Here is a 40992-nt window from a genome sequence, read left to right on the forward strand (position 1 = left end):
AATATCGCTGACCTTGGTGGTCTAAATGTCGCGTTGCGAGGTTATTTGAATTCACTTGAGGGTCGTCCGGCTGAAGTAATCGATGGTTATTCGGCTGAACAACGCTTTTTTATCGGTTGGGGACAAATTTGGCGGATTAAATTCCGCGATGAAGCATTGCGACGCCAAGTCGTCGTAGGGCCTCATTCACCCGGTAAGTATCGCGTTCTCGGACCTTTATCGAATATGCCAGAGTTTTATCAAGCGTTTGATGTTGAACCGGGTGATCCTATGTATCGCGATGAATCAATTCGGGTTAAGATTTGGTAATTCAAATCGTTTAAACGATTTACGATAGTCTGGGCAACCTTTGCAGGTTGCCCAATTTGTATTCTAGCCTTGCAGTTTTTGTATACGACGAGAAGATTGGAGAAGTGTATGAGACTTGATCTCCGCAGTGACACAGTGACGCAGCCGACACCAGCGATGCGTGAATCCATGGCGCTGGCTGCGACTGGCGATGATGTTTATGGTGAAGATCCGTCGGTGAATGCGCTCGAAGAGCGTGTAGCTGCGTTGTTGAATAAAGACGCAGCAATATTGTGTACAAGTGGCACGCAAAGTAATTTGCTGGCGCTGTTAAGCCAGTGTCAACGTGGCGAAGAATACCTTGTCGGCGAAGAATACCACACCTACCGTTATGAGGCGGGTGGAGCCGCTGTGCTCGGTGGCATTGTACCGCAAACGGTGTCAGTTCAAACCGATGGTACGCTCGATCTCGAGCAATTGGCCAGCAAAGTTAAACCTGCCGACCCACATTTTCCGATCACGCGTTTACTCTCCCTGGAAAACACTCACACGGGTAAAGTGATGCCGCCAGCGTTTATTGCGGCGGCCAGTGCGTTCGTCAATCAGCATAATTTGCGGTTGCATCTTGATGGTGCGCGCTTGTTCAATGCGCATGTTCAGTCCGGCCAATCATTAACTGCGATGACAGCACCTTTTCACTCCGTGTCGGTGTGTTTCTCGAAAGGTCTTGGTGCACCCATTGGCTCGATGTTAGTGGCTGATTCAGAGACAATTAATAAAGCGCGACGTTGGCGAAAAATGCTCGGCGGTGGTATGCGACAGGCAGGGATTGTTGCTGCTGCATTAGACTATGCACTCGATCATCATGTCCAGCGATTAGCTGATGATCATCAGTGCGCGCAGCATTTGGCGAGCGCGCTGCAAGCGGCTATTGAGAAACAACAAATTCAAGGCGTAACCGTTGAGCCAGCAGTAACGAATATGGTCTATGTCCAGTTTGCACAACCGGTCTTAGCGACGCGCGTTTCTGAGTATTGCCGCCAGCAAGGTATACTCGTTCCGAATAGCCCACGAATGCGCTTAGTTACTCATTTAGATGTAACATCTGCTTACATTGATTTTATTGTTGAGCACTTTATTCATGCGATAATCGCGGAACCGTAAAGTTGTCGAGATACATCACGTTTTTAATCAAGGAAGAGCAAGGCTGAGATAGTGAAACACTATTTGTGGTTCAGTCGTCGGGAAAGAGTATGGGTAATCGCATAATCAAAAGGTTTTATCTCAAACTATATCCGCTAGGTATGGTTTTTGTGTTGTTTTGTGCGCTTTATCTAAAGGCGTTGAGTCCTGCTCTAGCAGAGCAAATAAAGGAATTGAGCCTTGCTGACTATGCCCGCCACGCTCAATTTATCGACATAAAGATCTCACCGCAAGGTACCTATCTTGCAGCGACTAGTCGTAATCCGGACGGCTCCGTTCGGTTAACCGCATTAGATGTCACAACGCGTGAAGTGTTGTCCGTTACGCAATTGCGTGGAAATGAGTCGGTCGAGGATTTTTACTGGGTCAGTAACGACCGATTGTTAATTACTACAGCGCGCGAAATTGGTTCGCTTGAACAACCGATATTGACTGGTGAGTTGTCGGCCATGAATGTCGATGGTAGCCGTCGAGTAATTCTTACCGGGCCGCGCTCACGCGATGGCGAATTTGTATTTGCTGAATTGATTGATGTTTTGCCTATGAGCGATGGTGAGGTTCTCATTTCCCAATTCAGTATGCGTGAAAGTGAACCTTTCATTGACCTTTACCGCATGCGCGTGGACAGCGGCAGAAAGCGCAGTGCCGGCCGCATTCCGATTCGTTCATTTTATGGCAGCCAAGTACAGATTGTTGCTGATAGCCGCGGTGTTGCCCGAGTCGCTCGCGGCGTATCGCCAGATAACCCCGGGCAGGTCGTGGTCATGTATCGACAAAATGCGCGTTCACCTTGGCAGCGACTTGGCGATTTTGATGAATTCGAAGGCGGGTTTATACCATTGACCTTGGCGTCCGATGAGCAAACAGTCATTGGTTTGTCGACAACTCAAACCGATACACAAGCCATTTCCTACCTGAACGTCAATGACAAATCGGAAACGATAGTGGCGTACCATCCTGACGTTGATCTTTATCCTATATTTTCTTATCGCTACGACCGACCGCATTCAGTGATTGGCGCGAGTTTCGAGAATAATGGTTTAGAAACGGTGTTTTTTGCTGACGAGGATGACGATTATGCGCGTGTGTTACAGCAACTAACGGCAACCTTTCCAAACGCAAGTATTCAGATTCGTTCGTCTACCGTCGACCATCAAAAAATGGTGCTGGCGATTCAGTCTGCGAATCAGCCTCGCCAGTTTTATTTATTTGACCAACGCGAAAATGTCATTGTTGCTCTCGTCGATAGTCGTCCTTGGCTATCGGGACATGAATTACCAACAACACAGGCAGTCACAACGATAAACCGCGAGGGGACAATGATTCGGGGTATGCTCACCTTGCCCTCCGTATATGACGCTCAAAAGTTACCGCCGTTGGTTGTGCTTCCCCACAGTGGCCCCTATGGTGTGCGCGACTCATTAGCCTACTTTGATCTTGAAGCTAAGTTACTTGCAGAACAAGGTTATGCGGTTTGGCAGCCTAATTTTCGTGGCTCGGCTGGTTTTGGTCTAGCTTTCGAACGTGCAGGTTTTCAGAATTGGGGAACGGGCATTGTCGATGATATTACTGACAGCGTCATGGCGCTGATCGAACAAGGTAAAGTCGACGGTGAGCGGGTTTGTATTTATGGCGCATCGTTCGGCGGCTATGCGGCGATGATGTCGGCTATTCGCGAACCTGAACTCTATCGTTGTGCTATCGGATTTGCCGGATTCTACGATTTAAATCTGATGTTTCAAATCGGTGATTTACCCCGTAGTAACTTCGGTCGAACCTTCTTGGAGCGAGCGTTGGGAACAGATAGTGAGGAGCGCAAGCAGCAATCGCCAGTGGCCCGTGTGAACGAACTACAATTACCTGTTTTAGTGATTCATGGAGAACAAGACATGCGCGCGCCGATTGACCATGCGGAAGCATTTCGATCTGCATTAATTGAACATCAACGGGACTTTGAATGGCTGGTCAAAGCAAACGAGGGCCACGGATTCTATAAACCGGAAAACAACGTAGAACGCTGGCAAGTCATGTTGGATTTTTTAGATAAGCATTTGCGCGATGCAGGGAATAGCGAGGAAAATTAATTGGTCGGCGTGACTGGATTTGAACCAGCGACCCCTGACACCCCATGACAGTGCGCTACCAAGCTGCGCCACACGCCGACCGTGCGACGTATCTTACTGCTTTCATTGCAAATGGCAAGCTCCACGGACGAATTTCGCGCATAACTGCGGGAATTTTAAGCAGTTCGCTAGTTAAATAAACAGACTCTATTGTTCAGCAAATCGCTGGAGCTCACGCAAACTCTGAATGAACACGGGTGTCGGTGGCACTGCACCGGGAACTAGGTCACCTTGTGCATTGAATAGCAGCATATCTCCGCCACTATCAATCACAGTTGTTTGCTGTGCTTCAAAGATAAACAGATTAGGCCGCACAGTGTAAACACGAGGGAATGTGCGTCCCGGTTGATTCAGCGCAAGGCCATTGGTGAAATTGCGGAAACCCTCGGCACAGGACATGTAGGGCTGTAATGCGGTCGGCATGATATCCTCGATTGTCGTTAACCGACGCGGATAATCATGCGTTCCTAATGTATACAGCGGCACATTAATTTGCTCGGGGCGCAAGCTGTTGCCTGTGAACTCAGCTGGAACTAATCCAGTGATAATGACTTGATTAGATAACCCGTGGTACTGTTCGATATAGGTCACCACATCGTCTAAATCAGTCGGTGTCACGAAGATGACCTGTAAACCACTTGTTGCAGTTCGAGATTGTTGCCACTCACCCAAGGAAGCTTGCATACGTTCGGGTAACTCAAGCTCGGGAAATTCGCCAGCGCGATGAAAACGCACAGGGGTGCCGTAGTCATTCATAATCTGCACATACGCCGGCAATGCGTTCTGTTCTTTCAGGCTTGCACTGTATAGGTCTGGTGTACCGTACAATAAGGTCATGACCGCCATTTCAAGTTGAACATGACCTAAGTGCAGTCCTTGATGTTGAGTTAAGCCCGGCACTCTCGATTGCAGCGCCGCTTGCATGGCGACGTCAATTTGCGAAAAGGCGAATATGACAGTGCCACCTTGAACAAAGTCTTTACTACAGAGCATGGGTCCGACCGGATATCGAGCCGTTAATTGCTGAGCCTGCGTCAGTTGATCTTGGCGATTCTGGAACTGCTCAATGCTGATCCAACCATGGCGAGCCATGAGCGACTTTGCGGTCGTCGGATAGGAGAGCGGGAACAAGTCATCATGCTGAGTAATCGGTGCGTATAAGTTGGCATCGGCCCAAATATGGGTGCTGTGACTGATAAAAAAGCTGGCGATAAAAATGCCCGTAAATGCTTTCGCGAAAGGTTTTCCCTGTAAACTTGGTAGTCGCTTCCAGGTTAGGTTGGCTAAGGTCAATTGCAAAGCAAAAATGATTAAAAAGGCGAGAATGATGATGGACAATAAAACAAAACTACCGCCGGCAAACCAATCTTCGGCATCCAGTGAAAGTTGGTTGAGCGAATAGGTGTTCAGATGAAAGCCATACTGGCGAAAGAAGATAGCATCAAAGAGCAAGGTAAACAGCCCAACCGTCGCCAATAAAGCCGCATAGCCGCGTAGTATCTTGGAATAGGGAATAATTAAGCAGAAGGGGAACAGTGCGATAATAAAAATTACAAATGGCAAAAAGGCAAAATGGCCAAGCCAGCTGATCAAAAGATAACCATTGCCTAAGCTCGAGCCGGTTGGAAGCGCATTTTCGACGTACAGCAGACTAATGAGCAAACATAGAAAAATATTACCAAAGGTGAACCAATGGCCCCAGCTAATGAGACGTGCTATCCGGTCGCGCTGTTGATATTTGCCCATTTTTCGTCCGCGTTATAATTGTAATAAGACGTGTGTTTCTATTTTTCGCTACTATTCGCTACCGATTGTAGCAGAATTTGTCCAAACTGCTTGGCAATTGCCGCACGCTTATCCGCCGCAACATGATGGTGAATAATGTGGGTCGTTACGTTGCCTAACGTCATCAATGCAAGGTCGCTGGGCGACTCGTCTGCTGAGAAAATATCTAAGATTCCACTGATTAATTTTTCCTGACGTGCTTCATCGTATTTTGACAGTATCGGCATGGGGCTCTCTTCTTCACCGTGATAGAATAGGGCAAGTTTATCATAAATCAATATGTTGCATAGCGAGAGAGACATGAATCTGACGGTTACGGCCAGTATTGTGCACGAAATTTATCAGGATCCTGATGGAAATTACGGCGTTCGATTTTCCCCTGCGACGCTCCAAAATGACCCGGAAGTGGTCACATTACTTGCTGAATTGTCGCAAGTTTATAATGCAAAACCAACCAAGGGTTATGCAAGCTTTGTCACCATAGACGATCCTATTTATGCGGAAGCCCGGGAGCGCGGCGAGTCGATACCTGAGCCAGAGTTCCCTAAGTTACTGACTGGCTGGTTACAGGACACGACACCTTTTGTCGAACTTTCCCAACAAGTAGCGCGACTGTTGCAACAGCAGTTGACGCAATATGCAGTAGCGGAAGCAGGCTTTTTATTACTTGCTGATTATGAAGAAAATGGTGATCGCTTTTTACTCGTCGGTTTTTTACCTGTGCGTGATGGTGTCATGGTGCAACCTGATTTAAGTGTGCATAAAGCGGCGCAGTTAGACGTCGCGAAAGTACAATTAGCGGCACGAATTAATTTAACCGAGTTTCAGGCCAAGGCTGACGATCTGTATTACATTTCATTTTTAAAGGGACGGACGGGCCGCAAAGCCGGCGAGTTCTTTTTGGATTTTCTCGGCTGTGCCGAACGAGTGAATGCGAAAGCAAGTACGCAGCAACTGGTTAATACCGTACAAGCTATGGTGACCACGTCTGATGTTGGTGCGGATCAAGCACAACAGATTCGTCAAGAAGTGTATGACTATTGCGGCGAACAATGGCAGCAAGGCGGTCAGGTCGACTTGAGTTCATTGGATCAACGGCTCGCCGAACAAGGTTCACCCTCGATCAAGGGTTTCGCCAATGAGCGTGGTGTTGAGTTACCTGACTCTTTTCCGGCTGATAAGTCGAGTCTGCGGCAACTGATGAAGTTTCAGGGGCAGGGAGGCGGTGTCAGTATCGCTTTTGAGCAGAAACTCATTGGCAGTCGTGTGCAGTATGATCCGGCAACTGATACGATTACGATTGTTGGAACACCGCCTAACTTGCGGGATCAACTGCGCCGTTTTTATGGTCTTAATGATTGATTCAGTCAAAGAAAATGCCAGCGCTCTGTAAATCAGAGTGCTGGCATTGTCTGTGAAGCGCGAGGTTGCTATTCGGAATTGGGTTCAGCGGAATGAGGAACAATATTCATTGCATGTAAACCTTTTGGTCCTTCTTCCAGCTCAAAGTTGACTTCTTGTCCAGCTTTTAGCGTACGGTATCCTTCCATTTGAATGGTGGAGTAGTGGGCAAAAATATCGCCACTACGTTCCTCTGATTCAATAAATCCGAACCCTTTCGTGTTATTGAACCATTTGACTTTACCGGTAGCCATACTTCTACTTCCTTCTTGCATTTGTTGTTTTGTTATAATGATTATGGGTCACACCTGTTATTGTTATTGGGGTGCGAAGACTGTCATGAAGCACTTGTGTATCATGCACTTGAAATCTGCAACAAACAGTACCATCTGTTAATGTAGATAAGACCAAAAAATAGTCAAGGTTTTTACGGGAAATTTATTACAAATTTTTAACGAATAAATCTGGAAAAAACTTACCGGCTAGAAAAATTCTAGCTATAGTTATGAAGAGCACTGGGATTACTTTGAAGCAATGACTTGGTTTAGCGACTCCATACCTGAGCATCATTTAGACGAGGCGACTGATACTGTTTTACAGCCGCCACGTATGTATCAGGTGATGTTGAATAATGACGATTTTACGCCGATGGACTTTGTCATCGAAGTATTGGTCCGTTTCTTCCGACTCGATCAAGAATCGGCAACCGAAGTGATGTTAAAAGTGCACCATCACGGTAAAGCAGTGTGTGGTGTGTACTCTGCAGAAATTGCAGAAACGAAAGTGGTGCAGGTGAATCAGTACGCACGCGATAACCAGCATCCGTTGCTCTGTACCATGGAGCAAGTTTGATTTGTGAAGTAAGGAGAGCAGTATGCTAAACAAAGCGCTCGAGATTTCGCTAAATGATGCATTTCGTTTAGCACGTGAACGCCAACACGAGTTAATGACCGTTGAACACTTGCTCGTCGCATTACTGGATAACCCAGAAGCTTCGGAGGCTTTACGTGCCTGCGGCGTTGATTTTTCTGGATTAAAAAGTGACCTATTAACTTACATCGATCGCTCTACCCCTCGCTTTCCTGAAAATGATCTCGGTGAAACACAGCCAACGCTTGGCTTTCAGCGCGTTTTGCAACGTGCCGTCTTTCATGTCCAGTCTTCAGGCAATTCGGAAGTTACCGGCGCAAATGTGTTGGTGGCAATTTTCAGTGAACAAGAATCTCAGGCCGTCTATTTGCTCAACAAGCACGAGGTGACCCGCCTTGATGTTGTCAATTTCATATCGCACGGTATTTCTCGTGTTGAAGAAGAAAAAGGTGCACCGATAGATTCGACAGAAGCGACTGGCGAATCGGAAGAGCAAAGTTTTCTTGCACGTTTTTGTGTAAATCTTAATCAACGGGCGAAAGCGGGTAAGATTGATCCGCTGATCGGACGCGATTTGGAATTAGAGCGAACGGTGCAAGTGCTTTGTCGGCGGCGCAAGAATAATCCTCTGCTGGTCGGCGAGGCGGGTGTAGGTAAAACTGCTATCGCGGAAGGTTTGGCGTGGAAGATTGAGCAGGGCGATGTTCCCGAAGTCATGGCTGACGCAGTGATTTATAGTCTCGACATGGGTGGCCTTTTGGCGGGTACGAAATACCGCGGTGATTTTGAGAAGCGCTTTAAAGCCTTGTTGAAAGAAATTACCAAGCAGCAACATGGTATTTTATTTATCGACGAAATTCATACGATTATCGGCGCTGGCTCTGCTTCGGGCGGCGTTATGGATGCATCGAACTTGTTGAAACCACTTCTCTCCAGCGGCGAACTGAAATGTATAGGTTCAACGACTTATCAAGAATATAAGAATATTTTTGAAAAAGACCGGGCGTTGGTGCGTCGCTTCCAGAAGATTGATGTGACAGAACCGTCGATCGAGGATACAACACGAATTCTTTTAGGATTGCGTGATAAATATGAAGCACACCACGGCATTCGTTATACGCAACCCGCAATTCGTGCTGCTGCTGAATTAGCGGCAAAGTATATCAACGATCGTCATTTACCTGACAAAGCGATTGATGTGCTGGATGAAGCCGGAGCGAGTCAACGTTTGTTGCCGCAATCAAAACGGAAGAAGACGATTGGTGTTGGTGATATTGAAGCTATTATTTCGCGGATTGCTCGGGTTCCCGCGCAGTCGGTTTCGCGAAACGATCAAAGTATGCTGAAGCAACTCGATCGCAATTTGAAAATGGTGGTGTTTGGGCAGGACAATGCAATTGACTCCTTAGTCGCCGCGATTCGGTTGACACGCAGCGGACTTGGCGGTGAGCACAAACCTGTTGGTTCATTCTTATTTGCAGGCCCAACGGGCGTTGGCAAAACGGAAGTTACCCAGCAATTAGCTAAAGCCATGGGCGTTGAATTACTGCGGTTTGATATGTCTGAGTATATGGAGCGCCATGCGGTGAGCCGTTTAATCGGTGCCCCTCCAGGTTATGTCGGTTTTGAACAAGGTGGTCTGCTTACCGAGGCAGTGATTAAGCATCCGTACAGTGTGGTGCTACTCGATGAAATCGAAAAAGCGCACAATGATATCTTTAATATCTTACTGCAAGTGATGGATAACGGTACATTAACCGACAATAACGGTCGTAAAGCGGACTTCCGCAATGTTGTGCTGGTGATGACGACCAATGCGGGTGTGCGTGAAACCGAGCGTAAATCCATCGGTTTTCAGGAGCAAGATCATAAGTTCGATGTCATGTCGGAAATTAACAAGGTGTTTACGCCGGAGTTCCGCAACCGCCTCGATGGTATTATTTGGTTCGATCATCTGAATACCGAAGTCATCTTGCAAGTGGTTGATAAATTCATTTGTGAGTTGCAAGCGCAGTTGGACAAGAAAGGTGTGTCACTCGAAGTCGAAAGTCCTGCTTTAGCGTGGTTAGCTGAAAAAGGCTACGACAGGGCAATGGGTGCGCGGCCGATGACGCGTGTCATTCAAGAACATTTGAAAAAGCCGTTGGCCAATGAAATATTATTTGGTCGCCTTAGCCAAGGCGGTAATGTGCGTGTTCGCCTTAACGTTGATACGGACTCGCTCGATTTTGTTTATGATAATGCGAGTGAAGCGGTGACCTAGTTCACACTAGTTCACAGCCAGTTAACTGTCAGACACGAAAAAACCCAGCCATGTGCTGGGTTTTTATTTTCTAACGCAGGTGCCTTAGGCTAGCGTAGAAAAACTTCACGTTATCAAGTTGGGATGCGATTAACCCGCTGGCATCAGCAGCGGATAGACACAATTAACGCGCACGGAAAACGATACGGCCTTTGCTAAGGTCATAAGGGGTCAGCTGAACGGTAACTTTGTCACCCGTTAGAATACGAATGTAGTTCTTGCGCATTTTACCTGAGATATGCGCAGTCACCACGTGTCCGTTTTCCAGCTCGACACGAAACATGGTATTTGGCAAGGTCTCTAAAATAGTGCCTTGCATTTCAATGCTGTCTTCTTTCGCCATTAAAATCCTCTGTATTTTCTTTGATCTGGCTAATTTTAAGCGCGGGGATTTTAACCCGAATTCACTTTAATTGCCAACATTCGCGATGGGTATTTGTCGCGAGCACCAGCGTTGCTGGTCAAATTCGAGTTCTGGCTGTTCTTTTAATGCTTGAATAAACGCAGATCGAGGCAGCTCTTGTGCGCCCATTTGCTGCAAAAAAGGGTTCATAATTTGACAATCGATACGTTCAATGGCGAGCCGTTGAAGCTCGTCGCCTAACGCAACTAGAGCTACTTTAGAGGCGTTCGGTGTTAAACTAAACATGCTTTCACCGCAAAATGTCCGTTTCACCTGTACACCGTAAAGTCCGCCGACTAAGGTTTCGCCTTGCCAAACCTCGATAGAATGCGCATGGCCTAATTCGTGGAGGGCAATATACGCCTGTTGCATTGCTGGCGTAATCCATGTGCCATTGCCGGGACCGCGGGGGACTTTTGCGCAGTGTCGTATCACCGCAGCGAAATCTCGATTTAAAGTGACCTGATACGGACACTGTTTGATGAATTTCCGTAAGGAACGGTTGCACCGCACGGAATCGCTTGCGATGACAGCACGTTTTGAGGGCGACCACCAAAGAATAGGTTCATTCGGGCTAAACCACGGAAAAATACCGCGTTGATATGCGTTCATCAGACGAGTGGGTGACAAGCAGCCACCAATCGCTAAGAGGCCGTCTGGGTCATCATGTGCGAACTCAACGCTAGGGAACGGTGCATTGGCATCCGCATCGAGAACGTAAAAATAGGGCGGGCGTGGTGATTTGCTCATCGCGAGAGAGAAGCGGGGACAGACCCTACGGAAAGTCCCCAGCTTAAGTTACTTCGTTTGTGCCAAAGCATCGAGGTAACGCTCAGCGTCGAGTGCAGCCATGCAGCCGGTGCCTGCCGAAGTGATCGCTTGTCGATAGATATGGTCACTGACATCGCCGGCGGCAAAAACACCAGGAATCGATGTTTGCGTGGCATTGCCATTGGTCCCTGAATGGACTTTAAGGTAGCCATTTTCCATATCCAACTGGCCAGCAAACATTTGTGTGTTTGGCTGATGGCCGATGGCAATAAAAGCGCCTGCTACGGGTAATTCAGACAGCTCACCCGTTCGCGTGTCTTCGATACGAACGCCGGTGACGCCCATTTGGTCACCTAACACTTCATTCAAGGTTTTATGTAAGTGCAATTTAACGTTACCGCTTTCTGCTTTTGCCATTAAGCGGTCGACGAGGATTTTCTCAGCGCGGAAGCTGTCACGACGATGAATAACGTGAACCTCTTCGGCGATATTCGATAAGTACAGAGCTTCTTCAACTGCAGTATTACCGCCACCAACAACGCAGACTTGCTGACCACGATAGAAAAACCCATCGCAGGTTGCACAAGCACTGACGCCTTTGCCTTTAAAGGCTTCTTCAGAGGGTAGGCCAAGATATTTCGCGGAAGCACCGGTTGCGATGATTAACGCGTCGCACGTGTATTCGCCAGCGTCACCAATTAAGCGAAACGGCTTATCGGTGAGCTGTACTTGATTGATGTGGTCGAAAATAATTTCAGTATTAAAGCGCTCTGCATGCTGTTGCATACGCACCATAAGGTCCGGTCCGGTCAGACCTTCTGGGTCGCCTGGCCAGTTTTCAACATCGGTTGTGGTGGTCAATTGACCGCCTTGTTGCATGCCGGTAATGAGAACAGGGTTCAAGTTTGCTCGTGCCGCGTAAACCGCAGCGGTATAGCCAGCAGGGCCAGAACCAAGAATAAGAAGCTTGCAGTGTCGTGCATCAGCCATGAAAAAAAGACTCCACTGTTAAGGTCAACAGAATTGAAAACCGATAGTTATGATACGTTTTGGACGCTCCCATTCTAGGGAGTTGTTTCCACAGGGTAAAGAGCCGGCTTCAAGCCGGCTCTTATTTTGTTGTAACGATTTCTTTAACGCTGAATCGCTTCAGCTGGATCCATATACTCTAAGCCGAGCTTCTCGCCTAAGTCATCGTGGACGGCTTTATAGGTGATATAACCTTTGTGCATGTTCAAGCCATTGCGTAAATTGACATCATTGGTCATCGCCGCAAGGCCTTTATTGGCTAACGCAATACCGTACGGCAAGGTTGCGTTATTTAATGCAATGGTAGACGTCCGCGCAACACCACCTGGCATGTTGGCCACACAGTAATGCACCACATCGTCAACCACATACGTTGGGTCTTGATGAGTGGTTGCTTTCGAGGTCTCAAAACAGCCGCCTTGATCAATCGCAACGTCAACGAGTACGGAGCCAGGTTTCATGATCTTAATGTGCTCGCGGGTCAATAATTTCGGTGCCGCTGCGCCTGGAATCAAGACAGCGCCAACGACTAAGTCGGCTTCACGTGAGTACTTGTCAATGGCGTCAACGGTTGAATAGACGGTTTTGACCCGACCCATGAAAATATCGTCAAGTTCACGTAAGCGCGGCAACGAACGGTCGAGAATGGTGACATCAGCGCCCAGGCCAACGGCCATTTTTGCAGCTTGCGTACCGACCACACCACCACCAATGATCAGAACTTTGCCAGGTGCAACGCCAGGTACGCCACCAAGTAAAGTACCGCTACCACCTTGGATTTTTTCTAAGTTGTGGGCACCCGCTTGAATCGACATCCGTCCAGCCACTTCGCTCATTGGTGCAAGCAAGGGCAAACCGCCACGATTATCAGTAACCGTCTCGTAAGCGATTGCGGTGACGCGTGCTTCGGCGAGCAAACGCGTTTGCTCTGGATCTGGTGCTAAATGTAAGTAAGTATAAAGAATCTGGCCTTCACGAAGTTGTTTACATTCGCCCGGTTGCGGCTCTTTCACTTTCACGATCATGTCGGCACTTGCAAAAATCTCTTCCGGTGTGTCAACAATTCGCGCACCTGCGGCTTCGTAGTCTTCGTTGGTAAAACCAATCGCCACGCCGCCATCGCGCTGAACCATCACTTGATGGCCGTGAGCGACATACTCGCGAACAGCAGCCGGGGTTAAGCCGATGCGATATTCATGGTTTTTAATCTCTTTAGGTACACCGATCAACATAATAAAAAAGCCTCAAGTGAATGTGATTATGAAAGGCGATTGATGTGGCTCAACGGCCTTTCAAGAGTTCGTTGTGTGCGGCAAAGTATAGCTTAACCGTAGCGGGCATTACTGACTTTTTTGGTGGCAAAAATTAGTAAAAAATGCTATATAATAATCAAATAAAAGTATAAGTGACTATTAAACTATGTTTAGAGAGCGTGAAATCACTATTGATCGACTTGACCGGAAAATTCTAAGAATCCTGCAAGAACGTGGGCGAATTTCTAATGTGCAACTCGCCAAGGAAGTCGGCTTGAGCCCCACACCCTGTTTGGAAAGAGTACGTAAACTTGAGCGCAATGGGGTGATAAAAGGCTATTATGCCAGAATAGACCCCGATAAATTGGGATCGCCGCTACTGGTTTTTGTCGAAATTACGTTAAGTAAAACATCGTCAGATGTATTTGCGGAATTCAGTGCCGCAGCGCGTAAAACCGATGAAATTTTAGAGTGCCACCTCGTTTCTGGGGACTTTGATTTTCTTTTAAAAGCGCGGGTTGCCGATATGGCCGCTTATCGAAAGTTGCTTGGGGAAACGCTGCTGAATATGCCCGGCGTCAACGAATCGCGCACTTATGTCGTTATGGAAGCAGTAAAGCAAGAGAATAAAGTCGTAATAAAAGGCTGAATTTAGGTTAGTTTTGATGTTTAATTTTGAATACTCGAACCGAATCACTGTATGGTATTCTAGGTCGATAATAAAAAGACAAAGAAACGGAGTGTTATGACTGGATTGCAGCGACTACTAGAGGCCGGACTCATTCTCTGCGGCGCATTAGCAATATTTTTGCTGACCGCTTTGTTGTCATTTGATCCTGCCGATCCTAGCTGGTCACAAACAGGGTACACTCAAGAGATTCAAAATGCGGCAGGTGCTATCGGTGCTTGGTTCGCCGATATTCTCTTATTTTCATTCGGTGCGCTCGCGTACTCGATTCCTTTCGTCGTGGTTGGTTTCGGTTATGTCGTTTTTCATCGTCCGCGGCAATTGTTAACTGTCGACTACCTGACACTTGGTCTGCGCCTATTAGGTATTTTACTGTTTCTTGCCGGAGCTACCGGTATTGCCGCGTTGAATTTTGCGGATATCTATTACTTCCCCGCAGGAGGACTCGTCGGCAGCGTGATCATCGCAGCGATGTTGCCGTACTTTAACCTCGGTGGTACGACGTTATTACTTCTAACCTTCATTCTCACCGGGATTACGTTAATTACCGGATTGTCGTGGATAGCTTTAGTCGACAAGATGGGTGCAGCAACCATTGCTGCAGCACTTTGGATCGCAAAGCCGTTCACTTCTCGTTTGGGCGCAAAGTCTGACGCTGTCAAACCGAAGCAGAGTTCATCCGCGAAAGTGGTATCAACTGCCGAAAAGTCGAGATGGTTTTCTGGGCTATTCAGCCGCTGGTTCTCGCCTCGAAATAAACAAGAAAAATCGAAAAAAGTTGAGCCTGACGAAACGTGGGAATCCTTGCCAGTGGGCGGTCAACATGTGCTTGAAGATGATAATTTGCCATCGTTTTCCACCCGTGATGCGATTGATGAAGTATCGGACGAAGCGCTTTTAGCTGATTTTGACGACGATGACGATGACGTACCGCAAATAGCAGCGAGAAAGCCGCAGCCACCCGTTGCCAGACCTGTTGAAAAGAAACCGCAACTGACAAAAGCAAAGGCGGAAGCGACAGAAAAGAGTGCGCAATGGGTCAGTGAACTGCCGTCTATTCAACTATTGGACCGTGCTAATCGTTCTGGCAACCCAATTAGCCAAAGTGAACTCGACGAGGTCAGTCGGACTGTCGAGTCGGTGTTAAAAGATTTTGGCGTTGAGGTGCAGGTCGCTGGTGTTCAACCTGGGCCAGTGGTCACGCGTTTTGAGCTGGATCTCGCTCCCGGTGTGAAGGTGAGCAAAATTTCCAACTTGGCAAAAGATATCGCTCGCTCGTTGTCTGCAATTGCGGTGCGTGTGGTCGAGGTCATTCCGGGTAAATCGTACGTCGGTTTAGAGCTACCCAACAAACATCGCGAAATCGTTCGCTTAAGCGAAGTTCTTGAGAGCGAAGGATTTGCCAAATCGCCGTCACCCTTGAGCATGGTGCTAGGGAAAGATATTGCGGGCAAACCAGTAACCGTTGACTTGGCAAAAATGCCCCATCTATTGGTGGCAGGTACAACCGGTTCAGGTAAGTCCGTGGGCATTAACGTCATGATTCTGAGCATGCTGTATAAATCACAGCCCGAAGATGTGCGCATGATCATGATTGACCCGAAAATGTTAGAGCTCTCCGTGTATGACGGTATTCCACATCTATTGACTGAGGTCGTGACCGACATGAAAGATGCAGCCAATGCGCTGCGTTGGTGTGTTGGTGAGATGGAACGTCGGTATAAACTGATGTCCGCACTTGGGGTAAGAAATTTAAAGGGCTACAACCAGAAAGTGGAAGACGCTATTGCTGCTGGTGAACCGTTACGTGACCCGATTTGGAAGCCCGGTGACTCGATGGACGAGCGTCCACCTGAACTCGGCAAACTGCCTTATATCGTCGTCGTGGTTGACGAATTGGCTGACATGATGATGATTGTTGGCAAAAAAGTCGAAGAGCTTATTGCACGGATCGCGCAAAAAGCACGAGCAGCAGGTATCCACTTGATTCTCGCAACGCAACGGCCATCGGTGGATGTGATTACGGGGTTGATTAAGGCGAATATTCCGACACGGATTTCATTTCAAGTGTCGTCAAAAATTGACTCGCGTACGATTCTCGATCAAAGCGGCGCAGAGCATCTGTTAGGCCAGGGCGATATGCTTTATATGCCCCCGGGCTCAGGTGTACCGGTGCGTGTGCATGGTGCATTTGTTGATGACCACGAAGTGCATGCTGTTGTCGCAGACTGGAAGCAACGAGGCGCTCCACAGTATTTAGAGGATATTTTGAGTGGTGATCAGGGTGATGAAGGATTATTGCCGGGTGAAGCCGCTGATGAGGACGGCGAATCGGATCCGTTATATGACGAAGCCGTTGCTTTCGTTACCGAAGCCGGTCGTGTGTCGGTGTCGAGTATTCAGCGTAAATTCCGGATTGGTTACAATCGTGCTGCTCGGATTGTCGAACAAATGGAAGTTTCTGGTGTCGTATCAGCAGCAGGGCACAATGGTGCTCGAGAAGTTTTAGCCGCGAAACCACCGAGGGATTATTGATGTATCGGACCCTATTTACTCATGCAACTTTGCTTGCTGCGTTGTTCGTTGGACACAGTGCTGTTGCCGAAACGAAAGCAGACTCTAACGTCAACAGTGAGACTTCACTACAGGCGGCCAGCGCGCAAGCGCTGCAACAACGGCTGTATGATTTAAAAAGCTTGCAAGGTCATTTTATGCAAGAGATCTTTGAAGATGGTCACCTGATTCAAGAGCTGCAAGGCCATTTTGTGCTCGAACGACCCGCGCGGTTACGTTGGGTTACCGAAGCGCCGGAAGCGTCGGTGATGGTGGCGGACGGCGATACCTTGTGGTACTACAACCCATTCATTGAACAAGTGACATTGTTTAATCAAGCCGATGCCATGCAGTCAAATCCGCTCTTATTATTGTTAGAAAATGAGCAGCAGGATTGGCAAGACTTTATCGTGGAGCAACAGGATCACGATCAGCTTCAGGTCTGGTCGATTGCAGACAAGCCAGGTACGTCAGGCAGCGGCAGTGTCCTCGAGTTAGCGTTTCGTAAAGACTCAAGTGCTAAATTTGCGCTTGAAACAATTCGCTTGCGCGACTTGCATGGGCAAGAAAGTGTCTTTTATTTGGCGAACTTGGTCTATAACGCGGAGGTGGATGGCAAACCATTCCAGTTTGACATTCCAGCGGGAACAGATATCGATGATCAGCGTGATGATTAGACGGTTACTTGCGAATAGGACGTTCAATTGAGTGAATTTATGCCGTTGGCGGCGCGAATGCGGCCACGTCATCTTGATGAATACGTTGGCCAAGCCCATATCCTCGGCCCGGATAAGCCCTTGCGCAAAGCTCTTGCGCGAGGGCATTTGCATTCTATGGTGCTGTGGGGGCCGCCGGGAACCGGCAAAACTACGCTCGCGGAATTAATGGCGAGTGCCGCAGATGCTCATGTCGAGCGAGTTTCTGCCGTCACGTCAGGCGTAAAAGAAATCCGCCAAGCGATTGACGCTGCAAAAACGCGGGCTGGCGACGGGCTCTTTCGTCAGAAGACCATCTTGTTCGTTGACGAAGTGCACCGGTTTAATAAAAGTCAGCAAGACGCTTTTCTACCCTTCATTGAAGATGGAACCATCATTTTTGTTGGTGCAACGACAGAAAACCCAGGGTTTGCCCTGAATAATGCCTTACTGTCTCGCGCCCGAACCTATCGTTTGCAGGCGTTAACCGATGCTGATTTAGAGCAACTGCTTGAGCAAGCACTCAATGATTCTGAACGTGGTCTCGGTCAGCGACAGTTGCAATTAGCACCTGCCGCACGACGTGCCATTTTGTCTGCTGCCGCAGGCGATGCGCGGCGTCTATTAAACAGTTTAGAAATTGCAGCCGACTTTGTGGCCGATGGGGGTGAACTGGATGTTGCAACGATAACGGCAGCAACGGGGCAAGCGAGCACAGCATTTGATAATCAGGGCGATTTATATTTTGATTTGCTTTCTGCATTTCATAAGTCGGTGCGCGGTTCTTCACCGGATGGTGCCTTGTATTGGTATTGTCGGATCCTGGCCGGTGGTGGCGACCCGCTGATTGTTGCTCGGCGGCTGTTGGCTATTGCTTCAGAAGATATCGGGAATGCCGACCCACGCGCGCTGCAAATCGCGTTAGATGCGTGGGACACGTTCCAACGCGTTGGGCCAGCGGAGGGTGAGCGGGCTATCGCGCAAGCTGCAATCTATTGTGCCTGCGCTGCTAAGAGTAACGCCGTCTATCAGGCGTTTAATGCCATGTTGCAGCTCGCCAAAGACGGTCCGAGTTATCCCGTTCCGGAGCATTTACGTAATGCGCCAACCCAAGTTCATAAAGACGAAGGATTTGGTGCAGACTATCGTTATGCACACAACTATGACAATGCCTATGTCGCCGGCGAATCTTATCTACCGGAAGCACTTGCGAATCAGGTCTTTTATGAACCGCAAGCGCGCGGTTTGGAAATAAAGATTCAAGAAAAATTAGCGCATCTCAAAAATTTAGATGCCAGCAGCGATTGGCAGCGATATGGCGTGCAGCGAAACAAGGATGATTGAAGTGAGGGGGTATCTCACATGACCTGGCTTCTCGTAGCGCTTGGCGGCGCGGTTGGCGCGGTTTTACGTTTCTGGTTGACGCGCTGGTCTGTTTGGCAAGTTGGGCACAGCCGCGTGGGGACTTTGTTTGTTAATATCACCGGCGCACTCGTCTTAGGTATTGTTGTCGCGTTACTGGCCAATACAGTCGATGGTGAGCGGTCGGCCATAGCGATTAAACAGAGCTTCGCCTTTTTTGAAATTGGTCTTCTCGGTGGTTTTACCACATTTTCAACCTTTGCCATTGAGGTGCGAACGTTGTTGCATGCCCAACCACTGCGCGCTTTAGGCTACGTGCTTGCATCGGTATTGTTGTCGTTTTTGGGGCTAATCCTCGGCTATATTCTTGGCGGTGTGTTGGTCTATGGATAAGCAAACTATCAAGTCTGGTCATGTCTTTTGGCGCTTTACGCTTGCCGTCGCACTCGGCGGCATGGTGGGGGCATTGTTACGTGAGAGCGTTGGTCAGTTTGTGTCGGTGTTTGCCGATAATGAAAACTTATTTGTTTATTTCACATTTGCCACACTGATGGTTAACATAGTGGGCTGTTTGGGGCTTGGAATGGTCACTGCAAAGCGTGGATTGGCTCAGGGTGAGTTCAGTATTCAATCGGAAGCAAGTTTTTTATTCTGGTCTGCGGGTGTGTTTGGTGCGTTGACGAGTTTTTCTGCATTTACTCAACAAACGGGCGATTTATGGCTTCAATATGGGCCTATCTATAGTTTAGTATACGTTGGCTTATCTGTTGTTCTCGGTGTGCTGGCGGTAAGTTGTGGATTTTGGTTTTATCGGCAGCGTTCGAGTTCGTCTGCTGAATCATTAAAGAGAGAGTAGTACATGTTAGATGCGAAGCATTTCCGCGAAGGAATAGAGGAAACCGCCATTCAACTCAAGCGTCGCGGTTTTGACCTTGATGTGGCAGCGCTGAAAGCGTTAGAAACGCGTCGTAAGGATGTTCAGGTGAAAACTGAAACCTTGCAAAGTGAACGTAACTCTCGCTCTAAATCGATCGGCCAAGCAAAAGCTCGCGGTGAAGATATTGAACCGTTATTGGCTGAAGTCGGTTCGCTAGGTGATCAACTGGAAGCGGCAAAAGTTGAATTGCAAGAAATCCAAGCGCAGTTGCAAAGCATTATTGCTGGTGTCCCGAACCTGCCCGACGCAGCTGTGCCCGATGGTGCTGACGAAAATGAAAATGTCGAAGTCAGTCGTTTTGGTACGCCAACGAGTTTTACATTTAAAGCAAAAGATCATGTCGATATTGCCATTGGACTACAGAATGGCTTGGACTTTGAACAAGCGACTAAACTCACAGGCGCGCGCTTTGTTGTCATGACAGGTGGGATTGCGCGCATGCATCGTGCGTTAACGCAATTTATGCTGGACTTGCATTCTGAGCAACATGGCTATGCCGAAACGTATGTGCCGTACTTAGTGAATCATGACAGCCTGTATGGTACCGGCCAATTACCCAAGTTTGGTAAAGATTTGTTCCACGTCGAAGGAGAAAGCCAAGACGCGGTGCCACTTTCTTTGATACCGACAGCGGAAGTACCGCTGACCAATCTGGCACGTGATGAAATTTATGATGAAGCAGACTTGCCCATCAAATTGACCGCGCACACGCCTTGTTTTCGCAGCGAAGCGGGTTCGCATGGTCGCGATACCCGCGGCTTAATTCGCCAGCATCAGTTTGACAAAGTTGAGCTTGTGCATATTTCTAAACCCGAAGACTCAATGGCTGCGCTAGAAGAACTCACAGGTCATGCCGAAAAGGTACTGCAGCTGTTAGAACTTCCGTATCGTAAAGTATTGCTGTGTACCGGTGATATGGGTTTTGGCGCGTGTAAAACTTATGACTTAGAAGTTTGGTTACCAGCACAAGATACCTATCGCGAAATTAGCTCGTGCTCAAATATGGGCGATTTCCAAGCGCGTCGAATGCAAGCGCGTTTCCGGCGGAAGGGCGCGAAGAAGCCTGAGCTCGTGCATACGTTAAATGGTTCAGGTTTGGCGGTAGGGCGTACTTTAGTTGCGATTTTAGAGAATTACCAACAAGAAGACGGTTCCGTGGTTGTTCCTGAGGTGTTGCGGCCGTATATGGCGGGCGTTGAGCGCTTAAGCGTATAATAACTTAGCGAATGAGGAAGCCGATGATTGGACTGCAATCATCGGCTTTTTTTTAAATACATTTCGCTGGTTTGGGCAAACCAGCAATGCGTGAGGCTTGTTTTGCTGGTCCTTTCGGAAACAAGCGATATAAATAGCGGCTATTACCTTTTTCCTCGCCGAGCGACTTGGCTACAGCTTTCACTAAGACCCGCATCGCTGGTGATGTGTCATATTGCTCATAAAAGGATCGCACAAATTTGACCACCTCCCAATGTTCAGCGGTCATGGTAATCGCTTCGAGCTCTGCGATATGCAAAGCAAGCTCTTCATTCCATTCTGAAAAATCAGCTAAATACTCGTGCTTGTCCGTTGCGTAGTGACGACCGTTGACTTCAAACATGACTTAGTTACCAAATCGAATAATGTGTTTGCAGGATGCGAGCAAGTTGGACTTTTCCGCGTCACTGATTACGTTTACAGGGACACGAAAATTAGCGACCGACCATGGTGATTGGGCCAGACTTTCTGCTGACACGTAAAAGGCTTCGAATTCAAATAGGTCAGGTAGCATGAGCATTTTTTTCAACGGGTCTATTTGGCTGATTTCTGGTGCGAGCAATTGGCTTATGGCATCACCTTCAAAAAAGGCTAAGCAGGGTTGCTCAAGCGTCACCGCCATCATCAGCATATCAAGTCCCTGACGCGCGCTAGCATGTAAGTGAGACTGATTGAAAATGAACGCAAGTGGGGCCGACATCATGACACTCTCCATTACAGCTGTAGCAAATGATCAACACCCGCGAGGGTGCTGACAAATTCGGTTAAGCCACCAGCGGAAAACCCATTCTGTAGATTCCCTTCCGGTGGACTCAGAGCGTTTAACCCGTATTGGCTGCCGACAGTTGAACAAACGATCAAGGGAATTTGCTGCTCAGCCGCGATGTTGAGCCACTGCTGCTGCAAATTGGGTAAGCCGGATGGATAGTCAAGAAAACAATTGGCATAAGCGACCGCAGGGCCGTAGAAAAAGATTTGTTCAATGCGACCCCGTTCAACCAGCAATTGACGCACAGAATCCAGCGCCTGAAGAGCCTTTTCGGTTTGATCAGGAGCATGGGTAATGAGGATGACATAACTGGCATTCACCGACTGCATGGCTTTCTCGTGCTGATTCGACAATAAGCTAAGTATATAGAAAAACGCCTCGAGAGTAACTTCGAGGCGTTAAGGTTTTAATGACACTTAACCTGCGATTAATCGTCGCCGGTAAACGCCATCAATAAATTAATCAAGCTGATGAAGATATTGTAGAGCGACACGAACAAAGTAACGGTTGCTAAGATATAGTTACGCTCACCGCCATTCACAATCGCGCTCGTCTGCATCAGGATTGCACCCGCTGAGAACAAAATGAAAAGTGCACTCAAGGCAAGGTGTAGGGCAGGCAATTGCAAGAATAGGTTCGCAATAAATGCGACTACAATAACGACAAAACCTGCCACCATCATGCCACCGAGGAACGACATGTCTTTTTTCGTCGTTAAAATATAGCCAGAAAGCGAGAAGAATATCAGCGCGGTACCGCCCATTGCGAGCATTATGATGTCACTGCCGCCAGACGCAACAACGAAGTTCAATAATGGACCAATGGTGTATCCCATAAAACCGGTGAGCGCGAACGTAAGGACCAACCCCATGCCGCTATTTGCCGTTTTGTGAATCGCAAACAGTAGGCCATAGAAACCAACTAGCGTAATGATGAGACCAGGGTGCGGCAAATTCATCATGCCAGAAACGGCCGCCATGATTGCACTGAACACCAAGGTCATGGCCAGTAGTGTATACGTATTGCGTAATACCTTATTCACCTCTACGGCGTGGGTATCACGTGCGGTATGCACAGTTGGGTTATTCATAGATTGCTTCTCCAGTTGTTTTAACTCGTATCGCTGTTGACGTCAGCGTTGCCACTGCCTATTCAAAAACCAGCTATATCGTTAGATAACGTTATTTTTCATTGGTTCTACTATACCGCATTTCACTAGGTGTGTTTCAAGTAAAATCGGCATGTTAACGACCGAAAATCGGCGGGTTTGGATAAAATTACAGCAAACGAATCAATTCATTTAAATTTTTACTTTACAAGCACAATTCAGATCCGTAATATTCGCCTCGTTCGCAGCGATGCACGCAGCAAACAATTCGGAGAGGTGGCAGAGCTCGGTTTAATGCACCTGACTTGAAATCAGGCGTAGGTTCATCCCTACCGGGGGTTCGAATCCCTCCCTCTCCGCCAAATACTAAAAACCCGCCTTCTGGCGGGTTTTTGCTTTTTGTATTTATATTTTCATTCTGCACTTGAAGTTTCCCTCGTTCGGGCGTATTTAAATAGGAAGACACCAAAATAGGGTAGACACCGTGGCTCGTCAATTGCTATTGCTGACATTACTTTCTTGGCTGACACTGCCTTCTGCAGCGGTTACCCACGAGAGTGCATGGCAAACAGCGAATGGCAGTGGCCATTGGACAATGCCGCAAGCGTCTGTCTCTGTTGACGTTGCGCCGCAAGTTGAGCAAGAGAGTGATGAAAGTGATGATCCGCTGGCGAGCTCTGCGGCAGTAGTGGGTAAACCGTGTGCAGATCTGACCTATGCACTTGTTCTTGAACCCTCACTCCGTTGTTTTCGGACCCAGAATATTCGCGCTCCTCCAAGTTTCTCCTAAATCAAACTTTTTACCCTTATTGATTTATTTGGAGAACAACCATGTCTAATTATCATGCATTGGCTTATACCATTCAGCCTTCTCAGCCTTTTACTGAACGTAAAACTTTAAAATCCCTGTTAGATTGGCATGCAAATGCATTACACGTATTTGAGCCACTGCAATACCAAGGCAGCTTGCATCTTGATAGCAGCACGAAATTAACAGCAGCTGAACAGGTGTTACGTGCAGCGCACGTGCGCTATGCGTGGGTGACCGATCGCTGCGGCAACCGTGTGGGTCTTATTGCTGTGCAGGACTTAACCAGTGGAAAAGCTATTCAACTTGCCCATGATTTGCGTGTCACCCATGACGAGATTGAAGTAAGCGAACTTTTCACGCCATTGGCGCAATTGCCCGCGGTTGAATTCAAGCATCTCAATCAAGCCACTATTGGTGATGTTGATGTCACCCTGCAGAAAGCTAATGCAAACTTTCTCCTCATCCATAATGACGATGAACTGATGGGAGTCATTCCGGCGCTCAAGATCGCTGAGGTCACCGGCGAGTCAGTTCGCCTTGCGCCAATGGCAAATAGCTTCGCCGATTTGATTCATTTAATGAAGCCTAAAACATTTATCGCTTAACAAACCCTTTGTTTGACGTCACTGAGCAGTACCGCGTGCGCGGTACTGCTTTGCGCTATTGCTTACGTTTTAGCAACTTACATGAGCGTTCTGGTCACTTATACTGCAATGTCATGATGATTAACTCGTGAGCTTTAGATGAAATAAATGTGAAATTTTTGTGAAAAATATGTGAATAAATATTGACCGTCGTTAAACTTTTGTTTAAAAAATAACAGCACATTAAGGAGTTAAGTGCTTCAACTTTAACAATAAAGCAAGGAAAATGGTTATGACAGACGTGATTGTTGCCCTGCCGCAGGGAATTCGAGCATCAGGGTTAATAGCTGAACTTCAAGCGCTTAAATGGAAAGTTCATGCTGCTTCACCAAATCGTAACGCGTTGATACAGTTAGTACGACAGCGCACAGCTCGGATATTGATCTTAGACGAGCATTACTTAGGTGGTGAAACAAAATCTTTAATTCGTGCATTACGAGAATGTAACTCACATATAAAGATACTTTTATGGTGCGAAAAGCTACGTTCAGCGATGCAGTATCAGTTGAATAAAGCCGATGTGGATGGTTACTTTTTGCATGAAGCAGAAATTGACGAAATTCATAAAGGGTGCCGAATCGCTAAGTTAGGCCACCAGTATATTCCCCCCGATGTCAATCGAGCAGTACGTCGATTTCGCAAACATGGCGCTGAGCATCCCGTGATTAGTCGTTTGAGTAAACGAGAGAATCAAATATTTCAAATGATTAGTACCGGTGTGTCGGTAGCTCGTATTGCTGCTGATCTGTTTATTTCACGTAAGACTGTGAATACATTCCGCTATCGCTTACATAAGAAGCTAAACGTTCGCTGCGATGTCCAATTAGCTCATATTGCAATTAAATATGGGTTGATTGAAGCAGAAGTAGATGGCAGTGATGGTGATTTTTTAGCCTAGCTAGCCCGCAGCAGACATTGTAACCGTGTTCTGATAGTCTTACGGTCATGAGCAACGTTATTAGTTCACGGTTTTATGCATACGCCCGATAATGAGTTTGAGTCACAAGAATTTATTCGTCATTTAACCCACCAGCCTGGTGTCTATCGGATGTACGATGGTCAGGGTGAGGTGATTTATGTGGGCAAGGCGAAAGATCTGAAAAAACGCGTCAGCAGCTATTTTCGCAAAAATTTAGACTCCGTAAAAACCCAAGCTCTCGTCAGTCACATCGCCAAAATTGACGTCACAGTGACGAATTCAGAAGTTGAAGCGTTAATCCTCGAAAACAGCTTCATTAAAACGTATTTGCCGCGTTACAACGTTTTGCTTCGCGATGACAAGTCCTATCCGTATATTTTGATTACTGATCACCAACATCCTCGAATTGCCTATCATCGAGGAGTGCGGCGGGAGAAGGGGGAGTATTTTGGTCCTTTCCCCAATGGTAGCGCGGTGCGTGAAAGTCTGCGGTTGTTGCAGAAACTCTTTCCCGTCCGTCAATGTGACGATAGTTATTACAAAGCACGCAGTCGACCATGCTTGCAGCATCAATTAAAGCGCTGTTTGGCACCCTGTGTTGGTATCGCCGATGAAGCTGAATACGACGAACAGGTGCGTTTAGCCAAATTGTTTTTGAAAGGTAAAAACTCAGACGTCATTACACGGTTAGTGGCTAAAATGGAGCAGGCCAGCCAAGATTTAGCTTTTGAAAAAGCCGCTATGTATCGTGACCAGATCACTTCATTGCGCCGTGTGCAGGAGCAGAACGCGGTGAGTGGTGCGCAGCATGAACTTGATGCCATCGGTTTTCATCGTGAATCAGGGTTCACCTGTATACATCTATTAACCGTCCGTCAGAATGCGATTCAAGGAAGCCGAAGCTATTTTCCGAAAGTGCCACAATATAGTAGTAATGAGGAAATTTTAGAGTCCTTTTTATTGCAATATTATTTGAATCAAAACCATGGTCAACGTATCCCCGCCGAGATCATTATTCCAGCATTAACAATTGACAGTAAAGCTTTAACGGAACAGCTGCGGGCTGCAATTGATGTGCGTTGCCGCATCCTCCAGCCAAAGCGTGGCGAACGCTTACAATATTTGACTCTCGCGACTAAAAACGCCATGAACGCAGTGCAAAGCAAGCTAGGCTTGCAATCAACGATGCAAAGCCGATTGCAGGCGCTGACCAAAGTCCTTGAGCCTGAACAAGCGATAGAACGGATGGAATGCTTTGATATCTCTCACACGATGGGCGAACAAACGGTTGCGTCGTGTGTGGTTTTTGATGGCAACGGTCCGCGCAAAGCAGATTATCGGCGTTTTAACATCAGTGGAATTACGCCTGGAGATGACTATGCTGCAATGGCCCAAGCATTAGAGAAACGGTATAAGAACGCAATTGAAAAAGAGAATGTACCCGATGTGTTATTCATCGACGGCGGTAAAGGCCAATTAACCCAAGCTGAGGCATATTTCCAAAACTGGCCGCAACCACCGATTTTACTCGGTGTTGCAAAAGGCGAAAGTCGACGACCCGGCTTAGAAACACTGATTTTTGGCTACTCACGTAAAACGATCCATCTGCCGGCGGACGATCCGGGTTTACATCTCATTCAATACATCCGTGACGAGGCCCATCGATTTGCTATTACCGGCCATCGGCAGCGGCGCGCAAAAGTGAAGAAGACTTCGACACTTGAAGAAATTCCAGCGGTAGGGGCAAAACGTCGGCAAAATCTTTTAAAATATCTTGGTGGATTACAACAGGTAAAAGGCGCTAGTATAGATCAGCTCGCTAACGTGCCGGGTATTAGCCGAAGTTTGGCCGAAACGATTTACTATGCATTGCGGGACGAATAAAGTTTTGTAATGAGTTCGATAAGTGCTTATTTAATGATAGAAGACGAGAAACCAACGTATGTGGAGCATTCCAAATCTTTTAACCTCATTTCGAATCTTATTGATACCAGTATTTTTGGTGGTCTTTTATTTACCAATTGATAACGCACATTTTTGGGCTGCACTGGTATTCGTCTTAGCGGCGATCACGGATGGTTTAGATGGTTATATCGCGCGAAAGCTAGAGCAACATACCAAATTCGGCGCATTTCTTGACCCCGTTGCTGACAAAATCATGGTTGCGGCTGCCTTAATTGCTGTCGTCGAATACCACAATACCCTGTGGATTACGATTCCCGCGCTGGTGATTATTAGCCGTGAACTCATTATCTCGGCTTTGCGCGAATGGATGGCAGAAATTGGCAAACGTGAAAGTGTTGCTGTGTCGTCACTTGGTAAAGTGAAAACGACGATGCAGATGATTGCACTAACGGGCTTACTGTGGAGTGCCAACGCCTTTGTCATTGCTTTAGGGACGATCGCGCTTTATATTGCCGCGATTCTAACTTTTTGGTCGATGTATATCTATTTAACCGCCGCTTGGTCGGACTTAACGCACGACAGTTAAATCGCTATCAACTTGAGCTTGATGAAATTTTCAACCAAACTTGATCAGGAATGCGGCGAACTAGCCAAAAAATCAGCAAACAGTCAAAAAAACGAAATTTTCTGTTGACTGAAATAAAAGGGTAGGTAGAATGGCGAGCCACTGGGGCAGCGCTCTGGTAGCAATAAAGCAAATGCGGGAATAGCTCAGTTGGTAGAGCACAACCTTGCCAAGGTTGGGGTCGCGAGTTCGAGTCTCGTTTCCCGCTCCAAGCTTTATTCAACCCAGGCGGGTTGGCAGAATGGCTATGCAGCGGATTGCAAATCCGTGGATCTCGGTTCGACTCCGGGACCCGCCTCCAGTTTTAAACACGAATAGAAATCGTGCCTACGAATAAGCCCGGGTGGTGAAATTGGTAGACACAAGGGATTTAAAATCCCTCGACTTAACGGTCGTGCCGGTTCGAGTCCGGCCCCGGGCACCATTTCTAACGTTCGCTTCAGCAAATCCCTTTTGAATAAAATTTGTATCAGTCTTTGACCAGCGAACATCCTTGTTCACCGATTTATTTTTCTTTGCCGACCGTTTCAACGACATGACGCATCCAATTAATTAATGCGACAATCGCCATTTCACGCTGGCTTTCACGGCGAACGGAAATGTGCAAACCGTGTTTACCGTCGAGACTAAAGCCTGGCACTTCAACGAGGTCGCCTTCGGTTGCTGCTTTTGCGTAACATTCCGGCAATAACATTAAGCGGCCAGTAAATTGAGCAAGCTCAACGGCCATGCTGGTGTTATTGACAAACTGTACATTTTCGGCCGGAATTTTACCCTCATAAGCCCGGTTCCAACGGTCCCAGTCTTTATTGGTATTCACAGCGACAAACTTGTATTCGTTAATATTTTCCTCGTTCGGCACGGGAACAGACGTAGGTCGAATCAGAATTAATCGGGGTTCGGTTAAGCGCCAATTGACGATGGCTTTTTGTGCCGGAGCAGAGAACGTTAATAGGGCATCTAATTCACCGTGCAGAATTTCATGGGTTAATGGCCCTTCATTTTGCCGGCTGAGATACTCAGGAACCTGCACACATTGTAATTCAAGGTGTGGGTAAAGTTGATTAAACTCACTCAATAAAGGCCCAAGCCACCAACGCAACAGTTCACTGCTAATACCAAGCGTTAGCGTACGCCGCGCTTGGTCACCATTTTTCATGGTGCGTTTTACTAAACGCTCAATTTGACGGAATACACGTGAAAGCTCGGGCGCTAACGCGTCGCCTGCAGGCGTGAGTGCGTGGACGCGGTTGTCGCGTTGAATCAAACGAATACCGAGCTGCTCTTCAAGCGTAGACATCTGTCGGCTGATAGCGGATTGGGTGACACCCAGCTCAGCCGCAGCTGCTTTAAAGCTTCCTTGACGGGCTACGGTTTCGAAAACCCTTAATGCATTCAACGATGGTAGTGAATTCGAGTTCATAATAGTTACTTCAGTGTGAGTTTAACTCATGGTAGATGAAAGTTTACTAAGTTGCAATTAGATATTTAAACTGTTTTGGATAACGCCTAGAATAACGAAGTCCTTGTCTTGCATAGAAGAAGCCCATGTTCGAAGAACTTTTTTCTCAGCGTTACGCTGCCGAATTCATTGCGATGGCGATTGCCCACGCCTTTGCTGTCGCTAGCCCCGGGCCAGATTTTGCGGTGGTGAGCCGTTACAGTGTGCGTCACGGCGCACGGGTCGCAACTTGGGTGAGCCTTGGCATCGGTTTAGGGATACTTGTACACGTAACCTATTCAATTCTTGGTCTTGCGCTGTTGATACATCAAACACCATGGCTCTACCGACTATTACTGTTGATTGCAGCCGGCTATTTCTTCTGGTTAGGGTTGAATGCTATTCGCTCATCGCCGCCAGTTGGCGATATCGATGACATTCAGGTGAGTGGTTTCGAGGCGGAAGTGTCTGCCCGTCGAGCAGTGGCAATTGGCTTTTTAACCAACGGTTTAAATGTCAAAGCGACCATGTTCTTCCTGGCACTGTTTACCTTCATCATCGCGCCATCGACCCCAGTGGGGATTAAGGTCGGATATGGGGTGTACTTAGCGTCTGCGACGTTTATTTGGTTTGCAACCTTGAGTTATCTCTTCGGCCGAACGCGAATTCGTGAGATTCTGTTGCGCAACGGGTATTGGTTTGACCGTTTTATGGGCGGCGTACTGTGGCTGCTCGCATTCCATCTCGTTTGGCAGTGGTGGCGACTGGGGTAATTACGCTATAATCTCGACCTGTTAGCTTTGCACAACGAATGATCTCGTTCATTTTGATATTTTATAGGCGTATTCATGCAGCTTTTTGTAAACGATCTTACCGTCATCGACTTTTCTTATTTGTGTCCGCAACGTGGAATCGTGGGTGAAAGTTGGATTGTCGACATTATGCTGGATGGCTCGTTGAACGATCAGTCCATGGTTCTTGATTTCGGGCGGGTAAAAAAGCAAATCAAGGCCATAATTGACCAATCTGTGGATCACAAGTTGCTCGTGCCGAGCGAGAATCCCATCACTCATGTGACAAAGCACAGCAATGAAACGCATTATTGGGTTGATTTTTTGCGTCCACAGAATTCAATTCATTTGTTTTGCCCAGCGGATGCGTACGCGTTTATTGATGCTCCAGAAATCGATATGCAAGCGACGCTGTCGTATTTGCATGCAGTGATCAAGAAAGAGCTGCCAAATAATGTCAAAGGCTTGGAATTGAAGTTACGAGCAGAGAATATTCCAAGTTTCTATTATCACTATACCCATGGACTGAAAAAACACGATGGAAATTGCCAGCGCATTGCTCACGGGCATCGCTCGGCAATACAAGTGTTTGTTGACGGTATGCGTAGCCCTGCGTGGGAGCAACGTTGGTCGCGGCGCTGGGAAGATATTTACATTGGCACCGCGGAAGATGTCGTAGCACCGGAACATTTGACCTTAAGTCCAATAGGTAAAGATATGATCGGTGATCGCCATGTTTGTTATTCCTACGTCGCCGAGCAGGGTATCTTTGAGCTGGTGTTACCGGCAGCAGAAAATGAAGTCATGAGCAATGACACGACCGTAGAGTGTATCGCAGAATATATTGCGCAAGAAATTAAGCAACACGAACCAACACACGAAATTAAGGTCATTGCTTTTGAGGGTGTTGGCAAAGGAGCAATCGGTTATGCGTAAGTTTTTCTTCAGTATAATTTGGTTAAATGTCTTGGTGTGGTCTGCCGCCGATGCAGCCGAGCCAAAAATTAACGGTCAATTTGTGCAAGGCGGCATGGTGGTTGGACAAGCGCAACCTGGCAGTGAAGTTCGGCTTAATGGTGATCTGCTTAAAGTCGCTGAAAGTGGTCATTTTGTTTTCGGTATTGGTCGCGACGATACCGCCCCTATAGTGCTCGCCGTGTCGACACCGGCTGGAGAGCATTGGCGGCAGTCGTTTGCGATTCAAACCCGGACCTTTGACATTCAACGTGTCGATGGCTTGCCGCAGCAAACTGTGACACCCGATCCTGAAGTACAAGCACAAATCGCGGAAGACAATCGCAGAATAGCTCAAGCACGTGCAGTCAATAGCGACCGTTTAGACTTTTCTGGAGAATGGATATGGCCAGCAGAAGGGCGAATTTCCGGCGTCTACGGCAGTCAACGCATTTTAAATGGTGAGCCGCGAGCACCACATTGGGGAATCGACATTGCAGCACCGACCGGCACACCGGTTTATGCACCGGCAGCAGGGATTGTTCGTTTAGCTGAACCTGACTTAGTACTTTCGGGCGGCACCATCATTGTTGATCATGGCCATGATATTTTTTCTAGCTTCCTGCACCTGCACGCGATTCATGTCGATGTGGGTGACGAAATTGCACCGGGCGACCTTATTGGTGAAATCGGTGCGACCGGTCGAGCGACCGGCCCACACTTAGATTGGCGAATGAACTGGGGAAATACCCGGATTGACCCGCAACTTCTCTTGCCTGACCGCGATTAACCTAAGCGCAGCCAAGTCGCTGCGCGTGCCTGTTCGTCGATGCTTAAACTGAAGCCATCGACGACGGGCGCTTGCCAAGTTAGGTCCACAGCATGCAATTGATCGGAACTAAACACGTGGAGAGTGATGACCTGCCCAGGTTGACTGCGTTGCATGGCTCTGGTTACATTAGCGCGCGTTGCTTCAATTCCATCAATGGCGACAATCCGGTCTTTGGGGCTAAGCCCCGCTGCCGCAGCAGCGCTATCCTCGAAAACACGCGTAATTTCGAAATGGTTTTGTTTATCTGTCAGTACCGCGCCGAAACTGACTGGAAGATTGGTTTCCGTTTTAGTGCTCGGTTGCATGGTAATCGGATCGGAGACTGCTGGAGCGATACGTAACCCAACAGTTTGCAGCCACTGCTCGAGCGCGGGAGTCTGCGTACTGCTCAACCATTGCATTAAGCTTGCCGCCAATTCTTCGCCGCCGAAGCGAGCAAAACTCGCGATTAAATCTGCCTGTGAAGTCCCGTCCTCAGCATGGCGAACATAGAGATCGTTCATAACGTCTTTTAAGCTATGCGCACCATTGGAAATCTTGCGGATGGCGAGATCGGCAAGTAAAGCGATCACTGAACCTTTGCTGTAATAACTGGATATCGCATTTTGGCTGTTTTCATTTTGCTGATAAAACGTCGTCCATGCCATGCGACTTGACTCCAACACCGACTGGCGTTGCGGACCTTTGCCACGCAGTGCGCGCGTTAAGGTTTCACTGAGCCGCTGTACATAAGTTGTTGCCGACATTGCCCCGGCGTGGTGGACAAAATAGTCATCGAGATACGACGTGATTCCCTCGTAAAACCAAAGCTGTTCGGTGTACTGCTCGTTTCGTAAATCATACGGATGAAAAAGCTTCGGGCGAAGTTGTTTCACGTTCCAACTGTGAAAATATTCATGACTACAGAGGCTTAAAAAGGTTAGGTAGTCATTATTATCTTGGCCATTTCCCCTTGGTTCGAGTGTATGTCGAGCGCATAATAGGGCGGTCGAGTTTCTATGCTCAAGCCCGCCAAACCCATCGCCGACGACCATGGTTAAAAACGTATAGTTTTGAAAGGGAACCTTGCCATTAAAAAAATGAATTTGCTGTTCACAGATTGCCGCTAGGTCCGTTGCTAAACGAGATTGATCGGCATAATGTTTGCCGGCTAGAACCAGCTCATGTTGAATGCCAGCCGCACTAAATGGAATAACGGTTAATTCACCGAGCAGGAAAGGGTGATCGATAAGCGTGTCGTAATCTTCGGCTTGATAGCGAGTGGAGGCGCCGGTTTGTTTCGTTAAACCAGTCGCTATCTGCCATTGCGATGAATGCGGCAGCTCTATTTCGATATGAAGTGGCCCATGGTGTGACAGACATTGCAGACAAACGGCGCTCGGGTTAAAAAAACCGAATTCATGATTAATCCAAGCCGTCCGAACAGACAGGTCAAAGGCGTAAACACGATACTCGATGACCACTTGTCCGTCATGTGCAGGTATTTCCCAGGTACTTTTGTCAGGGCGAATGTAATCGAGCGCGCCAGTTGTTCCAACTACCGAAAAGCCAACGATGTGTTTGGCAAAATCTCTTATCATATAGCTCCCTGGTAACCATGTGGGTAGCCGAAACTGTGTCTGTTGCGGTAGGTATGGCAGGGTGATTTGAACGTCAAAATAGTGCTGTAGCGGATCACATTGAATTCGATAGGTTAAGGCTTTGGTCATAGTCAAATCTCGGCGCTAAAGACAATGCCAAGAGTGTATCACAATCCGTGGCGACATTGATGGCGGGACAATTGAGTTTAATGCCGGTTTTCAGCCGATAAACGGCAGTTACTTTTAAGGGCATTCAGCTAACATAGTCGAGTAATGTTTAAAAATTGTTAATAAAATAGAGTGGGGATATAGTTTGAACTGGCGCTCATTGCTTGAAGACCGAAATAAATTGTTCTGGCTAATGCAAATTGCAGGTTGGCTGGGCTATGCGTTTGTTCAGTACATGGGTTCACTCATGCACGAAATGCGCGAAATATGGATTGTTATTGTTTTGCTCGGGGCTTATGCAGGTTTCCTCCTAACGGTTCCGATGCGCTACATCTATCGCTCTATTTGGTCATGGCATCCGGCGTTACAAATTCTTGTGGTTATGCTCTGTTCGTATATTGCAGCTGCCAGTTGGGCAGTTATTGATAATTTAACGAATTGGGAAATTTATAAGTTTGGTTATCGTCCGACAAACTTACTTTTCTATTTCCAGCATTCAATTGCTAAGTTTTACATCATGCTGACTTGGAGCGGTCTGTACTTTGTTATTAAATACTATCAACTGCTTCAAGATGCACGACAAAAAGCGCTAACTGCAGCTTCGATGGCGCATCAGTCACAGCTAAAAATGTTACGCTATCAGCTTAACCCACATTTCTTATTCAATACATTGAACGCAATTTCGACGCTCATCTTGGTGAATGATACGAAAAACGCGAATCAAATGATGAATAAGCTCAGTCGCTTTTTACGTTTTTCTTTAGATAATGAGCCGATTAAGCGTATTACCTTGCAAAATGAGCTGAAAGCGCTGATGCTCTATCTTGAGATCGAGAAAGTGCGTTTCGCTGAGCGTTTAGAAGTGGTCATTGACATTGCCCCCGATGCTGAAAAAGCGTTAGTACCGAGTTTAATTTTGCAACCCTTGATTGAAAACGCGATTAAGTATGCGATTGCGAAAACGGAAGCGAACGGCCGCATCGAGATCAAAGCTTGGATTGTCGGCGACGACTTGTGTATTGAGGTTGCGGACAACGGACCAAAACCCTTTGATCCTGATAACGTTAAAGTGTCCGGTTCAGGTGTTGGTTTGGAAAATACGCGTGAACGTCTTAAAGCCTTGTATGGAAAACAATTCTCCTTTACTCTGTCTGCTAACGATCCGACTGGGTGCGTGGTCCGTTTGCGTTTCCCATTCCAACAAGCCGAGTCTTAATCCAGCGTCTGAGTAAACGAGTATGAGCCAACAAAAAATTCGTGCGATCATTGTTGATGATGAACCCTTAGCCCGTCAGGGGTTGCGTATTCGGCTGGAAAGTTTTGATTTTCTTGAGGTCATTGCGGAAGCGAATAATGGTCGCGAAGCGGTCGATAAGATCATTGAGTTAAAACCGGACTTGGTGTTTTTAGACATTCAAATGCCCGGAACCAATGGCTTTGATGTTCTGAAAAAGCTGAAAGCACAGTACGAAATTGATGGCAGCCAAATGCCGGCTGTCGTTTTTGTCACCGCTTACGATCATTACGCTATTCGAGCGTTTGAAGTTCGTGCGATTGATTATCTTCTAAAGCCAGTGGATGAAGAACGACTGGCTGAAGCACTTGATCGGATAAAAGAAGAAGTGCTCGTTGACCAATCACGTCGACATCAACAGCGATTGGTTGAACTCGTCGCCGATATCACGGGTGAAGATGTCGAAGAAATCCTTAAGTTACTTGCTGAAGGTAAAGCACCATCGGTTGATCATTACCCCGAACACATCGCGATTAAAGACAGTGGTGAGATTACGCGGGTGGCGATTAACTCGATTGAATGGATTGATGCTGCTGGCGATTATATGTGTATTCACGCTGGTAATCAGACGCACATTTTACGCCGCACGATGAAAGAACTCGAGCAAGAGTTAAATCCGCGTTTGTTTCAGCGGATTCACCGTTCTGCCATTGTTAATTTAGGCCAAGTAGAAAAATTGTGTAGCCGACAAAATGGTGAGTACCATCTCGTATTACAAAATGGTCAAGAGCTCAAAGTAAGTCGAAGCTATAAAGACCGTATCAAACAATTAGTGCTCGGCCAAATTTGACCCGTATTCGCGAGGTTGATCAACTTATCGCTATCTAACGTATCGCTTTTATTGCTTCTTATTTAAGGACTTTTATGCGTCTGCGTTGGCTGATCATTATTTTTTTCTGTGTAGTCGTTCTGAGTAGTTGCTCGAGTCGGCAGCTAGGTTATCGCTATGCTGAATCCTTGATCACGTGGCAACTTAACCAGCAGGTTTCGTTAACGCGAGAGCAACGCAGTGCTGTCCGTGCCGATCTCGATCAGTTTCTGCAATGGCACGCTGAAAATGAAATGCCGCGCTACCTTAACTTGTTAGAAGCAATCGACGAAGCGCTTGGCAATGGCCAGATTGATGAACCGCAACTGCGGGTCTGGGCTGAACAGGCTGAATCGTATTGGTTGGATGCTCGTCAAGCACTTATACCTTATGCGGATAGGTTCTTTCAATTGCTGAGTGAATCGCAAAAATCTGCTCTCATTAGCCATTGGCGTGAGCGGTTTGAAGAGCGGCTTGTTGACCTTGACGACCCAGATTCAGATCGGTCTGAAGTAATGATTGCACGGCTTGAATCAAGCCTTGGCCGTGTCTCCTCAACACAAAAACAATTAGCACGGCAATGGCAAAGCGACAGTGTCGATAATTCTGAATTGTGGATCCAATACCAGCTACATTGGCTAGACGGATTAACCAATTTGCTAATCTTGCCTGCAGGTAGCAACGGCTATCATGAGCTTCTACAACGTTTATTCCTGCAACCTGACGACTGGCGTAGCGAACAACTCAATGCAGCCATTTCACAGAATGAAGACGCCGGCTACGCATTTGTCCTTGCACTCATGAATACGCTCGATCAGCGCCAACGACGTCAACTCACTCGAGAATTACGGCGCTGGCAGCGTGATTTGCGGGGCATGATGCGTCAGCGCGGTGTGGCGTAGCACGCTGACGCAGGTTTAAGCCTAAACCTGAAGAATTTTACTGGTATTGGTTTTACCGATGGTTTCCATAACATCACCGTGAGTGATGATGACCATATCACCTTTTTCAAGTAAACCACGGCCGCGGATAAGCTCAATGGCGTCACGCAGCACGTTTTTCGGCTCTGATTGGGTTGAGTCGAAGTAGGTCGGATAGACACCACGGTACAAATTCGCCCGGTTCAGTGAGTGTTGGTGGCGTGAAAGTGCAAAAATAGGTAGGTCGGTGTGGATTCGCGACATCAGTTTCGCGGTATGACCAGACTCTGTGAGTGCAATAATGGCTTTTACACCCGCAAGATGATTTGCCGTATACATAGCGGCTAAGGCTGTCGCTTGGGCAACTGAGGTTACTGCTTCTTCGACGCGCTCACGGCTTAAGCGCAATGTTGGATACTCTTCTGCACCGCGGCAGATATCCGCCATGGCTTTAACCGTTTCGACTGGATATTTACCGGCCGCAGTTTCTGCGCTCAACATTACCGCGTCGGTGCCATCGAGTACCGCGTTGGCAACGTCCATCACTTCAGCGCGGGTTGGCATGGAGTTATCAATCATCGACTCCATCATCTGCGTTGCCGTGATGACCACTTTATTCAATTCACGGGTGCGTTGGATAATCCGCTTTTGTTTACCCACTAGCTGTGCATCACCGATCTCAACACCGAGATCACCGCGGGCAACCATGACGACGTCAGAGTTGTGAATCAGATCGTCCAGTGCAGCGTCAGTGGCAACCGTCTCGGCACGTTCAATTTTCGCGCAAATCGCACCATCGCAACCGGCCTTGTTGAGCAGGGCACGGGCTAATTGCAGATCAGCGCCGCTGCGCGGGAATGAAACCGCGAGAATGTCGACATCGATTTGTGCCGCGATTTCGATATCTCGATAATCTTTATCGGTTAGCGCCGAAGCTGAAAGGCCCCCGCCTAAACGGTTAATCCCTTTATTATTGGAAAGCTTGCCACCGATTTTGACTTCAGTGTGCACTTTACTGCCTTCGACTTTAACGACCGTTAATTGGATGCGTCCATCATCTAATAGAAGGACATCACCGGACTCGACATCTTTGGGTAAATCTTTATAGTCCAAGCCCACTTGTTGTTCGTTACCGGCATCGTTCGGTAAAGCAGCATCGAGTAAAAACGGCGCACCGTTTTCGAGTTCAACGCTGCCGTTTTGAAAACGGGCGACACGAATTTTAGGACCTTGTAAATCACCCAAAATTGCCACATGTTTACCGAGGCGAGCAGCGATTTCCCGAACGTTTTCTGCACGTTTAATGTGATCTTCAGCAGCACCGTGCGAGAAATTAAGACGCACAACGTTTGCGCCAGCATTGATTAGCGCTTCGAGAATACCTGGTTTGTCAGTCGCAGGGCCAAGTGTGGTGACGATTTTAGTACGACGTAGCATGGAGAAAACCTTCTGTAACAAGCAATATTACGCTCTATACTACCACAGAGATTGTTGCGAGTGGATGAATCCTAATGAGTAATTCGTGCGGCAAAGTCTGACTTCAGCCGCTGCGGTCATACCATTTACAGCTGGTAGCAGAGCAACAAATTCAGTACAATAGCGGCCGAATTTTGGACGTAAGGTGGCTTTGCCACTGCAACGATTCTTTCACCTCACGTAAACACTGACAAAGGTTTCACAATGACTGACGTGCATAACGAGACAACATTGAAAAGCTGGGAAGAGCGCCAAGAATACGCAGAGCTAATGCAGCCGCTGATTGGCCGCTTGTACCGTACCAAAGGAGTGGAAATTCTGGTGTATGGCCGGAGTTTGCTGAATGGCTCGACGATCGACATCATCAAGACCCATCGGTTAGTTCGTCAACACGAAGGGCACAAATTACGTTTGCGTGAGAGTTACCCACTTTTAAAAGCGATTTCTGAAATGGAAATGGCACCTGCACGCCTTGATTTAGGCAAATTAGCGTTTGGTTATCATTTCGGTGGTAAACGCCAAGGCGAAGAAGATGTCGTCAGTTATTTAAAACGTGAATTAGTTGATGTCGTTGGCAAGCCTGACGACGTCGAGCCACGTGATGTCGTGCTTTACGGTTTTGGACGAATTGGTCGTTTACTGGCCCGTTTACTGATTGAACGCAATGGACGCAACAACAAATTACGCCTGCGGGCCATCGTCGTTCGTGGTGGCGGTGAAGGTGACTTGGAAAAACGTGCCAGTTTATTGCGCCGTGATTCAGTGCATGGTCCATTTAATGGTTCAATTACTGTTGATCATGAAAAGAGCGCAATTAAGGCGAACGGGACTCATATTCAGGTGATCTATGCGAATTCGCCTGACCAGATTGATTACACTGAATACGGAATCGACAATGCGATCATCGTTGATAACACTGGTGTTTGGAAAGACGAGGCTGGTCTCGGTTTGCATTTAAAATCCAAGGGCGCGGCAAAAGTTTTGTTGACGGCACCCGCGAAAGGCAACATTAAAAACATTGTCCACGGTGTGAACCATGGCGATATTTTGCCGGAAGACCTGATTGTTTCTGCTGCAAGCTGCACCACCAATGCAATTACGCCGGTATTGAAGGCGATCAACGATCAGTATGGTATCAACAATGGTCACGTCGAAACCGTGCATGCCTACACCAATGACCAAAATCTCATCGACAATTACCACAAAGCCGAGCGCCGCGGGCGTTCAGCGCCACTGAACATGGTGATTACCGAGACGGGCGCTGCAAAAGCAGTCGCGAAAGCACTGCCTGAGCTTGCTGGTAAATTAACCGGTAATGCGATTCGTGTGCCGACGCCGAATGTTTCGATGGCGATTATGAACCTTAATTTAGGTCAAACCACTGATCGTGACGCGTTGAATGAATTTTTGCGGACGACCGCTTTAAACTCTGAATTGCAGAATCAAATTGACTTCACTTCCTCAACGGAAATCGTCTCGTCCGATCTCGTCGGCAGTCGTTATGCAGGTATCGTTGATTCGCAGGCGACGATCGTTGATGGCGATCGTGCCGTCTTATACGTTTGGTACGACAATGAATTTGGTTACAGTTGTCAGGTGCTGCGAGTTGTACAAGACATGGCAGGGTTGATCGTTCCAAGTCTCCCTGCATAAGACTCAATCGTAAAAGAAGCGCCTTTGGGCGCTTCTTCTAATTTTACACCGCAAGGGTTGTTATTAAGCACGAGGCTTAACATGATTAGAATTTCTAGCGCATTTGATAGCGGCAATATCGAAGTGGTTTCAGCCGCGTCAGCTGACACCATTCGTTTACGGATTCGCAAGGATAATGAAAGTGAATTCTTTCAATGGTATCACTTTAAGCTGTTCGCTAAAGTCGATACCAAGCACGTGATGGTCATTGAGAATGCAAACGAATCTGCGTATCCGAAGGGGTGGGAGCATTATTACTCGTTTGCGAGCTATGATCGTGAGCACTGGTTCCGTGTACCCACTTCGTTTGATGGAAAGAAGGTGACGATTACCCATACACCTGAACAAGAAACGGTGTTTTACGCGTATTTCGTGCCTTATAGCTGGGAACGTCATCTTGACTTAATTCAATGGGCTCAGCAGTCAGCTTGGGTTGAGCAACGCTGCTTAGGCACAACGCTTGATGGCCGCGAGATGAATTTGTTGGTTATCGGCGAAGAAAGTCCGAAAAAACGTAAAGTCTGGATTACTGCGCGCCAACATCCGGGTGAAACGATGGCAGAGTGGTTCGTTGAAGGACTGCTCGAACACCTCCTCAACGAAGATGAACCGGTGTCTCGGCAACTGCTGGATCAGGTCGTGTTTTATGTTGTCCCGAACATGAACCCGGACGGCAGTGTTCGCGGCCATTTACGTACCAATGCTGTTGGCGTCAACTTAAACCGTGAGTGGGCAGAGCCTTCACTCGAGCGCAGTCCAGAAGTCTTCCATGTACTGAAGGCGATGGATGCAATCGGTGTTGATTTGTACCTTGATGTGCATGGTGACGAAAACTTACCGTATAACTTTGTTGCTGGCTCTGAGGGAATACCTTCTTATGACGAGCGCCACGCGCGGTTAGAAAACTTGTTCAAAGACGCTTATTTAAGAGCGACTGCAGAATTCCAAACGAAATATGGCTACGAAGTTGATGCGCCGGGCGCAGCGAACTTAACGGTTGCAAGTAATGCCGTTGCCGAGCGTTTTAAATGTTTAGCGTTCACCATCGAAATGCCATTTAAAGATAACGATGATCTGCCTGAGCCTTATCAACAGTGGTCCGACACACGTTCTCGTCAATTTGGTCGTGATACATTGAAAGCGATCTTAGATGTCGCCAACGATTTGCGTTAAACCACACGCAATTCACATTAAAAAGGGAGCCAGATAACGGCTAATGCCAGTCAGTTAAGCTGACTGGCATTTTTTCTTTTAAGGGGGTATTTCCTTGTTTTCGGCTTCACCCACCTCGGATAACATCTATCCTCGCGGCGTTCCGGTAGTTTAAAGTACCCCATC

General features: G+C 47.5%; 40 protein-coding genes and 5 tRNA genes (1 of these 45 running past the window's edge). 30 read left to right on the plus strand and 15 right to left on the minus strand.

Features of this window, described 5'->3' with window-relative positions; genetic code table 11:
* The 3 genes from LAT77_RS07875 to LAT77_RS07885 form a co-directional block, all read left to right on the plus strand.
* Positions 1-309, plus strand: the final stretch of a protein-coding gene (locus tag LAT77_RS07875; protein ID WP_290564013.1) for a M13 family metallopeptidase. It extends 1773 nt beyond the left edge of the window; the window shows 309 of its 2082 coding nt (coding positions 1774-2082); its start codon lies off the left edge, out of view; its stop codon occupies positions 307-309.
* Positions 310-417: 108 nt separating this feature from the next.
* The gene (ltaE, locus tag LAT77_RS07880) at positions 418-1452 is read left to right on the plus strand and encodes a low-specificity L-threonine aldolase (RefSeq protein ID WP_290564014.1); all 1035 of its coding nucleotides are present in this window, start codon (positions 418-420) and stop codon (positions 1450-1452) included.
* 89 nt (positions 1453-1541) lie between these two features.
* A complete protein-coding gene (locus LAT77_RS07885) occupies positions 1542-3575 on the plus strand; it encodes a prolyl oligopeptidase family serine peptidase (protein WP_290564015.1) in 2034 nt (677 codons plus the stop codon).
* Position 3576: 1 nt separating this feature from the next.
* Here the strand turns inward: LAT77_RS07885 and LAT77_RS07890 are convergent.
* The 3 genes from LAT77_RS07890 to LAT77_RS07900 all read right to left on the minus strand — a co-directional run bounded on the left by LAT77_RS07890 (position 3577) and on the right by LAT77_RS07900 (position 5626).
* Positions 3577-3653: transfer RNA gene (locus LAT77_RS07890), tRNA-Pro, on the minus strand.
* Between the two features lie 108 nt (positions 3654-3761).
* A complete protein-coding gene (locus LAT77_RS07895) occupies positions 3762-5360 on the minus strand; it encodes a DUF3413 domain-containing protein (RefSeq protein ID WP_290564016.1) in 1599 nt (532 codons plus the stop codon).
* Between the two features lie 38 nt (positions 5361-5398).
* Positions 5399-5626 carry a DUF1414 domain-containing protein gene (locus LAT77_RS07900; protein ID WP_290564017.1) on the minus strand — a complete coding sequence of 76 codons (228 nt, stop codon included), beginning with the start codon at positions 5624-5626 and terminating at the stop codon, positions 5399-5401.
* A 73-nt stretch (positions 5627-5699) separates the two neighbouring features.
* On the opposite strand from LAT77_RS07900, the gene yejK reads away from it, so the two are divergent.
* Positions 5700-6761 carry a nucleoid-associated protein YejK gene (gene yejK, locus LAT77_RS07905; RefSeq protein ID WP_290564018.1) on the plus strand — a complete coding sequence of 354 codons (1062 nt, stop codon included), beginning with the start codon at positions 5700-5702 and terminating at the stop codon, positions 6759-6761.
* A 68-nt stretch (positions 6762-6829) separates the two neighbouring features.
* Here the strand turns inward: yejK and cspD are convergent, their stop codons facing one another.
* On the minus strand, positions 6830-7054 hold the full coding sequence (gene cspD / locus LAT77_RS07910) for a cold shock domain-containing protein CspD (RefSeq protein WP_290564019.1): 225 nt from the start codon (positions 7052-7054) through the stop codon (positions 6830-6832).
* 280 nt (positions 7055-7334) lie between these two features.
* On the opposite strand from cspD, the gene clpS reads away from it, so the two are divergent.
* Both clpS and clpA read left to right on the plus strand, forming a co-directional pair.
* Positions 7335-7652 (plus strand): ATP-dependent Clp protease adapter ClpS, encoded by a 318-nt coding sequence (gene clpS / locus LAT77_RS07915; RefSeq protein WP_290564020.1) that lies wholly within the window; start codon positions 7335-7337, stop codon positions 7650-7652.
* A gap of 22 nt (positions 7653-7674) precedes the next feature.
* Positions 7675-9933: an ATP-dependent Clp protease ATP-binding subunit ClpA gene (gene clpA / locus LAT77_RS07920; protein WP_290564021.1), complete on the plus strand. Its 2259-nt coding sequence runs from the start codon at positions 7675-7677 to the stop codon at positions 9931-9933.
* 163 nt (positions 9934-10096) lie between these two features.
* Here the strand turns inward: clpA and infA are convergent, their stop codons facing one another.
* From infA to ald, 4 genes are all read right to left on the minus strand, one after another.
* The gene (gene infA / locus LAT77_RS07925; protein WP_037439960.1) at positions 10097-10315 is read right to left on the minus strand and encodes a translation initiation factor IF-1; all 219 of its coding nucleotides are present in this window, start codon (positions 10313-10315) and stop codon (positions 10097-10099) included.
* A 66-nt stretch (positions 10316-10381) separates the two neighbouring features.
* Positions 10382-11125 carry a leucyl/phenylalanyl-tRNA--protein transferase gene (gene aat / locus LAT77_RS07930; protein WP_290564022.1) on the minus strand — a complete coding sequence of 248 codons (744 nt, stop codon included), beginning with the start codon at positions 11123-11125 and terminating at the stop codon, positions 10382-10384.
* Positions 11126-11173: 48 nt separating this feature from the next.
* Positions 11174-12136, minus strand: a complete 963-nt coding sequence (trxB, locus tag LAT77_RS07935) for a thioredoxin-disulfide reductase (protein WP_290564023.1) — start codon at positions 12134-12136, stop codon at positions 11174-11176.
* A 143-nt stretch (positions 12137-12279) separates the two neighbouring features.
* Complete coding sequence (gene ald / locus LAT77_RS07940) at positions 12280-13407, minus strand: alanine dehydrogenase (protein ID WP_290564024.1); 1128 nt, start codon at positions 13405-13407, stop codon at positions 12280-12282.
* 187 nt (positions 13408-13594) lie between these two features.
* On the opposite strand from ald, the gene lrp reads away from it, so the two are divergent.
* From lrp to serS, 7 genes are all read left to right on the plus strand, one after another.
* Complete coding sequence (gene lrp, locus LAT77_RS07945) at positions 13595-14077, plus strand: leucine-responsive transcriptional regulator Lrp (RefSeq protein ID WP_290564025.1); 483 nt, start codon at positions 13595-13597, stop codon at positions 14075-14077.
* Positions 14078-14173: 96 nt separating this feature from the next.
* The gene (locus tag LAT77_RS07950) at positions 14174-16651 is read left to right on the plus strand and encodes a DNA translocase FtsK (RefSeq protein WP_290564026.1); all 2478 of its coding nucleotides are present in this window, start codon (positions 14174-14176) and stop codon (positions 16649-16651) included.
* Complete coding sequence (gene lolA / locus LAT77_RS07955) at positions 16651-17346, plus strand: outer membrane lipoprotein chaperone LolA (protein ID WP_290564027.1); 696 nt, start codon at positions 16651-16653, stop codon at positions 17344-17346. The genes LAT77_RS07950 and lolA overlap by 1 nt, the downstream gene beginning before the upstream one ends.
* A gap of 39 nt (positions 17347-17385) precedes the next feature.
* A complete protein-coding gene (locus tag LAT77_RS07960) occupies positions 17386-18708 on the plus strand; it encodes a replication-associated recombination protein A (protein WP_290564054.1) in 1323 nt (440 codons plus the stop codon).
* An 18-nt stretch (positions 18709-18726) separates the two neighbouring features.
* Entirely contained in the window at positions 18727-19119 is a 393-nt protein-coding gene (locus LAT77_RS07965; RefSeq protein WP_290564028.1) for a CrcB family protein, read from the plus strand.
* Complete coding sequence (locus tag LAT77_RS07970; RefSeq protein ID WP_290564029.1) at positions 19112-19582, plus strand: CrcB family protein; 471 nt, start codon at positions 19112-19114, stop codon at positions 19580-19582. The genes LAT77_RS07965 and LAT77_RS07970 overlap by 8 nt, the downstream gene beginning before the upstream one ends.
* A gap of 3 nt (positions 19583-19585) precedes the next feature.
* Entirely contained in the window at positions 19586-20878 is a 1293-nt protein-coding gene (gene serS / locus LAT77_RS07975; RefSeq protein WP_290564030.1) for a serine--tRNA ligase, read from the plus strand.
* 52 nt (positions 20879-20930) lie between these two features.
* Here the strand turns inward: serS and LAT77_RS07980 are convergent, their stop codons facing one another.
* The 4 genes from LAT77_RS07980 to LAT77_RS07995 all read right to left on the minus strand — a co-directional run bounded on the left by LAT77_RS07980 (position 20931) and on the right by LAT77_RS07995 (position 22776).
* Positions 20931-21260 carry a TusE/DsrC/DsvC family sulfur relay protein gene (locus LAT77_RS07980; protein WP_290564031.1) on the minus strand — a complete coding sequence of 110 codons (330 nt, stop codon included), beginning with the start codon at positions 21258-21260 and terminating at the stop codon, positions 20931-20933.
* Positions 21261-21263: 3 nt separating this feature from the next.
* The gene (locus LAT77_RS07985; protein WP_290564032.1) at positions 21264-21620 is read right to left on the minus strand and encodes a DsrE family protein; all 357 of its coding nucleotides are present in this window, start codon (positions 21618-21620) and stop codon (positions 21264-21266) included.
* An 11-nt stretch (positions 21621-21631) separates the two neighbouring features.
* On the minus strand, positions 21632-22015 hold the full coding sequence (locus LAT77_RS07990; RefSeq protein ID WP_290564033.1) for a DsrE/DsrF/TusD sulfur relay family protein: 384 nt from the start codon (positions 22013-22015) through the stop codon (positions 21632-21634).
* Positions 22016-22113: 98 nt separating this feature from the next.
* Positions 22114-22776 (minus strand): Bax inhibitor-1/YccA family protein, encoded by a 663-nt coding sequence (locus tag LAT77_RS07995; protein WP_290564034.1) that lies wholly within the window; start codon positions 22774-22776, stop codon positions 22114-22116.
* Between the two features lie 288 nt (positions 22777-23064).
* On the opposite strand from LAT77_RS07995, the gene LAT77_RS08000 reads away from it, so the two are divergent.
* The 9 genes from LAT77_RS08000 to LAT77_RS08040 all read left to right on the plus strand — a co-directional run bounded on the left by LAT77_RS08000 (position 23065) and on the right by LAT77_RS08040 (position 28122).
* Positions 23065-23156, plus strand: a tRNA-Ser gene (locus tag LAT77_RS08000).
* Between the two features lie 122 nt (positions 23157-23278).
* A complete protein-coding gene (locus LAT77_RS08005) occupies positions 23279-23584 on the plus strand; it encodes a hypothetical protein (RefSeq protein ID WP_290564035.1) in 306 nt (101 codons plus the stop codon).
* A gap of 41 nt (positions 23585-23625) precedes the next feature.
* Entirely contained in the window at positions 23626-24210 is a 585-nt protein-coding gene (locus LAT77_RS08010; protein WP_290564036.1) for a hypothetical protein, read from the plus strand.
* A 271-nt stretch (positions 24211-24481) separates the two neighbouring features.
* Positions 24482-25147, plus strand: coding sequence for a response regulator transcription factor (locus LAT77_RS08015; protein WP_290564037.1), 666 nt, complete (start codon positions 24482-24484; stop codon positions 25145-25147).
* Between the two features lie 75 nt (positions 25148-25222).
* Positions 25223-27052, plus strand: coding sequence for an excinuclease ABC subunit UvrC (gene uvrC, locus LAT77_RS08020; RefSeq protein ID WP_290564038.1), 1830 nt, complete (start codon positions 25223-25225; stop codon positions 27050-27052).
* 58 nt (positions 27053-27110) lie between these two features.
* Positions 27111-27659, plus strand: coding sequence for a CDP-diacylglycerol--glycerol-3-phosphate 3-phosphatidyltransferase (gene pgsA, locus LAT77_RS08025; RefSeq protein WP_290564039.1), 549 nt, complete (start codon positions 27111-27113; stop codon positions 27657-27659).
* Between the two features lie 174 nt (positions 27660-27833).
* Positions 27834-27909 (plus strand) — tRNA-Gly (locus LAT77_RS08030).
* A gap of 16 nt (positions 27910-27925) precedes the next feature.
* Positions 27926-27999: transfer RNA gene (locus tag LAT77_RS08035), tRNA-Cys, on the plus strand.
* A 36-nt stretch (positions 28000-28035) separates the two neighbouring features.
* Positions 28036-28122 (plus strand) — tRNA-Leu (locus LAT77_RS08040).
* 81 nt (positions 28123-28203) lie between these two features.
* On the opposite strand, the gene LAT77_RS08045 is transcribed toward LAT77_RS08040, so the two are convergent.
* The gene (locus tag LAT77_RS08045; protein ID WP_290564040.1) at positions 28204-29121 is read right to left on the minus strand and encodes a LysR family transcriptional regulator; all 918 of its coding nucleotides are present in this window, start codon (positions 29119-29121) and stop codon (positions 28204-28206) included.
* Positions 29122-29246: 125 nt separating this feature from the next.
* Here LAT77_RS08045 and LAT77_RS08050 point away from each other — a divergent pair, with 125 nt between their 5' ends.
* From LAT77_RS08050 to LAT77_RS08060, 3 genes are all read left to right on the plus strand, one after another.
* Entirely contained in the window at positions 29247-29912 is a 666-nt protein-coding gene (locus tag LAT77_RS08050; protein ID WP_290564041.1) for a LysE family translocator, read from the plus strand.
* Between the two features lie 75 nt (positions 29913-29987).
* The gene (locus LAT77_RS08055) at positions 29988-30866 is read left to right on the plus strand and encodes a 6-carboxytetrahydropterin synthase (RefSeq protein ID WP_290564042.1); all 879 of its coding nucleotides are present in this window, start codon (positions 29988-29990) and stop codon (positions 30864-30866) included.
* A complete protein-coding gene (locus LAT77_RS08060) occupies positions 30859-31674 on the plus strand; it encodes a M23 family metallopeptidase (RefSeq protein WP_290564043.1) in 816 nt (271 codons plus the stop codon). Before LAT77_RS08055 ends, LAT77_RS08060 begins: the two co-directional genes overlap by 8 nt.
* Here LAT77_RS08060 and LAT77_RS08065 read toward each other — a convergent pair.
* Positions 31671-33425: a M61 family metallopeptidase gene (locus LAT77_RS08065; RefSeq protein WP_290564044.1), complete on the minus strand. Its 1755-nt coding sequence runs from the start codon at positions 33423-33425 to the stop codon at positions 31671-31673. The genes LAT77_RS08060 and LAT77_RS08065 overlap by 4 nt on opposite strands.
* Before the next feature lie 184 nt (positions 33426-33609).
* On the opposite strand from LAT77_RS08065, the gene LAT77_RS08070 reads away from it, so the two are divergent.
* The 3 genes from LAT77_RS08070 (at position 33610) to LAT77_RS08080 (ending at position 36468) form a co-directional block, all read left to right on the plus strand.
* Positions 33610-34680, plus strand: coding sequence for a sensor histidine kinase (locus tag LAT77_RS08070; protein WP_290564045.1), 1071 nt, complete (start codon positions 33610-33612; stop codon positions 34678-34680).
* A gap of 22 nt (positions 34681-34702) precedes the next feature.
* Positions 34703-35548 (plus strand): LytTR family DNA-binding domain-containing protein, encoded by an 846-nt coding sequence (locus LAT77_RS08075; RefSeq protein ID WP_290564046.1) that lies wholly within the window; start codon positions 34703-34705, stop codon positions 35546-35548.
* A gap of 74 nt (positions 35549-35622) precedes the next feature.
* The gene (locus tag LAT77_RS08080; protein WP_290564047.1) at positions 35623-36468 is read left to right on the plus strand and encodes a DUF6279 family lipoprotein; all 846 of its coding nucleotides are present in this window, start codon (positions 35623-35625) and stop codon (positions 36466-36468) included.
* A 21-nt stretch (positions 36469-36489) separates the two neighbouring features.
* Here LAT77_RS08080 and pyk read toward each other — a convergent pair whose 3' ends face one another.
* Positions 36490-37923 carry a pyruvate kinase gene (pyk, locus tag LAT77_RS08085; protein WP_290564048.1) on the minus strand — a complete coding sequence of 478 codons (1434 nt, stop codon included), beginning with the start codon at positions 37921-37923 and terminating at the stop codon, positions 36490-36492.
* Between the two features lie 243 nt (positions 37924-38166).
* Here pyk and LAT77_RS08090 point away from each other — a divergent pair, with 243 nt between their 5' ends.
* Together LAT77_RS08090 and LAT77_RS08095 are read left to right on the plus strand one after the other, a co-directional pair.
* The gene (locus LAT77_RS08090) at positions 38167-39615 is read left to right on the plus strand and encodes a glyceraldehyde-3-phosphate dehydrogenase (RefSeq protein ID WP_290564049.1); all 1449 of its coding nucleotides are present in this window, start codon (positions 38167-38169) and stop codon (positions 39613-39615) included.
* Positions 39616-39699: 84 nt separating this feature from the next.
* Positions 39700-40827 (plus strand): M14-type cytosolic carboxypeptidase, encoded by a 1128-nt coding sequence (locus tag LAT77_RS08095; protein WP_290564055.1) that lies wholly within the window; start codon positions 39700-39702, stop codon positions 40825-40827.
* The last annotated feature ends 165 nt before the right edge of the window (positions 40828-40992 follow it).

Origin of the sequence: Aliidiomarina sp. (genome assembly GCF_022565475.1) — a bacterium.
In the GTDB taxonomy this organism is placed as follows: Bacteria; Pseudomonadota; Gammaproteobacteria; order Enterobacterales; family Alteromonadaceae; genus Aliidiomarina.

What these genes read in the sequence shown, in the direction of transcription:
- yejK (WP_290564018.1), top strand. Translation starts at nt 5,700, where the DNA reads ATGAATCTGACGGTTACGGCCAGTATTGTGCACGAAATTTATCAGGAT.
- serS (WP_290564030.1), top strand. Translation starts at nt 19,586, where the DNA reads ATGTTAGATGCGAAGCATTTCCGCGAAGGAATAGAGGAAACCGCCATT.
- uvrC (WP_290564038.1), top strand. Translation starts at nt 25,223, where the DNA reads ATGCATACGCCCGATAATGAGTTTGAGTCACAAGAATTTATTCGTCAT.
- LAT77_RS08055 (WP_290564042.1), top strand. Translation starts at nt 29,988, where the DNA reads ATGCAGCTTTTTGTAAACGATCTTACCGTCATCGACTTTTCTTATTTG.
- LAT77_RS07950 (WP_290564026.1), top strand. Translation starts at nt 14,174, where the DNA reads ATGACTGGATTGCAGCGACTACTAGAGGCCGGACTCATTCTCTGCGGC.
- pgsA (WP_290564039.1), top strand. Translation starts at nt 27,111, where the DNA reads ATGTGGAGCATTCCAAATCTTTTAACCTCATTTCGAATCTTATTGATA.
- pyk (WP_290564048.1), bottom strand. Translation starts at nt 37,923, where the DNA reads ATGCTACGTCGTACTAAAATCGTCACCACACTTGGCCCTGCGACTGAC.
- LAT77_RS08090 (WP_290564049.1), top strand. Translation starts at nt 38,167, where the DNA reads ATGACTGACGTGCATAACGAGACAACATTGAAAAGCTGGGAAGAGCGC.
- LAT77_RS07985 (WP_290564032.1), bottom strand. Translation starts at nt 21,620, where the DNA reads ATGATGTCGGCCCCACTTGCGTTCATTTTCAATCAGTCTCACTTACAT.
- LAT77_RS08060 (WP_290564043.1), top strand. Translation starts at nt 30,859, where the DNA reads ATGCGTAAGTTTTTCTTCAGTATAATTTGGTTAAATGTCTTGGTGTGG.
- LAT77_RS08080 (WP_290564047.1), top strand. Translation starts at nt 35,623, where the DNA reads ATGCGTCTGCGTTGGCTGATCATTATTTTTTTCTGTGTAGTCGTTCTG.
- infA (WP_037439960.1), bottom strand. Translation starts at nt 10,315, where the DNA reads ATGGCGAAAGAAGACAGCATTGAAATGCAAGGCACTATTTTAGAGACC.
- ltaE (WP_290564014.1), top strand. Translation starts at nt 418, where the DNA reads ATGAGACTTGATCTCCGCAGTGACACAGTGACGCAGCCGACACCAGCG.
- LAT77_RS08065 (WP_290564044.1), bottom strand. Translation starts at nt 33,425, where the DNA reads ATGACCAAAGCCTTAACCTATCGAATTCAATGTGATCCGCTACAGCAC.
- trxB (WP_290564023.1), bottom strand. Translation starts at nt 12,136, where the DNA reads ATGGCTGATGCACGACACTGCAAGCTTCTTATTCTTGGTTCTGGCCCT.
- ald (WP_290564024.1), bottom strand. Translation starts at nt 13,407, where the DNA reads ATGTTGATCGGTGTACCTAAAGAGATTAAAAACCATGAATATCGCATC.
- lolA (WP_290564027.1), top strand. Translation starts at nt 16,651, where the DNA reads ATGTATCGGACCCTATTTACTCATGCAACTTTGCTTGCTGCGTTGTTC.
- LAT77_RS07995 (WP_290564034.1), bottom strand. Translation starts at nt 22,776, where the DNA reads ATGAATAACCCAACTGTGCATACCGCACGTGATACCCACGCCGTAGAG.
- clpS (WP_290564020.1), top strand. Translation starts at nt 7,335, where the DNA reads ATGACTTGGTTTAGCGACTCCATACCTGAGCATCATTTAGACGAGGCG.
- clpA (WP_290564021.1), top strand. Translation starts at nt 7,675, where the DNA reads ATGCTAAACAAAGCGCTCGAGATTTCGCTAAATGATGCATTTCGTTTA.
- aat (WP_290564022.1), bottom strand. Translation starts at nt 11,125, where the DNA reads ATGAGCAAATCACCACGCCCGCCCTATTTTTACGTTCTCGATGCGGAT.
- LAT77_RS08075 (WP_290564046.1), top strand. Translation starts at nt 34,703, where the DNA reads ATGAGCCAACAAAAAATTCGTGCGATCATTGTTGATGATGAACCCTTA.
- LAT77_RS07885 (WP_290564015.1), top strand. Translation starts at nt 1,542, where the DNA reads ATGGGTAATCGCATAATCAAAAGGTTTTATCTCAAACTATATCCGCTA.
- lrp (WP_290564025.1), top strand. Translation starts at nt 13,595, where the DNA reads ATGTTTAGAGAGCGTGAAATCACTATTGATCGACTTGACCGGAAAATT.
- LAT77_RS07970 (WP_290564029.1), top strand. Translation starts at nt 19,112, where the DNA reads ATGGATAAGCAAACTATCAAGTCTGGTCATGTCTTTTGGCGCTTTACG.
- LAT77_RS07980 (WP_290564031.1), bottom strand. Translation starts at nt 21,260, where the DNA reads ATGTTTGAAGTCAACGGTCGTCACTACGCAACGGACAAGCACGAGTAT.
- cspD (WP_290564019.1), bottom strand. Translation starts at nt 7,054, where the DNA reads ATGGCTACCGGTAAAGTCAAATGGTTCAATAACACGAAAGGGTTCGGA.
- LAT77_RS07965 (WP_290564028.1), top strand. Translation starts at nt 18,727, where the DNA reads ATGACCTGGCTTCTCGTAGCGCTTGGCGGCGCGGTTGGCGCGGTTTTA.
- LAT77_RS08010 (WP_290564036.1), top strand. Translation starts at nt 23,626, where the DNA reads ATGTCTAATTATCATGCATTGGCTTATACCATTCAGCCTTCTCAGCCT.
- LAT77_RS07900 (WP_290564017.1), bottom strand. Translation starts at nt 5,626, where the DNA reads ATGCCGATACTGTCAAAATACGATGAAGCACGTCAGGAAAAATTAATC.
- LAT77_RS07960 (WP_290564054.1), top strand. Translation starts at nt 17,386, where the DNA reads ATGCCGTTGGCGGCGCGAATGCGGCCACGTCATCTTGATGAATACGTT.
- LAT77_RS07990 (WP_290564033.1), bottom strand. Translation starts at nt 22,015, where the DNA reads ATGCAGTCGGTGAATGCCAGTTATGTCATCCTCATTACCCATGCTCCT.
- LAT77_RS08050 (WP_290564041.1), top strand. Translation starts at nt 29,247, where the DNA reads ATGTTCGAAGAACTTTTTTCTCAGCGTTACGCTGCCGAATTCATTGCG.
- LAT77_RS08015 (WP_290564037.1), top strand. Translation starts at nt 24,482, where the DNA reads ATGACAGACGTGATTGTTGCCCTGCCGCAGGGAATTCGAGCATCAGGG.
- LAT77_RS08045 (WP_290564040.1), bottom strand. Translation starts at nt 29,121, where the DNA reads ATGAACTCGAATTCACTACCATCGTTGAATGCATTAAGGGTTTTCGAA.
- LAT77_RS07895 (WP_290564016.1), bottom strand. Translation starts at nt 5,360, where the DNA reads ATGGGCAAATATCAACAGCGCGACCGGATAGCACGTCTCATTAGCTGG.